A 55759-nucleotide genomic window follows, 5' to 3' on the forward strand; every position below is an offset into this window, starting at 1 on the left:
TGCGCTTGGCGATCTCGCTGTTGGAGAGTTGCTCGCGCAACTTCATGCGCCTGACCTTACCTATCATTTCCATGGTGATCACCTTCTATCTCTCCTGCTGAATATTTCAGCAGGCCAGTTGAACACCCTGGTCAATTTTGAGTCGGCACTACTAGGTTTAGATGGTCAGTTTTCGGTCGGCGGCAACAGTACCACACCGCACCGCGAAACACACCACCCAGCCCGGCGATGCGCGTGCCGCAGGGCAGCGTGAACACGCGGCCATGCAGGCTGCGATCGCTCACATCGTCGTGCCAGACGTTGCCAAAGTTGTCCGCATGGTCGGTGTCGTGGTTGCCGTGGATGAACCAGACGCGCTCCCAAATGGTTTCCAGCTCGATGTGCAGCGGCCGTGCCGGCTCCAGATCGCCGAGCGCGATGACGGCGCGGGCGTGGGTTTGCAAGGTGGCATCGATGATGTGCTGCCATTGGCCGTGTGGGTCGCCGCAGAAGATGATGGGGCCGGGGTGCATGGGCGTGAGTGAATAATGGTTCTTTCATATTGTGCAGGTCTTTGCAGCGCTGTTGACAGGGCCTTCGGATAAGCTTGAACAGTTACCTCGAATGCTTTCCGCTAAGCCACCCATGTCCCCCATCGCCATCATCGACTTCGAAACCACGGGCATCTCGCCCAATATGGGCGACCGCGCCACCGAGGTAGCCATCGTCATGCTCGAAGGCGGGCAAGTGGTGGACCGCTACCAAAGCCTGATGAACGCCGGGGTGCGGGTGAACCCTTTCATCACCCAACTGACGGGCATCACCAACGAGATGGTGCAGGCCGCACCAGCGGCCGAGCAGGTGATGCGCGAGGCAGCGCGCTTTGTGGGCGGGCGGCCCATGGTGGCGCACAACGCGGCCTTTGACAAAAAGTTTTGGCAGGCCGAGCTGGGCCGTTGCGGGCAAGACGGCGGGCACGCCTTTGCCTGCACATTGCTGCTGTCGCGCCGTCTTTACCCGCAAGCGCCCAACCACAAGCTGGGCACGCTGGCAGCGCTGCACCATTTGCCGTCGTCAGGCCGCGCCCACCGGGCCTTGGCCGATGCCGAAATGGCCGCGCATTTGCTGGCGCAGATGCAGCATGATCTGAAAACCCGCTATGGCTGCAACCACGCCGACCACGCTTTGCTCATGGGCCTGCAACGCACCAGCCGCCACATGGTGGGGCCGTATTTGAAAGCCCGGGTGCAGGGCTGAAAGCCCCTTACCTTCACCCCAAACCCAGCGGCAGCGCCGTTTTGTAGCGCACCTGTTTCAGCGCAAAGCTCGAGCGGATTTTTTCCACGCCGGGAATCGGTGAGAGTTGTTCCAAAATGAAGCGCTCCAGCGCCGCCATGTCGCGCACCGCCACCCGCAGCAGGTAGTCGCTGTCGCCGGTCATCAAATAGCACTCCATCACCTCATCGTGCCGCGCGATGTGGGCTTCAAAGTCGGCCAGGTTTTCCTTGCTTTGGGTCTTGAGGCTGATGGAGATGAACACCGTCAGGCCCAGCCCTAAAGCCGCTGCGCTGGCAAGCGCCACATAGCGCTGGATGACGCCGCCCGACTCCAGGGCCTTGACGCGGGCCAGGCAGGGCGAGGGCGACAGGCCAATGCGTTTGGCCAACGCCACGTTGGACAGCGACCCGTCGCGCTGCAGTTCGTCGAGTATTTTCAGATCCACAGTGTCAAGAATCATGTGCTGATTATTTGGTTAATTCGGCATATTGTGCTTTAAACAGGGTCATTCATGGTGCAAATAGGCAGCACATGCGCCCGCAGGCTCTGTACAGTGAATCCAATGAATGCACCTTATGAACCCCTGCTCAGCACGATGATCAAGACCCACGACATCGACCCCGAAGAGACCGCCGAGTGGCGCGAAGCCTTGTTGTCCCTGATCGACACACAAGGTTCGGCGCGCGCGCGACAAATTCTCGATGAGTTGGCCGTTGTGGCCCGGCAGCAGCGCACCGGCTGGCAGCCAGAGCTCAACACACCCTACATGAACACCATCGCAGTAGACGAGCAGCCAGTGTTTCCGGGTGATCTGGCGACCGAAGAGCGGCTCGTGGCCATCATGCGCTGGAACGCGCTGGCGATGGTGGTGCGCGCCAACCAGGCGTATGGCGAGCTGGGCGGGCACATCGCCAGTTACGCCAGCGTGGCCGATTTGTTCGAGACCGGGTTTCACCATTTCTTTCATGCGCGCAACGAGCAGCATCGGGGCGATTTGGTGTTCTTTCAGCCGCACAGCGCGCCGGGCGTTTACGCCCGCGCCTTTTTGGAAGGCCGCCTGAGCGAGGCGGACCTGATGCACTACCGCCAGGAAATCACTGCATCTGCGGATGGCGCGCGCGGTTTATCAAGCTACCCGCATCCCTGGCTGATGCCCGACTTCTGGCAGTTTCCCACCGGCTCGATGGGGCTGGGGCCGATCAGTTCGATCTACCACGCCCGATTCATGCGCTACCTGACGAACCGCCAGTTGCAGGACTGCAGCGCCCGCAAAGTGTGGGGCGTGTTTGGTGACGGCGAGATGGACGAGCCCGAAAGCATGAGCGCACTGACCCTGGCCGCTCGCGAAAAGCTGGACAACCTGGTGTGGGTGGTGAACTGCAATTTGCAGCGACTGGACGGCCCGGTGCGCGGCAATGGCCGCATCATTGACGAGCTGGAAAAACTGTTTGCCGGCGCAGGCTGGAAAGTGATCAAACTGGTGTGGGGCAGCGACTGGGACGGCTTGTTGGCGCGTGACACCACGGGCGCCTTGCTGCGCGCTTTTGCCAACACGGTAGATGGCCAGATGCAGACCTTTGCCGCCAAGGACGGGCGCTTCAACCGGGACAACTTTTTCGGCCAGAACGAAGAACTGGCGCGCCTGGCTCAGGGCATGACCGATGAGCAGATCGACCGCCTCAAACGCGGTGGCCATGACATCGTGAAAATCCACGCCGCTTACGCAGCCGCTGCAGCGCATCAGGGCCAGCCCACGGTGATCCTGGCGCACACCAAAAAAGGCTTTGGCATGGGCAGTGCAGGCCAAGGCAAGATGACCACGCACAGCCAGAAGAAGTTTGACGAGCAGGACCTGATTGACTACCGCAACCGCTTTGACTTGCCTCTGAGTGACGAGCAGGTCAAGGGGCTGAGCTTTTACAAACCCGCTGATGACAGCGCAGAGATGCGTTACCTGCGCGAACACCGCGCGCACCTGGGCGGCAGCTTGCCCAAACGCGAGACCTTGTGTGACCGCTTGCCCGTGCCCGCCTTGGCCAGCTACGGTCAGTTTGCACTGCAGGCCGACGGCAAAGAGATGAGCACCACCATGGCCTTTGTGCGCATGCTGGGCAACCTGCTGAAGGACCGCCAGCTGGGCCCGCGCATCGTGCCCATCGTGGCCGATGAGGCCCGGACCTTCGGCATGGCCAACCTGTTCAAGCAGGTTGGCATTTACAGCAGCGTGGGTCAGCGTTACGCGCCCGAAGACATTGGCTCGGTGCTCAGTTACCGCGAAGCCACCGATGGCCAGATTTTGGAAGAAGGCATCAGCGAGGCAGGTGCGATTGCCAGCTGGACGGCAGCGGCCACCAGCTACAGCGTGCACGGGCTGGCCATGTTGCCGTTTTATATCTATTACTCGATGTTCGGTTTTCAGCGCGTGGGCGATGCCATCTGGGCGGCTGCCGACCAACGGGCACGGGGCTTTTTGTTGGGGGCTACATCCGGCCGCACCACCTTAGGGGGCGAGGGCTTGCAACACCAGGACGGCAGCAGCCACCTGGTGGCGGCCACCATCCCCAATTGCAAAGCCTACGACCCGGCTTTTTCGGGCGAGTTGGCGGTCATTTTGGACGCAGGCATGCGCGAGATGGTCGAGCAGCAAGCCGATGTGTTTTATTACGTCACCCTCATGAACGAGAACTACGCCCAGCCTGATTTGCCTGCGGGCGTGGAGGCCGATGTGCTGCGTGGGGGGTATCGATTTGGGGTGTACGGTCCGCAAGACGGTGCCGCGCAGCGCGTGACCTTGCTCGGCTCTGGGGCTATCCTGAACGAGGTCATCAAGGCCGCTCACCAACTGGCTGCGCAAGGGGTGGGCGTGGAGGTGCTGAGCATCACCAGCTGGAGCGAACTCGCGCGCGACGGCATGGCCGATGAAACCGGCACCAGCAGCCACCTGATGCGGCTGTTGTCGGCCACCCATGGCCCGGTGATCGCAGCCACCGACTATGTGCGTGCGGTGCCTGAAAGCGTTCGCGCCTTTGTGCCAGAAGGCCGCCGCTACAGCACGCTGGGCACCGACGGCTTTGGCCGCAGTGACACGCGTGCGGCGCTGCGCCGCTTCTTTGCGGTGGACGCCGACAGCATTGCGCAAGCTGCGCTGACCGCTTTGGCGCGTTAAGGCAGGTGATGGGCGTTGGCAGCCGCCAGCGCCGGCTGGCCAGGCTGCTCAGCCCTGAACCACGGCAAGATAAGCCTTGCGGGTTTCTGGGGCGACCCCATCCAGGGCTTGCTCGTAGCGGGTCTGGTGTTGGGTCAGCATGCGGGCCGAGGCGATGGTCTTAGATTTGCAAAACCAGTGGCAGCTGTGTTGCATCAGGAACATCTCGCCCATCATTCGGAACGAACGCTCTTTGGGCGAAAAGTCTTGAAGGTTGTTCACCGTGCGCTGTATGCCTTCAGCGTGCACCTCCAGCATGCGGCGCATGTCAAAGCTGGCTTTGGGCGACAGCTGGTCAATGAATGGCAGCGCCACCTTGAATGCTCGCGTCAAGGGCGCTGGCAGTTTGGCAAATTCACGGGCCAGGTTCTGGGACTCGGAGGCCAGCTGCTGTTCGGCCTGCTCTTGCAGTTGCAGAATTTGCAGCTGCCGCTCAGGCTCTGTTTCGCCCAGTGCACGCATGTAAGCGCCAGTGAGCTGCTCCATGTGCTTTTCGATTTGGTAAGGCCGCAACTGCTCGGCCAACAAGGCGGTGCGCTTGCGCTGGCCTTGGGTGTTGAGCCAGTGGATGCCCGTGGCCAGAATGAGCAGCAGACTGAGAAATTCCATATGTAAAGGGTGTTCAGGCCGACGTGGCCATTGCGCCAAGTGTAATTGGAGTGTGCTCTCTAAAGTGCGGGTTTTCCCTTGCCTTGACCAGTGCGCAGTGTTCAAATTGCCGCATTGCAACAAATTCTTCAAAGGACCACACCATGAACTTCAACGCTGAACAATTCTCCGCTTCCCAACAAGCCAACCTGACCGCAGCCGCTGGCCTGTCGCAAAAAGCCTTCGCCGGTTTCGAGCGCCTGGTCGAACTCAACATGGCCGCTGGCAAAGCCGCTGTGGGTGAGACTTTCTCTGGCATGCAAGCCTTGATGGCTGCCAAGTCGCCGCAAGACCTGCTGGCCGTGCAAGCCGCCCTGATGCAGCCCGCATTCGAAAAGTCGGTTTCTTATGGCCGTCACTTGGCTGACATCGCCAACAGCACTGGCGCCGATTTCAGCAAAGCCGTCGAAGGCAAAATGGCCGAGTCCGAAAAAGCGGTCAAAAGCTTGGTTGAAAGCAGCCTGAAAAACGCCCCTGCCGGCTCCGATGCTGCTGTGGCCGCTTTCAAGACCGCATTCGAAGCCAGCCAGACAGCCACCGAAGCCCTGAAAAAAGTGGTCAAGCAAGCCGCTGACAGCGCAGAAGCCAACCTCAAGTCCGTGTCTGCCCAAGCCGAAGCTTCGGTGAAAGCTGCCATGTCGAAAGCCAAAATCAAGGCCTGATCTTTGGTTTGACAGGCGGGTTTCAGCGACCCGCTCTTCACAAAAAAGGGTGTCCTCGGACACCCTTTTTGTTTGTGGCTTGCAGCTTGGGCGCAAGTGCCCAAGCCTGTGTCATGGTTCAGCGGTTGGCCGTCTCAGGTGTTTGTGTTTCCTGGACCCTGCGGGCACCCGTGAAGCGTTTTGTCCAGTAGGCCGTGCGCAGGTCATCGACACGCACGGCTTTTCCAACGCTCGGCGCGTGGATGAACTTCCCATCGCCAAGGTAAATGCCCACATGGCTGAAGGTGCGGCGCATGGTGTTGAAAAAAACCAGGTCACCCGGGTTGAGTTCGCTTCGGTCGATTTTGTCGGTCACCGTGGCTTGCTCTTCTGCACGCCTTGGCAGCAATCGACCAATCGATGTTTCGTAGATGTGGCGAACGAATCCGCTGCAGTCAAAGCCCGTTTCGGACGTGCTGCCGCCGCGCTTGTAGGGCACGCCCAGCAGCATCATGGCCTTGCCCAGCATCTGGTTGGTTTTTTCGCCCACACTGGTCTTCATCTGCTCGCCCAACTGCATCAAGCTGGCAAGTTCCGACGCGCGCTTGACACCTGCTGCCGGGTCATCTTCAGGCGCAGCAAGGAGGGAGGAGGTGGCGATCAGCAAACATGCCGCCAGGGCGATAGACTTCAATTTCACAATGCAATATTTTGTGGCTTGGCCGATCATGATAACCGGTTCAAACCAAGGCACCTCACTGACGGCGTCAAGGGCCAAGCAGGTGGTTCCCACCCCTGCAGGGAGCGCCCATCAAACGCCGTAACGGTCCCGGTAGGCTTGGACTTTGGGCAGGTGCTGCGCCAGCGTGCTGCCGGTCTGGTTCGATAAATAAGCCAGCAAATCCGACAGTTGCGCGATCGTGCAGACCTGCATGCCCAGTGTGTTGCGCACATACTGCACGGCGCTGTGGGGCACGTCTTGCACCGAGCCATCGGGCTGCTTTTCGGTGGCCATTTCCTGGCGGTCCAGTGCAATGGCGATGGCGTGCGGTGTAGCACCTGCTGCCTCAATCAAGGCAATCGACTCGCGGGCGGCGGTGCCCGCACTCATCACATCGTCGACGATGAGCACACGGCCTTTCAGCGGCGCGCCCACCAGGCTGCCGCCTTCGCCATGGTCTTTGGCTTCTTTGCGGTTGTAGGCAAACGGCACGTTCTTGCCCAAGCGGGCCAACTCGACAGCCACGGCGGCCCCAAGCGGTATTCCCTTGTAAGCGGGGCCAAAGATCATGTCGAACTCGATGCCGCTGGCCAGCAAAGCTTTTGCATAGAATTGGGCCAATCGACTCAGCTTGGCGCCGTCGTCGAACAGACCGGCATTGAAAAAGTAAGGGCTCATGCGCCCGGCTTTTGTCTTGAATTCGCCAAAGCGCAGCACGCCCGAGTCGACCGCAAACTGCACAAATTCCTGAGCCAGCGCCTGCATTTCGGCGCTGCTTGCCTGTTTAGTCACCATGGGGAAATCCTTGTTCAAACTCACCAGCCTTAACCTGAACGGCATTCGTTCTGCTTCGACCAAAGGGCTCGAAGCCTGGTTGGCGCAAGCCAGGCCCGATTGTATTTGTGTGCAAGAAGTCAAAGCTCAGGCCGCTGATGTGGCCGGTAAATTCGAAGACTTGGCGGGCCTGAAAGGACATTTCCAGTTTGCTGAAAAGAAAGGCTATTCGGGCGTTGGCGTTTACACCCGCCACGAACCGAGCGATGTGGTGGTGGGCTTTGATGGCGGCGAGTTCGATGCCGAGGGTCGTTATGTGGAGTTGCGCTTTGACACCCCCGCGCGCAAGCTGTCCGTGATCAGCAGCTATTTCCCCAGTGGCTCGTCGGGGCCTGAGCGGCAAGAAGCCAAGTTCCGGTTTCTGGACAAGATGTACCCCCACCTCATGGGCCTCAAGGCTGAGAGGGAGTTCATTGTGTGCAGTGATGTGAACATCGCGCACCAGCAGGCCGACCTGAAAAACTGGCGCAGCAACCAGAAAAACAGCGGTTTTCTGCCTCAAGAGCGCGACTGGATGACCCAGCTCACCACCGAGGGCGGTGTGGTTGACGTCTACCGCCACTTGAAACCCGACACCACAGAGGCTTGCTACACCTGGTGGAGCAACCGGGGCCAGGCCTACGCCAAAAACGTGGGTTGGCGCCTCGACTACCACCTGGCCACCCCTGCTCTGGCAGACAAAGCCCGAAGTGAGTCGATCTACAAGGATGAAAAGTTTTCTGACCACGCACCCATCACGGTCGAATACGACCTCGACTTTTAAACGCGCAGTTGCTCGCCAGCAGAACGAGTTGACTTCACGCCATCAATGAGGGGGCGTTGGCTTGCTTGTCATCGGCATGCTTTAACCCCGGGTGTAGGTCAGCATTCGGCCTTTGTAGGCGGGCAAATTTTCTTGTGCAGACTGGTCAAGCACTTGTTCCTGAATCGAAAAGCCCACGCGTGCCATGTGTTTGTGAAATGCGCTGCGGTTGCCCCTGTTGGGGTCGACCACCCAAATTTCGGAGGCCACTGCAGCATGGGCATGGATGAAGCTGGCCAGTGTGCCTTCGTCGTCGCGCTCGTACAAGATATCGCTGCCCACGATCAGGTCAAACAAGCCACTCACACCTGCGTCATGGGCCGAAGTGAGCACGGGCGACCCATCTTCGCGAAGTGCTGCCGTGCCCCACAAGCCATGGCGATAAGCCATGGGAGGTAGACCGTTCAAGCGGGTGTTTTCATCGAGAAAGGTGCGTGTCAAGGGGTGGCAGTCGCTGGCTGTGACATTGGCGCCGCGCCGGTGTGCCACCAGGCTTGAAAGCCCCAGGCCGCAGCCAATTTCCAGAATGCGCTCGGCCGTCACAGGCCGGTTTGCCATGCGTTCGGCCATTTGCATACCCGAAGGCCATAACAGGCCGAACAAAGGCCAGGTGGCTGAAGAAATGCCCAAATTCAGGGCCTCGTCCAGCGGGTCATAAAACTGGTTCTTGTCGAGCAGGGAGCAAATCAGCAGGTCATCCGCGCCGGGCACCGCGATGGTTTCCTGTTTGGTCAGGTAGCCGGAATGTAAGGGAAGCAAAAGAGCAATCGTTGCAGCGCAAAGGCAGAAGATGAAGGGGCGCCGACTGCGCAGACTGTACACCCAGGCGGATAGTCAATCGCGTCAGAACTAGCGGTCGTGAAGCGCCGAATTGCAGCTGTCCAGCACTTGTTTCGATCGCCCATAGCCGGTGGTTTGGCGTACGATCCCCTTAACGAATTTTGACCATCGCCCGGGCGCTGATGCCGCCAAAGACATTGCCAACGATCCGAGCGTGCGTGAGGCTTGTCTGGGCAAGCACTGACATTTAAAAAATGAAAGACTGACATGAACAACGCCAACTATTCCAGCCGTATCAGTGGATTTCATAAAAAATCTGTCGATGAGCGAATTGCGCTGATTGCCGACATGGCGGGCCTGAACGACACCGAGCGCGCCTTGATGGGCAACTCCGGCAACCTCGATCAGGAAATCGGCAACCACATGATCGAGAACTTTCTGGGCACGATGACCATTCCCGTGGGCATTGCAACCAACATGAAGGTCGATGGTCGCGATGTGCTGGTGCCCATGGCCACCGAAGAGTCCTCGGTGGTGGCGGCGGTCTGCAATGCGGCCCGCCAGTCTTATGACAATGGGGGCTTCATCACCTCGATGTCGGGCACGCGCATGATCGCGCAGATTCAATTGGTGCAGGTGTCAGACCCGTACCACGCCCGAATGGCCATCCTGGAGCGCAAAGAAGACATTCGCCTGATTTGCGATGCCTGCGACCCGATGCTCATCAAGCTGGGGGGCGGGTTCCGAGAGCTGGAGGTACGCGTGATTGATACGCTTTCAGGCCCCATGGTGATCACCCACATCATTGTGGACACCCTGGATGCCATGGGGGCCAACGCGGTCAACACCATGGCTGAAAAACTGGCACCTTTCATTGCGCAGTGGACGGGTGGGCGCACCTACCTGCGCATCTTGTCCAACCTGGCGGACCATCGACTGGCCCGTGCGCGCTGTGTCTGGCGCAGCGAAGACATCGGGGGTGCAGACGTGCGTGATGGCATGTTGCTGGCGTATCACTTTGCCGAAGCAGACCCCTACCGTGCAGCCACGCACAACAAGGGCATCATGAACGGCATCAGCGCCGTGGTGTTGGCCACAGGCAATGACACGCGTGCGGTTGAATCGGGCGCACACGCCTACGCCTCACGCCATGGGCGATACACCAGCCTGACCCGCTGGGAAGTCACCAACGAAGGCCACCTCGCCGGCTCGATTGAAGTGCCCATGGCGGTTGGTTTGATTGGCGGCGCCACCAAGCTGCACCCCATGGCCAAGACCGCCTTGAAGATTCTCAATGTTCAATCGGCCAGTGAACTGGCCCGCATCATCGCTGCGGTCGGATTGGCACAAAACTTTGCCGCCATCAAGGCGTTGGCCACCACCGGCATCCAGAAGGGCCACATGTCCCTGCACTCGCACAACATCGCCATGATGGCCGGTGCGGTGGGCCATGAGGTTGATCAACTGGCCCAAATTCTGGTGGCCAAAGGCATGGTCCGCTTGGATATCGCCGAAAAGGAACTGGCGCTCATTCGCGGCAGCTGAGACATCCAGCAAATAACAGGCATCTGATAACAAAGTTTAGAGCTCGGCTTCTTCTAAAAAAGACGAAATCGGGCCAAAAATCTTTGTCAAAGTGTCGAATTACAGCGCTGAGGATAGACAGACTCTCAATTAATTTGAGGGCAATGTTTAAAACAGCGTTGGTTTACAAGGCAAATGGCTTGAGATCTAAGCAGGCCTGAGTCATTCAGTTTTATGACCGTTTGAGGCTGGGTGCGGTCTGTCAGATTTGCGAATCGAGAGGCTGCTCCCCGCGAAACGTGACGTTGACTGTTGACCAGGGCTTGCGGCGATGGCCCGCATGTATTAGTCGAAGCGATCGCGCTCCTCGTTGATTTCTTCTCTTTGAATTTCCCGGTCGAATTGTTCGATCTCGGTTTCTATCCATTGCGCGACCTGGAAATCGAATCCCGCTGTAAGCCAGCGCCGCAGGATGTCTCTCTGGTGCTTCAGATGTTGGCTCGTCGGACCTACCCATGATCCGGAGTGAAATGAGGCGCTTATCCCGGAACGTACGCCATCAATATGCCCATACCGTGTCAACAATTGCCGAGTCAGTAAGCCGCCCTCGTCGTCGAGCGTAGGAAGCGTCGCATGTGCGATCAAAGCAGCTCGACCGTCGGGGTCGGACTCGATCCAACCCAAAATGCTGACCTCCGGCAAGTTCGCAATGGGGCTGCGCTGCACTCCCTCCCTAAACGAACGGATGCCACCCTTCAGCCAGTTGTACACGTCGCTCCGCCATTTTGGCAATGTAGCCTCGAAGTGGTTTGCAGTGACCTGCCAGGCGCCTTCAGGGTCGATACTGACCAACTCATTGCTTAACGCTTCGACGTCATGGTCATAGCTCAGCTGGTATTGCTCGCCCATGGTAGTGAGGAGCGCATCAAGCAAGGGCGCTGCGAACTCAACATTGGATTTGACCAACCTTGAGCAAACGCGTTTCCAATTAAACCCAAAGGATTGTCCTGGGTGTCGTAAAAGGGGAATCGCATGTCGTGCGACATCGAAGGCGAAGTCTGGGCCGCAGGGCATGGGTCGCTCCGACGACATGGAACTCATCAACCCAATCAACAGCTGCAGAGCTTCCGGTATCTCTCGCTGTCGAATTAGCCTGAATAGGCGCTCTGCTTTTTCTGTTGGCACTGAATCCAACGCCCTGCCGAACTGCAACGCCCCAAACAGCGTAGGCTCGATCCATTTTTTCTCAAGGGCATCGAGACAGCGGTTGAATGCGCTTTCGTTGTAGCCGGATCGCAAAGTCATCTCCGCGCCCAGGATAGCCGTATCGCTGCTGTTCAACATTTCTAGAAGCCACAACTCAAACTGCCCGAATGACTGTGCTTTGATGCCAGTCAAATAGCCGTGCAGACAGGTGACGTTGCCGCAACTCCGAGCGATGTCTGTGAGCAAAGGAAACAGGACGCGCTGCACGTCGCTCGCAGCTAGTTGCTCCCCGAAATACAAAAGCGCCGGTCCATGACTCGATATGGTCAGAAGGTGAGAAATCTCACTGAGGCGATGCGGTTTCGCCGCGATTCGTTGCGCGAGCGCTGCAACCAGCGCCTTCGCATGGGAAGCCGGCCGATCACGCCGATCTCGATACTCTTCCTCCCACTCAAGCCGATCAACATCAAGGACGTATCTCTGGAAACGGCTGGTCAGATCCTGGCGCGTATACCGGCGGGCGAGACGCTTGATTCGAATCCCTATTTCACCGTGCTGCTCGTCCTCGCAATATTCCGTCCAGTGCCAAAAAAACTTGTTCAGCTGACTTGGGATCATGGCGCTGTCGGAGGCTAGTTTCTCCAGTACCTGCAGGGCAAGCTCTGTGCATGGTGGAGTGCGGATCTGATGTTCAACTGCTTTGAGCAGCGCCGAACAGACTTGCGGTCGGAGGGCTGCAGGCCAAGCCGAAGACTCGTTGATCAGGGTTTGGAAGTACAAAAGGTGTGCCTGCCGCCATTCGCCGTAAGTTGATGGAATCCAAAGCTTGGCTCGCTCCTGTAGCCCCTGGTATTCCGGCCCCACAGTTCGAAAGCCCATACCGCGCGTGTCCAAGGTCGAGTCCAGTATCTTCAAACCGAGCAGACGTTCAGCATCGGTGCTTCCTCTCAGGAGCGCAAGCAAGGCCGGCAGCCTTTGCTCCGGACTCGCCTCGGTCGCAGCGGCTTCGGGACCAATGCGAAACAGGTTCACCAGTGTGCCAGTCGAATTATTGGAAAAGTCGGCGTTCTCATTGACAGCAAGCCGGGACAGCAGGCCTAAGGCCCGCACTGTTAGCAGCGGCCAAACAGCAATCTTCGCAAGTGCCCAGACGATGTTCTGGCGGTTTGACTTGAACTCCGCAAGATCGGCGTCAGGCCAGTTGCCGATCGTGCTCTCAAGCAGACGTAGGACAGCAGAGGAATTGGCCTCAGCGAGCGTCGACAGGAATTGCGATCCGGTAGACGAGGTCAGCATGTCGTGAGAGGAAAAGACGCCGTCTGGCTTAAGAATCTCGTCAACAACAAATGCTGTGTCTTTGCCGCCAGCGAATCTGAATTTGTTCAAAAACCAGGCATGGAGCGATGAAGGCATGGATTCGAAAGTGGCGACAAAGTCGAACCCGCGCCCATAGCGTGTCCAGAACTGTTTCCAAAGGACGATGTGAAGCGCCTTGGGTACAAAAAACAGCGTCGTGCTGCCTTGCAGGACGCGTCGAGCCCGAAGACTCTGGACAATCTCTTGAAAGCGGGCCCAGCCGATCGTTGGATCAACCTTGTGAATCAACTGCGCGACGTAGTTAGCCTCATCTGATACGGGATCTTCAAATCCGAACCGGCTGAACAAGGCGAGGTGGTGAGCCACACAGTCGACTTGTCGTGACGTCGCATCCTCTTGCGTGCCATATCCGTGCAAGAACCTGGTCCACAGCGGAACCGTCGCCGGCGGACGCAGCAAATCAGTGGGATTCGCATGAAGATTCTCTGCAACGGCATGTGCTACTCGTGGCGAGCCCTCGCAGATCGTGACCCAACGTTCAAGGCTCTGGGACTCTCCGATCCGGTCTGCCAAGATACTCCGGATGGTTTCGTCTGGAAGACGGGGGGCATACAGGCGGAGAATTTCGTCGTCATGACTTTCATAACGCCCATGATCAAGAGTGACAAGTTTCATCGCGCCACAGAGGGTCTTCAGATGCCGCCAGACTTCAGACATCTCCGATTCGGATAGGTCATCGAGCACTAGTACGAGAGGCTTCGTCCAGCCGACCCGAAGCAGTTGCCTGAACAGCGCCGTCTGAACGAACTTGGAGCCGTGATACAAGTAGAGAACCGAGGGGGCAATATGCGGCGCCCTCAACGCCTCCAGGACCATGCGCGTCTTGCCTATGCCAGGCTCCCCTAGCACTCGAATATGCTTGGCATCGCCTTCGACGCCTGATCGAATCAGGTCGATCAGTTCAGTTTGAGCTGGCGCCGGCTTGAATGAACTGGCCATATGGGCATCGCGATCCCATTCGTCAAGTACCCAAGCCTCCTGAATAGAGTCATAGGTCAGCTGTGCCGCGATGCCAGGGTAACGCTCTGCAAAGTTCGACAGCTGGCTCGCACCCAACACGTCAACAAGGTTGCGATAGTCCGCGACACCTAAGGATTCGAGCACTGTGACAATTTGCTCGCAGGCGTCATTCCGTTGTTGGGGTGTGAGGTCGTGTCCCGTGCAGACGACGACATAGCGCCCCATTCTCTTGATCAGACGCGCCACCTCCGGAAATAGCGTCCCTTTGCCGTTAACTAATTCGCCACGAATGGAACCGTTGGTCCAAGGCTTGAACGATGTACCGGACTTCAACTGTATCCCTGTCAAACCGGCAGCAAAGAAACAATCTGTTGGGATTTGAGTATTGGGTGGTACATCGATTTCGGCGTCGATGCCACCGTCTGCGACGGTCAGTCGGCTAGAAATAGTGACGACGGACGGATTGAGCTTGGCGTAGTTTGACTCCGCTTTCAATATTCCACCCATAAGCTCTACAGCACGCTCGGCAGTGAGTGAAACGATCGTTGAAACAGGAACATGGATCAATTGGCTCACGTAGACGAACTCATTTGTAAATATTTTGGTATTTTCGTGCAATTTTTAAACACTAAAAAATTCATTCTTGCCTGACGATAGGATTCAGCATTCGTGTAGAAATTATGGCTGGTAAGCCCTAAGGGTGAGGGAACTAGCCGCTGACCTGGCAGGCCAGACCGAACTTGCAAGCGACAGGCCGGTTGGGGCAATTCCGGTCTCTTGCACAAACCCAGCGTAAGACTGCAATCGCTGCACAACCGACCCTCAATAACTAAAAAAGAGCAGAGAACGGCGGACCAATCCCTAGACTTCAATCAACTTGGAGGAGTTCATCCCGGAAAATCGAGACTAGTGCGACCCAAGTCCGAGTTCAAAACTTTGTTGTCAAGTCCCTTACCATCGAGGGATGCTGAAATACCAAACCATCCCCGTCACCCCCTTCCAGCAAAACTGTTCCCTGGTCTGGGACGATCAGACGCTTCAGGCTGCTGTGGTTGATCCGGGGGGCGACCTGGATTTGATTTTGGGCGCCGTGAAGCAACACGGCCTAAGCCTGGAGCAGATCTGGATCACCCATGGTCATCTGGACCACGCCTCGGGCACGGCTGATCTGGCCGAACAACTGGGGGGCCTGCCCATCATCGGCCCGCACCCGGCCGACCAGTTCTGGATTGACGGTTTGCCGCAAGCGGCCTCGGCCTATGGTTTTCCGCCGGCTCGGGTTTTCAAGCCCACGCGTTGGCTGGCCGATGGCGACACCGTCACGCTGGGTGCGCACACCTTGCAGGTGCGCCACTGCCCGGGGCACACGCCTGGTCACGTGGTGTTTTATTCGCCGGAGATCAAACGTGCCTTTGTGGGGGATGTGCTGTTTGCAGGCAGCATTGGCCGAACCGACTTTCCGCAAGGCAACCACGACGATTTGATCGCCAGCATCACCCAGCGCCTGTGGCCCATGGGCAATGACACGGTGTTCATTCCTGGCCATGGCCCCGAAAGCACCTTTGGCCGTGAACGCCAGTCCAACCCTTATGTCGGCGGCACCTGAAAGTGCTGGCGCCCTCAGCCTTTGAGGGCTTGCTGGTACAGGGTTTGCACCTTGGGCAGGTTGGCCTCGAGTTCCTGAATGCGGTTGGCCCCACTGGGGTGGGTGGACAGGAATGACGGGCTGCCATTGCTGCTGGCCGACTGCATTTTTTGCCATAGGCTGACACTGGCTTCGGGCTTGTAGCCACCTCGAGCGGCGATTTCCAGGCCCACCAAATCCGACTCGGTTTCGTCGTCGCGGCTGTACTTCAGGGTGAGCAACTGGGTGCCCAAATTGGCAGCGACATCGCCCAAAGAACCCAGGCCCAGCAGTTGCGATGCAATCGACAAACCGATGCTGGTGGCTTGGCTTTTGGCCAACCGTTCGCGGGCGTGCTCGCGCAGGGCATGCGCCATCTCGTGGCCCATGATCATGGCCGCCTCGTCATCGGTCAGCTTCAATTTGTCCAGGATGCCGGTGTAAAAAGCAATCTTGCCGCCCGGCATGCACCAGGCGTTGATCTGCTGGCTGCCGATCAGGTTGACTTGCCACTTCCAGTCGCGTGAGCGGGGGTTCCATTGGGCCGTATGCGGAATGAGTTTTTGCGCGATCGTTTGCAGGCGTTGCAGTTGTGGGTTGCCATCGGGGGCCAGCGCACCCTTGGCTCTGGCCTCTGCCAGAACCTGCGAATACTGTTGCCTGGCCGAGGTTTCCAGCGTTTCGGCTGGCACCAGTTTGCGCAAGCCAGACGATGAACCCACGTCTACCTGGGCCAAGGCCGAGCCGGCCGCTGTGGCACCCGCAGCCAGCATGAAAGCCCGCCGGGCTTGCCAGCGAGGGGATGCGTGAGCCGATGCTTTGGCATCGTCAGGCTGGGTTTTGAAGTTGCAGATAAAGCACATGATTCGCAAATGATAGCGATTTGCCCAAGTTCAAGATAGCCTGACCCGTGCGCAAGGGTCCGATAATCGCTGCATGGCCGATACCGCACCCCCCACCACCCCCACAGCGACCCATCCCGCAGCTTCTCCATCGCCGAACACGGTGCGCACCTGGCGCGAGGCATTGCGCCTGTATGTGCAACCCGCCAGCTTGCGCATGCTGGCGCTGGGTTTTTCGGCAGGTCTGCCCCTGCTGCTGGTGCTGGGCACGCTCAGCTTCAGGCTGCGCGAGGCGGGCATCGACCGCAGCACCATTGGTTATCTGAGCTGGGTGGGTCTGGCCTACGGCGTCAAGTGGATGTGGGCGCCGTTGGTGGACCGCATGCCCCTTCCCTGGCTCACACGGCAACTGGGGCGGCGGCGCAGCTGGTTGCTGCTGTCGCAAATCGTCATCGCGGTCGGTCTGGTGGGCATGGCCCTGAACGACCCTTCACAGCTGCTGGGGCCCTTGGTGGCCTGTGCTTTGGCGGTGGCGGTGGCATCGGCTACGCAAGACATTGCGCTCGATGCCTATCGCATCGAGTCGGCCGAGGTGAACGCCCAGGCCGTACTGGCGGCCAGTTACCAGACTGGATATCGCCTGGCCATGATCTGGGCGGGTGCTGGCGTGCTGTGGATCGCTGCGTGGGCCCAGGGCGACCAGGCCTCGGGCTATGCCCAGGTGGCCTGGCAAACGGCTTATCTGGTCATGGCGGCCAGCATGCTGCCGGGCATGCTCATGGTGCTGGGCTCACCCGAGCCGGTGACCGCGCCACTGAAGCCAGCGCGCAACTTGGCCGAATGGCTGCAAGGCGCACTGGTGGAACCATTTGCCGACTTCTGGCAACGCTACCGCTGGCAAGCACTTTGGTTGCTGGGCCTGATCGCGGTGTACCGCATCAGCGATGTGGTGATGGGCATCATGGCCAACCCGTTTTATGTCGACATGGGTTTCACCAAAACCGAAGTGGCCAGTGTGACCAAAGTCTATGGTGTGGTCATGACGCTGGTGGGTGCCTTTGTGGGGGGTGTGCTCTCGGCGCGATGGGGTGTCATGCGAATCCTCATGCTGGGCGCGGTGCTCAGCGCGGGCACCAACTTGCTGTTTGTGTGGCTGAGCGGGGTGGGGCACAACGTGAGCGCCCTGATATGGGTCATCTCGGCTGACAACCTGGCCAGCGGTATCGCCTCGGCTGCCTTCATTGCTTATTTGTCATCGCTCACCAACATCAGCTATTCGGCCACGCAATACGCTTTGCTGAGCTCCATGATGCTGCTGCTGCCGAAGTTCGTGGCAGGGTTTTCGGGGGAGTTTGTCGATGCCTATGGTTATGCCAGCTTCTTCACGGCCACCGCCTGGATGGGTTTGCCGGTGCTGCTGCTGGTGGCGTTGGCGTCCAGGGTGCATGCCCGGCAAACCGGGGCCGCCTGAGGCGCTACTTCTTAACCTGGTCGAGCGGCTTGCAGGGGCAGCTATGCGGAAAGCAAGGGCAAAAAAAATGCAGCGAACACCTGAAGGCGCGCTGCATTTTGGGCGCATCACCATGGTGGTGAATGCAAGCCTTTAGTGGTGGTGTCCCACCACCTCCCCGGCTTTCAGTTTGTAAACGGTGCCGCAATAAGGGCACCTGGCTTCACCGGTTTTGGTGATGTCCAAATAAACCTTGGGGTGGCTGTTCCAGAGCTTCATGTCGGCTTTGGGGCTGGGGCAAAACACACCGCCTTGGGGGTTCAGGTCGGTGGCCAGCAGTTCAACAGGGGTGCTCATGTTCACGGTCCTTAAACCAAAGTCAGCCAGTGGGCGTATTTGGGGTTGCGGCCGTTGACGATGTCAAAGAACGCGGTCTGGATTTTTTCGGTGATGGGGCCGCGGCTGCCCACATAGCCTTCCTTGCCCAACTCGATGCGGTCGAGTTCACGAATTGGCGTGACCTCGGCGGCGGTGCCGGTGAAGAAGGCTTCGTCGGCGATGTACACCTCGTCGCGGGTGATGCGCTTTTGCACGATTTCCAGGCCCAGATCCTTGGCGATGTGGAACACCGTGTTGCGGGTGATGCCGTTCAGGGCGCCAGCCGACAAGTCAGGGGTGTAGATCACACCGTCCTTAACGACAAAGATGTTTTCGCCAGCGCCCTCAGACACAAAGCCCGAGGTGTCCAGCAGCAAGGCTTCGTCATAGCCCTCGTCGGTCACTTCCATGTTGGCCAGGATCGAGTTGGTGTAGTTGCTCACCGCCTTGGCCTGCGTCATGGTGATGTTGACGTGGTGGCGTGTGTAGCTGCTGGTCTTGACGCGGATGCCGCGCTTCATGCCTTCTTCGCCCAGGTAGGCGCCCCAAGTCCAGGCGGCCACCATCAAATGGATGGTGTTGCCCTTCGGGCTCACACCCAGCTTTTTGTCGCCGATCCAGGTCAGGGGGCGGATGTAGCCGCTTTCCAGATGGTTTTCTCGGACCACGGCGCGCTGGGCTTCTTTGACTTGGTCTTTGGTGAACGGAATGGCCATGCGCAGAATTTTGGCGCTGTTGAACAGCCGCTCTGTGTGCTCTTCCAGGCGAAAGATGGCGGTGCCTTGGCCGGTTTTGTAGGCGCGCACGCCTTCAAATGCGCCGCAGCCGTAGTGCAGGGTGTGGCTCAGGACGTGGATCTTGGCGTCGCGCCAATCGACCATCTGGCCATCCATCCAGATTTTGCCGTCACGGTCTGACATGGAGGGAATGACTACGCTCATGAAAGTGTCCTTTGAAGGGGGGCTTGAAAAGGTAAAAAGCAATTTTAAGGTCTGGCGCCCCAGGTGGCGAAAAAGACCTTCAGGGATGTCTAGTTGGGCAGTGTGCCGGCTGGTGCGTCGGCCTGGCTTTCAGGTGCGGGGCGCTCCAGTGCCCATTCGGTCAGTTTGCCCCCCACAAAGGTGGCCGTGACGTGCGATTCGCTGGCATCGGTCCAGCGGTAAATCTCGGGTTGGGTGTCTTTGTCGGATTGCAGCGCGCCCAAAGACCGTGTCATGGCGATCACATGCATCAAGGTCGCGCCTTTTTGCAGCTTGGCGTTCAACATCACGGCGCTGGCCACATGGCCGATGGGGCGGTTGGCGGCCTTTTTCAGGATGGTGACCATGCGCGTGAAGTGCAGCAGGATCCACATCACCACGCCGCCTGCCGCCAAAGCAACACCCGCCCACTGAAAGGCTTGCCAGGCCCCAACGGTGAAGACGACGATGGCCAGAGGGGCCAGTAGTTTGTTGAAATTCATGGGGGCAGATTGTGCCTTGAGTTGTGCACTGAGTTGTGCCTTGTGGGCCTTTCAGTCCAGACCGCGCACCACCTGCATGGCCTCTTCGATGCGCTCGACCGGGTGGATGGTCAAGCCTTCAAAGCTTTTGTCGCTCTTTTTGGGCGCATTGGCTTTGGGCACCACCGCCACGGTGTAGCCCAGTTTGGCCGCCTCTTTCAAGCGGTCTTGGCCCCTTGGCGCGGGACGGACCTCTCCGGCCAGACCCACTTCGCCAAAAGCGATGAAGCCTTTGGGCAAGGGCTTGCCGCGCAGGCTGCTGGTGATGGCCAGCATCACCGCCAGATCGGCCGCCGGCTCGCTGATGCGAACCCCCCCCACCGCGTTCACAAAAACGTCCTGGTCCATGCAGGCCACGCCCGCATGGCGGTGCAGCACCGCCAGCAGCATGGCCAGGCGGTCACGGTCCAGCCCCACCGAAAGCCGCCGCGGGCTGGGGCCGCCACTGTCCACCAGGGCCTGAATCTCCACCAGCAAGGGGCGCGTGCCCTCCAGCGTCACCATCACGCAGCTGCCCGGCACGGGTTCGCTGTGCTGGCTCAAAAAGATGGCGCTCGGGTTGCTCACGCCCTTCAGGCCTTTTTCGGTCATGGCAAAAACGCCGATTTCGTTGACGGCGCCAAAGCGGTTCTTGATGGCACGGATCAACCTGAAGTTGGAATGCGTGTCGCCTTCAAAATAAAGCACCGTGTCGACCATGTGTTCCAGCACGCGGGGGCCAGCCAAGGCCCCTTCTTTGGTGACATGGCCAACCAGCACGATGGTGGTGCCGGTGGATTTGGCGGTGCGGGTCAGGTGGGCTGCACATTCGCGCACTTGGGCTACCGAGCCGGGGGCCGAGGTGAGCTGGTCCGAGTAGACCGTCTGGATCGAGTCGATGATGGCAATGCCGGGTTGGCGTGCTTGCAGGGTGTGCAAAATCTTTTCCAGCTGGATCTCGGGCAGCACCGGCACTTGCGAGTCGGGCATGCCAAGCCGCCGCGAGCGCATGGCCACTTGTGCACCGCTTTCTTCGCCCGTCACATACAAAGTGCTCATGCCGCTGCGCTGTAGCGCATCCACCGCCTGCAGCAGCAAGGTCGATTTGCCGATGCCCGGGTCGCCGCCGATCAGCACCACACCGCCTTCGACCATGCCCCCGCCCAGCACCCGGTCGAGTTCGTCGATGCCCGTCGGGTGGCGGTCAAAGTCGGCCGCTTCGATGGCAGACAAGGGCAACACCTCGGAAGTGGGGGCCAGTGAGGCATGCACCGAGCCAAAGCGGTTTTTGCCTGCAGCGGGCTCGGTTGAGCCTTCGATCAGGGTGTTCCAGGCGTTGCAACTGGGGCATTTGCCCATCCAGCGGGCGCTGGTGCCGCCGCATTCGGTACAGGTGAAAATCGATTTGTCTTTGGCCATGGGGTGCAAGTGTGCCTGAGCGCAAAGCTCAAGCGGTGCGCCAAGCGTGTAAAAAGTTGTGCGTGATTTCAGTGGCCGACAGTGCTTGGCAACCACGCGCGTTCTGCCCTGCCCAGAGCGGCGAGAAATCGCTGCAGCCTTGGGCTTCGGCAGCGGCGCGCAGCGGCGCCATGTCGGCAGTTGCCAATGGAAAAGCCGGTGCCACAGGGTTCAATGGGCCCAACTCGCGCATTACGCGGTTGACGATGCCGCGGGCGGGACGACCTGTGAACAGCCGGGTCAGGGCGGTGGTCTGTGATGCATCAGATTGCAATGCGGCCCGGTGCAGCGCGCTGGTGGTGGCCTCCTGGCTGCACAGATAAGCGGTACCGATTTGCACCGCTGTTGCGCCCAGTCCCCGTGCTGCCACCACGCCCGCCGCACTGCCGATGCCGCCTGCCGCAATGACGGGCAAATGGGTGGCCTGCACGATCTGTGGCAGCAATGAAAAGGTGCCCATCTGGGTGTTCAAGTCATCGCTGAGAAACATGCCCCGATGGCCTCCAGCTTCCAGGCCCTGGGCAATGATGGCATCGACGCCATGCGCTTCCAGCCAAAGCGCTTCAGGCACGGTCGTGGCCGATGACAGCACCACACTGCCCCAGCTTTTGACCCGTGCCATCAAGTCGGCCGATGGCAGTCCGAAGTGGAAACTGACCACTGCGGGGCGAAAGGCTTCCAGCACGTCGGCGGTTTCGTGGTTGAAGGGCACGCGCGAGGCGCTGGTTGCGGCGGTTTCTGGGCTCAAGCCCAAGGATTTGTAATAGGGGGCCAAAGCTTTGCGCCAGGCGGCCAGGGCTTGTGCATCGGGTGCGGGGTGCGTGTGGCAAAAAAAGTTGACGTTGTAGGGACCTTGGGTGGCTTGCTGCAAGGCTTGCAGTTCGCGCTGCAGCTCGCCCGGGCTGAGCATGGCCGCAGGCAGAGAACCCAGCCCGCCAGCTTCGCACACGGCGGCAGCCAGCCGGTGGTTTTGCGACCCGGCCATGGGGGCTTGCACGACGCAAGGCAAGTTGCTCGGCCATCGGCTGTGTTTGTTCATGGTGCAGGGTTCACTGTTGAGGTCGCAGGGTCTGGATCAGCCGGACCAGATCGGTAGTCATTTTTTCTTTGGCCGAAGGATCAGAGCCTGTCCATGAGAAGGTGGTGTGGTCTGTGCCATAGGTCAGCATTTTTCGGTCGATGAGACCCTGAAAAATGCCGTGTGCGGCATGGTCGTAAAACCAAATGTCGATGTCTGCGCCTTGCGTTTTGAGGCGTTGCATCCAGTCGATCGGTCTTTCAGTGAGGTTTGTCGGGTGATCACGCCCATTGCAGAGCAGCGCGTTGCCTGGCGGTATTTCGCGGCTTGGTGGCCGGTTGACCCGGCAACTTTCCTGGCGCAGCCACATCCAGTCTTCCTGGTGTTTTCCACCATAGTTGTCGAGTTTGCCAAAGATGAGCCGCACGGGCACAGCCACCGTGTCTGGCAGGCCAATGCCCATGCCGGGCAGACCCTCTGGAACGACCGCCCGAACATGTTCCGGGCTCACCACGCTGGCGAGATTGGCGACGACTGCCGCCCCGTTTGAGACTCCTTGCAGGAAGATGGCACGGTGATCGATCTTGTCGGACTGTGTCAAGGCCCATTCGTAAGCGCCTTGGGTGGCTTTGTAGATCATGCGTTGGCGCGATTCATTGGTCGCCTGAGAACCCCAGAAGGGGTAGCCTTGGTAAAAGCCATTCAGGTGGTAAGCGTCAAACACCAGTGTGGCGATGTCGTGTTTGTGCAGCGCTGCAGCCAAGTTGCGTTCGAGCATGCCCAGTCCGCCTCCGCCATGCGCGATGATGACCAGCGGTGGCTTTGTCGGTAATGGGCTGCCGTTCCAGCGGGAAGGCACTTTGAGCTGGACGGATTTGTGACACGGGTCAAATGGTGCCAATGGCCCTTTGACGGTATGAAAACGGGGTCGGATTTGCACCAGCTCTGCGACGTTTTCTGGCGCAGGATGGCAATCAGATGGGGTCTGTGCAGCACTGCACAGGCTGATCAGACCGAGGCATGCGGCCAAAGGCCAAGAGGTCAGGCGTCGCGGGCGGGTCATGGGGTCTCCGGGGTTGAGGCATCTTATGAGAAAAGTCTTGCAGGGGGATACAGAACAAAGTTGTTCAGTAAAAACCCGAATGTCAACCTGGGTGAATTCATTTAACATGTTAAACAAATGACCACCATACCTTCTTTTGTTCACCGCAACTTGCCTAGGCTCTTGCTTGAAGCCCGAGAGGCCGTGATGTTGCATACCCGACCCGCCCTGCGGGAGCATGGTCTGTCAGACCAGCAGTGGCGGGTGTTGCGGGTGTTGGGCGAACATGCCGATGAGCAAGGGGGCATCGAAACCGGGCGGGTGGCCCGTGAAGCCTATTTGCTCGGTCCCAGCCTGACGGGTGTATTGGCCCGCATGGAACGCGATGGCCTGATCGAACGCCAGCGTTGCCCGCAAGACGCCCGCCGCAGCGTGGTGCGTGCCACGGCAGAGGGGTTGGCCAAAGTGCAGGCCTTGTCGCAAACCATCGAAGCGCATTACGTTTGGATGGGGCAGCACTTGGGCAAGGCAAGTCTCACTGCTTTGTATGACTTGCTGGACAAGGTGATTGCCTTGGAAATACCCGATGCCGAAGCAACAGCACCGGCATCCGAGAACTTAGAGGAATAAGCGATGCAACCCCCGAATACGCTAACACGATCCTGGCAACCACAGGGCACGGTCTACGGCACCTTACTCAACTTTCGCCGCGAATGGGACTTGTGGTCACCTCGAATGACGCAAGACCCGTACAAGGCTGCACCCAAAGCACCCGTGCTGTATTTCAAGACGGCCAATACTTTCAGCACCGCCGGTCAAGACCTCGTGCTGCAGGACGGCGTGACCGAGGTGGACATTGGCGCCACGCTGGGGCTGGTGATCGGTGACGGTGGCCAAGTGGTCGCAGCTGCGCTGCTGTGCGACTGGTCTGTGCCCCACACGAGCTATTACAGACCCCCGGTCAAGTCCCGTTGCCGCGATGCTTATCTGGCCTTGCCCGAGCAAGTCACACCCTGTGCAGGTGTTGAGCCTTGGGAGAATTTGACAATCGACATTCGCCGCAATGGCGAGCAGGTGCAAACCGTTCAGCTGGCTGAGTTGGTGCGGCCTATGTCTCAACTGCTGGCCGATGTGGCTGAGTTCATGAGCTTGCAACCGGGCGACGTGCTGATGGTCGGCACCGACTGTCTGGCGGACGGCACACGTCCGCGCGCCAAAGCCGGTGACCGCATTGAAATAACGGCACCAGACTTTTGCCCTGTATCGGTTCACGTCGGAGCAGCGCCATGAAGCACGCGCGCATCGCCTGGTCGGGCGCCATCCAGCAAGCCATCGAGTCCGATGGTCAGTTGCTCATCACGCAAGGGCCACACAAAGGCCGCCGTGTAGAGTTTGACGACGTGGTCTGGCTGCCGCCGCTGGCTCCTGTGCCGAAAGCGCGCACCGTGATCGCGCTGGGCTTGAACTACGCCGACCATGCCAAAGAGCTGGCCTTCAAGGCACCCGAAGAACCGCTGGCCTTCATGAAAGGCGAGGCCGCCCTGATCGGCCACAAGGCTTTCACCCAGCGCCCTGCCGATGTGAAATACATGCACTACGAATGCGAGCTGGCCGTGGTGATCGGACGAACGGCCCGCCACGTCATAAAGTCGGACGCCTACGACCACGTGGCCGGCTACACCGTGGCCAACGACTACGCCATCCGCGACTACCTGGAAAACTGGTACCGGCCCAACCTGCGCGTGAAAAACCGCGACACTTGCACACCGATTGGCCCCTGGCTGGTCGATGCCGCCGATGTGCCCAAACCCATGGCGCTCAAGTTGCAAACCACCGTCAACAGCCAGATCACTCAAAGCGGCTCGACCGCCGACATGATTTTTGATGTGCCTACGCTGATCGAATACTTCAGCAGCTTCATGACGCTGAACCCCGGCGATTTGATATTGACGGGTACGCCTGACGGCATCGTCGACTGCCAGCCGGGTGACGTGATCGCTACCGAGATCGAAGGCGTCGGCGCCTTGATCAACACCATTGTGAAAGCCCAGCCATGAAAATCGACCACCTGATCAACGGCCAGCGTGTCGCTGGCAGCGACTACTTCGAAACCTGCAACCCTGCCACCCAAGAGGTGCTGGCCGAAGTGGCCTCAGGGGGCGAGGCAGAGGTCAACGCCGCTGTGGCTGCCGCCAAAGCCGCCTTTCCCAAGTGGGCTGCCACACCTGCCACCGAGCGCGCCAAGATCATGCACAAGCTCGGTGACCTGATCACCCGGCTCGTGCCTGAAATTGCAGAGACCGAAACCCGGGACTGCGGCCAAACCATCAGCCAGACGGGCAAACAGCTGGTACCGCGTGCGGCCGACAACTTCCATTACTTTGCCGAGATGTGCACCCGCGTGGACGGCCACACCTACTCCACGCCCACGCACCTGAACTACACGCTGTTCCACCCGGTGGGCGTGTGCGCCCTGATCTCGCCGTGGAACGTACCCTTCATGACTGCCACCTGGAAAGTCGCGCCGTGCCTGGCCTTTGGCAACACCGCCGTGCTCAAGATGAGCGAGCTCTCGCCTCTGTCGGCCGCGCGGCTGGGCGAGCTGGCTTTGGAGGCCGGTGTGCCCGCAGGCGTGCTCAACCTGGTGCATGGCTACGGCAAGCAAGCGGGCGAGCCGCTGGTCTCGCACCGCGATGTGCGCGCCATCAGCTTCACGGGTTCTACCGCCACGGGCAACCACATCGTGCAAAGCGCAGGTTTGAAAAAGTTCAGCATGGAGCTCGGCGGCAAAAGCCCCTTTGTGGTCTTTGAAGACGCCGACCTGGACCGCGCGCTCGATGCGGCCTTGTTCATGATCTTCAGCAACAACGGCGAACGGTGTACCGCGGGCAGCCGCATCCTGGTGCAGAAAAGCATCTATGCCGACTTTGCCGCCAAGTTTGCCGAGCGTGCCAAACGCATCACTGTGGGCGACCCGCTGGTTGAAAAAACCACCGTGGGCCCCATGATCAGCCAGGCCCACTTGGCCAAGGTGCGCAGCTACATCGAGCTGGGTCCCAAAGAGGGCGCCACGCTGTTGTGTGGAGGGCTCGACAGACCGTCTTATGCGGCCGCCCTGCCAGCCCATGTGAAGCATGGCAACTTCGTCTGGCCCACGGTGTTCGCCGACGTCGACAACCGCATGCGCATCGCCCAAGAAGAAATTTTCGGACCCGTTGCCTGCCTGATCCCCTTCAAGGACGAAGCCGATGCCATCCAGAAGGCCAACGACATTGAATACGGCCTGTCCAGCTATGTGTGGACCGAAAACATCGGCCGCGCGCACCGCGTGGCCGCCGCCGTCGAGGCGGGCATGTGCTTCGTCAACAGCCAGAACGTGCGCGACCTGCGCCAGCCATTTGGCGGCACCAAGGCCAGCGGTACGGGGCGCGAAGGCGGCACCTGGAGCTACGAAGTGTTTTGCGAACCCAAAAACGTGGCGGTGTCGATGGGCAGCCACCACATACCGCATTGGGGAGTTTGACCATGGGACAACTCGCCCTCGCCGCCAAGATCACCCATGTACCAAGCATGTACCTGAGCGAAATTCCGGGGCCACGTTTTGGCACCCGCCAAAGTGCGATCGACGGCCACCTTGAAATCAGCCGCCGTTGCCGCGACATGGGCGTGGACACGCTGGTGGTGTTTGACACGCACTGGCTGGTCAACGCGGGTTACCACATCAACTGCGGACCGCATTTCAAGGGCGTCTACACCAGCAACGAGCTGCCGCACTTCATCAGCAACATGCCGTTCGAGTCGCCGGGCAATCCGGCACTGGGCCATTTGCTGGCCCAAGTGTGCAACGAACACGGTGTGGAAACCCTGGCGCACGATGCCACCACCTTGCAGCCCGAGTACGGCACGCTGGTGCCCCTGCGCTACATGAACAAAGACCAGCACTTCAAGGTGGTGTCGGTGTCGGCGTTGTGCACCTCGCATTACCTCAACGACAGCGCCCGACTGGGCTGGGCCATGCGCCGCGCAGTAGAGCAGCATTACGACGGCAAGGTGGCTTTTTTGGCCAGCGGCTCACTCAGCCACCGCTTTGCCCAAAACGGCCTGGCCCCCGAATTTGCCCACAAGATCTGGAGCCCTTTTCTGGAAAAGCTGGACGAGCAGGTGCTGCGCATGTGGGACAAACGCGAGTGGACAGCCTTTTGCGAGATGCTGCCCGAGTACGCCAGCAAGGGCCACGGTGAGGGCTTCATGCACGACACCGCCATGTTGTTGGGCGCTTTGGGCTGGACAGGGTATGACGGCGGGGTGGACATCGTCACGCCGTACTTTGGTGCATCGGGCACGGGCCAGCTGAATGCGATTTTTGAAGTCACACCGCAAAGCGGCCAGCACATTCCGGCGGCGCAGGCCAGCAGCGCGCAGGCCTACACCCCCGTCAGCACGAGGCTTTGACCATGCCGCATCTTGTGATTCTCTACACCCCTCAGTTGGATGCTGAATTGAACATGACCACCTTGTGTCGCCAGATGGCCGATGCCATGTGCAGCGTGAACGACGAGGACGGCAAGCCCGTCTTTCCCACGGGCGGTGTCCGTGTGCTGGCTTATCCCGCTGCGCATTACGCCGTGGCCGATGGGGGTGCTGCGGGACACGCATCGGGCCAGTTTGCCGAGAACCCCAACGGGGGTTCGGGCGATTACGCTTTCGTGTACCTGAACGTGCGCATGGGCCGAGGCCGCAGCGAGGCCACGCAGCAACGTGCTGGCGAAACACTGACCGAGGTTGCCAAGGCTTTTTTTGCCCCCGCCATGGCCCAGCGCCACATTGGCATCACGCTGCAAATTGATGTGGGTCCGGAAGTGTTTGACGCCAAGTACAGCAACATCCACCCGCTTTTTAACAAGGCCTGAGTCATGTCCGTGTTCACCGAAGACCAGATCCAGCAGCTCGCCCACGAGCTCAACCAGTCAGAAAAATCGCGCGTGCAGATCACGCATTTTTCAGGGCGTTTTGCGGGCATGACGATCGAGGACGGTTACCGCATCAACCGCGCCTGGATGCAGCTCAAATTGGCCGAGGGGCGCACCCTGATCGGCCACAAAATTGGGCTGACCAGCCGTGCCATGCAGGTCTCCAGCCAAATCGATGAGCCCGATTACGGCACGCTGCTCGATGACATGCGTTACGACTGTACGCCCGGGCAGGTGCTCGACATTCCTTTCACCGACTTCATCGCGCCGCGTGTCGAGGTCGAGCTGGCCTTTGTGCTCAAGCACGAATTGCGCGGCCCCCATGTGACCGTGCAGCAGGTGCTGGAAGCCACCGACTACGTCACCCCCGCGGTCGAGATCATCGATGCGCGCATTGAACAGTTCGACCGCCACACCCAGCAGATGCGCAAGGTGTACGACACCATCAGCGACAACGCCGCCAATGCAGGCATCGTGCTGGGCGCCAAGCGGGTCGATCCAAACACCACCGACTTGCCCTGGTGCGGCGCCATCTTGCGGCAAAACGGGGTGGTCGAAGAAACCGGTCTGGCCGCTGGCGTGCAAGGGCACCCGGCAGTCGGCATCGCCTGGCTGGCCAATAAACTCGCACCCTGGGGCGAACACCTGCAGGCGGGCGAGATCGTGTTGGCGGGCTCGTTCACCAAACCGGCACCCGCTAAAGTGGGGGATGTTTTCGATGTGGACTATGGGCCATTGGGCAAGCTGGAGTTTCGGTTTGTTTGATGCCTTGTCTTTGCTTGACATGAGCGGGAAGCTGTCGGTGCCGGGGTGGCGGCCCGGGCTCAGAGGCGCTTCGCTTTGCCACATCGCCCAAACCGCCACCCTGGCACCGACAGACCACCAGCCTTCATCGATTTAATGAGGAGCAACCACCATGCAGACACCTGTGAATGAATTCAAGCAAGCCCTGAAAAACAAGCGCCCCCAGATCGGCTTGTGGATGGGGCTGGCCAATGCCTACACCGCTGAAATTTGCGCACTGGCCGGGTTCGACTGGCTCGTCGTTGACGGCGAGCACGCCCCCAACGATCTGCGCAGCATCCAGGCGCAGTTGCAAACGCTGGCGGCTTACCCTGCCAGCCACGCGGTCGCCCGTGTGCCCTTGGGCGAGACCGCCCTCATCAAGCAGTACCTGGACCTGGGCGCGCAGAACATTTTGGTGCCCATGGTTGACACGGCCGAGCAAGCCGCACAGCTGGTGCAAGCCATGCGCTATCCACAAGACGATGGTCAGGGCGGTGTGCGCGGCATGGCCGGGGCGCGGGCCTCGCGCTGGGGCCACTACCCCGATTACGCCCAACGCGCCAACGAAGAGGTGTGTTTGCTGGTTCAGGTCGAATCGCGCGAAGCCCTGAAGAACCTGGATGCCATCGTCGCCACACCCGGGGTGGACGGCGTGTTCATTGGCCCGGCCGACCTCTCGGCCTCCATGGGGCATGTGGGCAACGCCGCGCACCCGGAGGTGCAGGCGGCCATCGAAGACGCCATTGCCCGCATCCTTCGGGCCGGCAAGGCGCCGGGCATCCTGACGCCAGACCGCTCACTGGCTGAACACTACTTGTCTTTGGGCGCGGTGTTTGTGGCCGTGGGCCTGGACACCCAGCTCCTGATGCGCCACACCACCGAGCTGGCGGCACATTTCAAGGCCTCCGTGACCGCCCTGACCCCGTCAAAAGGGACAACCTATTGATCAGGGGCAGCCCCCGATTGACCAATTAATTTATTGGGGTCAGATCCCAATTAAATGACCCCGAATCAACTCCAGGAGACAAGACATGTTCCCCACACCCCGAGCCTTGGTGCCTTCGCTGCAAGCACGTGTGCACCCCGATGAGTGGCAAGCGCGCTTGCAACTGGCCGCTTGTTACCGGGTGTTTGCGCTGCTCGGATGGACCGAGATGATTTACAACCACATCACGTTGCGCCTGCCCGACAGCGTGACGGGGGGCGCCAAGCAGTTTTTGATCAACCCGTTTGGTTTGCATTACAGCGAGGTCACGGCCAGCAACCTGGTCAAGATCGATTTGCAGGGCCAGGTGCTCGATGGCTCGCCCTACCCGGTCAATCCGGCGGGGTTCACGGTGCATGCGGCGGTGCACGAAGGCCTGGCTGGCGCGCATTGTGTGATGCACACACACACCACCGCCGGTGTGGCGGTGGCCTGCTTGCAAGGGGGTTTGCAGCAGACCAATTTTTACACCGCCCAACTGCACAACATGGTGGCCTACCATGACTTTGAAGGCATCACCATCCATGCCGACGAAGCACCGCGCCTGCTAATCAGCATCGGCGACAAACAGGCGGTGATCTTGCGCAACCACGGCTTGCTGGCCTGGGGCCATACGCTGGCCCAGACCTTTGCGGTGCTGTGGACTTTGCAGCGGGCCTGTGAAATCCAGATGGCGACTTTGAGCATGGGCCAAGCCATTGCGGTGCCGCAAGCCATTGCCGAAAGATGCACACGCGATGCACTGCAGTTCAACCCCAACCATGGTGCGGGTGAGGATGTTTTTCAATCGTTGGTCAGGCAAGTCGACCGGCAAGACACAGGGTGGCGCGCATGAAGGTTTGTATTTATGGGGCGGGCGCCATAGGCGGCTGGATCGGGGTGCATCTGGCGCAGCAAGGCTGCGATTTGAGTGCTGTGGCTCGGGGCGCCACTTTGCAAGCTTTGCAGCAAAACGGGCTGAGTTTGCGGCAAGGTGATCAGGCTATTCAGGCCTCTGTCCGTGCCTGCGAAAACCCTGCCGAGCTGGGCCCGCAAGACCTGGTGATCGTGGCGGTCAAGGCTCCGGCCATGGCCGATGTGGCGCGCCACATCGGGCCTTTGATGGGCCCTGATACCGTGGTGCTGACGGCCATGAATGGCGTGCCTTGGTGGTTTTTGCAAGGCTTTGGCGGCGCACTGTCCGGCACCAGCTTGCAGTCGGTCGACCCGTCCGGGGTGATCGCGCAGCACATTCCCGCATCACGGGTCATCGGTGGTGTGGTGCATGCCAGCTGCTCGGTCGATGCGCCGGGTGTGATTCGGCACCATTTTGGCAATGGCCTGATCGTGGGTGAGCCAGGTGGCGACGACACACCGCGCCTTCGGGCCCTGACGGCTTTGCTGGTCCGGGCAGGCTTCAACGCCACTGCATCGGCGCAGATTCAAAAGGACGTTTGGTACAAGTTGTGGGGCAACATGACCATTAACCCGATCAGCGCGTTCACGGGGGCTACCACCGATGTGATTTTGGACGATCCACTGGTGCGTCAATTCGTCTCCAGCGTCATGCTGGAAGCCAGAGAAATTGGCGAGCTCGTGGGCATTCCGATCGCGCAAACCCCGGATGACCGGCACGCGGTCACGCGCAAGCTCGGTGCGTTTCGCACGTCGATGCTGCAAGACGTGCAGGCGCGCAAACCGGTCGAGTTGGATGCCCTGGTTTCTGCTGTGCGCGAACTGGGCCAGTTGACCGGCGTAGCCACCCCGTTCACCGACGCCCTGCTGGGCCTCAGTCGCCTGCATGCCAGAGGCTTGGGGCTATACCCCGCACAATAAAGGCATGAACACTGCCACCAAACCGGGCCTGACAGGGGCGGCCTTTGCCACCTTGTTGTTGATCGCTTTCATGATGGGGGCCAACCATGTGGCAGCCCGCACCGCTTTCAACCACGGCTTGGATGTGGTGACCGCTGTGACTGTGCGCAGCCTCATCACGGCCAGTGTGGTGGCCTTGATTTTGTGGCAGCAAAAGGTGAGCTTTCAGGTCGAGCCGAAACACCGGAAGTTTTTGGCTTGGGTGGGTTTGCTGATCGCCGTGCAAAGTGTTTGTTTGTATTCGGCGGTTGCGCGTTTGCCGGTGGCCCTGGCCTTGCTGGCTTTCAACACTTATCCCTTGACCACCGCCTTGTGGGCCAGGGTGCTGTACGGACACCGACCCGAGCGTGCGGTGCTTTGGGCCATGCCCGTCATGATGCTGGGGCTGGCCATGGCGCTGGATGTGCTGGGTGCCGCTTCAGGTTTGGGCGCCGCGCAGCATTGGGGCCAAATTGGTGTGGGCGTGGTCTTTGCGTTGGCGGCCTCAACCACATTTGGTTTGGCGTTGGTGCTGACCCAGCATGAAACGGTCGGGGTCGATGGCCGTTTGCGAACTTTCACCACCATGGCCATGGTGGGCGTGCTGGCGGCCTTGGTGGCGTTCACCCAGGGCGGTTTTCATTGGCCCACCGCGACCGTGGGTTGGTGGGGCCTGGGCATGTTGACCTTTTTGTACGGCACAGCCTTCACCGTCATGTTCACGGTGCTGCCCAAGCTGGGGGTGGTGGGCAATTCAGCCATCATGAACGTCGAGCCGGTGTTCGCCTTGGTTCTGGCCTGGGCGCTGCTGGACCAGTCGATTGCCGGGATGCAGTTGGTCGGCGCCTTGGTGGTGGTGGGCACTGTCTTGTGGCTGGGCTTGCGCAAACGCTGAGCTGCTCAGCCGTTTTTCAGACCCAGGGCCACGTCGTAAAGCACATTTTTTGACTCGCCGGTGATCTCGGCGGCCAGCTTGACGGCTGTTTTCAAGGGCAACTCGGGCAGCAGCAGTTGCAACACACGCAGACCTTCACCCGACGACTCGGCCACCGGGGCATCGTGCAGCACCAACACAAACTCGCCGCGCTGACGGTCGGGCTTTTCGGCCAACCAACCGGGCAGGTCTTGTGCGGCAAGTGTGTCGATCTGTTCAAATTGTTTGGTCAGCTCGCGCCCCACCGTGACGCGGCGCTCGCCCAACGTGGCCAGTGCTTGTGCCAAGGCCTCAATGCGGTGTGGCGCTTCGAGCAGCACCACCGCACGGCTGTCTTGCGCCAGGGCCTGAACAGCTTGCTGGCGCTCACCCGATTTGCTGGGCAAAAAGCCTGCAAATACAAAACCCTTGTCGCCGGTCATGCCTGCTGCACTGAGGGCCGTGGTCACGCTGCTGGCACCCGGCAAAGGCAGCACGCGGTAACCCGCTTGCCGCACGGCTGCCACCAGCCTTGCACCGGGGTCGCTGATGGCCGGTGTGCCGGCATCGCTCACGTAGGCCACACGCTCACCTTGAGCCAGTCGGTTGATCACGGTCTGGGCCGCTTCTGCTTCGTTGTGCTGGTGCACGGCCAGCAGTTGTGAGCCGGGTCGGTCCAGGCCATAGGCTCGCAGCAGTTGCTGGGTGTGGCGGGTGTCTTCGCAGGCCACAGCATCCACCCTTGCCAGCACATGCAGCGCACGCAGGCTGATGTCAGCGAGGTTGCCAATGGGGGTCGCCACGACATACAGTGTGCTGGCCGGGTGGTTTTGTGATCCGGCAGCATCGTGCGCCGCCTCCAAGGCTTTGGCAAACGAGGCAGACAAGGGAGACGGAGTCAATGCAATTCCTCAAAAAAGACACGGTGGGCCAGACCACCAAAGCCCGGGGCGATGCGGGCGAAGACGAAGCGTTGGCGTATTTGCAAGCGCGCGGCTTGCGCTTGCTACAACGCAATTATCGGACGCCGGGCCGGGGTGGTGGTGAAATTGACCTGATCATGCAATCGGCAGATGGCACCGTGGTGTTTGTTGAGGTCCGTAAACGCAGCCGCAGTGACCATGGCGGGGCCGCTGCCAGCATCGGCCATCTAAAGCAAAGGCGCATCATTTTTGCCGCGCAGCACTACCTGCTGCGCTGGCGCCGCTTGCCACCGATGCGCTTTGATGTAGTGACCATTGAAGCGGCCGGACCCGAATGGTTGCAAGCCGCGTTTGATGGCGATTGAAGCAAACCAACAGAAGGCCTGAGCAGGCGTGAATTCCCGGGTAATTAACCGTATTTGCCGGGGATGGCGGTGTTGTCGGGGTTATCATCGCCTGCGCATGCTAGACCTTCGAATCCAACAACACTTCATCGACAGTGCCGATTTGCACTACCAGGTGGCCGAGACTTTGGCCAAGCCTGTGGATGCGGCTGTTCAAGCGGTGTTGGCCTGTGTCACCGGGGGTGGCAAGGTGCTGGCGGGCGGCATGGGTCCTTCGGCTGCGTTGGCCCAGTATCTGGCGAATTTGCTGGTGGGCGGTTTCGAGCGAGAGCGCCCCGGCTTGGCGGCGTTGGCCTTGTCTTCAGACGCCCTGATGGCCACCCGATGGTCAGATGACCAAACCCTGGCCCGTCAGGTTCTGGCACTCGGGCAAACCGGGGATGTTCTGGTGCTCATCAGCGCCGACGGTGCAGAGCCTGCTTTGGCCTTGGCGGTGCAAGCCGCCCATGACCGGGAAATGAGCGTGCTGGCCTTGACCGGGCACCACGGGGGTGGTTTGGCCAGTCAACTGCGCGAAACCGATGTGCATGTGTGTGTGCCGCACGAGCGGGCCGCACGAATTCGTGAAGTGCAGCATTTGGTGCTGCACTGTCTGTGTGATGGAATTGACACCCAGCTTTTGGGTGAACAGGAGCCTTTTTAAATGAAACGCAATCTTCAATCTGTGGTCTTGAGCGGCGCTGTTTTGGCCGCCGCTTTGACGAGCCTGTCTGCTTGTGCGCCCCTGATCGTGGGTGGTGCTGTCATGACGGGCATTGTGGCCACTGACCGCCGCACCACGGGTGCGCAGGTCGAAGACGAGGGCATCGAGCTCAAAGTGGGCAGTGCGGTACGCCAGGATTTGGGCGACCGTGTTCACCTGAATGTGACCAGCTTCAATCGCAAGGTGCTGCTCAGCGGCGAGGTCCGTGCCCAGGCCGACAAGGAGCGAGCAGAAAAGCTGGCGCAAAGCCAGGAAAACGTCCAGTCGGTGGTGAACGATCTGGCGGTGGCTCCCCCCAGCAGCATGATGCAGCGCTCCAAAGATACGGTGACCACCAGCCAGGTCAAGGCGGCCTTTGTCGATGCCAAGGACCTGCAGGTCAACGCGATCAAGGTGGTGACCGAGCGTGGCGTTGTGTACTTGATGGGGCGCGTGACAGCGCGTGAAGCCAAACGTGCCAGCGACATCGTGCGCGGCATTGGTGGCGTGACCAAGGTGGTTCGGGTGTTTGACGAAATTTCTGAAGAAGAGCTCAAGCGCCTGAGTCAGCCACCGCTGTCCAAGTAACGGGGGCTTGCCCCACAAAAAAAGAGCGACCTGCGGGTCGCTCTTTTCGTGGTCAGCAGGCTTGAAACCAAGCCCGCATGTTCAGCGCAGCCGGCGAATCAGACTCGATGTGTCCCAGCGGCCACCGCCCATTTTTTGCACATCGCCATAAAACTGGTCGACCAATGCCGTGACCGGCAAACTTGCACCGTTGCGCTTGGCCTCGTCCAGCACCAAACCCAGGTCCTTGCGCATCCAGTCCACCGCGAAACCAAACTCGAACTTGTCATCGACCATGGTCTTGCCCCGGTTGTCCAGTTGCCAGCTTTGGGCGGCACCCTTGCCGATCACATCCAGTACCTGGTGCATGTCCAGGCCCGCTTGCTGGCCAAATGCAATGGCCTCGGACAAGCCCTGCACCAGTCCGGCAATGCAGATCTGGTTGACCATTTTGGCCAGTTGGCCTGCACCCGAAGCACCCAGCAAAGTGAAGGCGCGGGAAAAGGCCATGGCGGCGGGCTTGACCGGGTCGAAGGCTGCCGCGTCGCCGCCGCACATGACGGTGAGCATGCCGTTTTGTGCCCCAGCCTGGCCACCCGAAACCGGCGCATCGATGAAATGCAAGCCTAATTTTTGGGCTTGAGCGTGCAACTCACGGGCCACTTCGGAAGACGCAGTGGTGTGGTCCACAAAGATCGCGCCGGGCTTCATGCCGGCAAAAGCGCCATCGGGCCCCAGCACCACGCTGCGCAAATCAGCGTCGTTGCCTACGCAGGCAAACACCATGTCGGCGCCTGCGGCAGCTTCGCGGGGGCTTGGGGCACTGGCGTTGCCAGGACATTCGGCCAGCCAGCTGGCAGCCTTGGCGGCGCTGCGGTTGTAGACCGTGACATGGTGACCTGCGCGGGCCAGGTGCCCCGCCATCGGGTAGCCCATCACGCCCAAGCCCAAAAAGGCGACTTTTCGGGCAGGCGTGGGTTCGTAGGTTTTGGTGGCAATTTGGCTCATGTGTGTCTCGGTGGGTTGTGCGAAGCAGCTAATTTAGCAGCCTGACTGAAGGGGGGGTGGAACGGGGTGTTATTGGCTGACAGGTTGGCGACTTCAGGGGTTTTGGTACGCTCAGGCCATGAATGCTTTGATTGCAGAAAATTTGGCGCATGTTCAGGCTCAAATTGAGGCGGCTTGCCTTGCAGCGGGCCGTACCCCGGGCAGCGTCCGTTTGTTGGCCGTTTCCAAAACCTGGGGGCCGGATGCCGTGCGTCAGGCCCATGCCGCCGGCCAAACCGCCTTTGGTGAAAACTACATCCAGGAAGCGGTCGACAAAATCACCGCCCTGCGCGGCTTGCCTCTGGAATGGCATTGCATCGGCCCGATCCAGAGCAACAAGACGCGCTTGGTGGCCGAGCACTTTGACTGGGTGCACAGCATCGACCGCCTGAAAATCGCACAGCGCCTGAGCGAGCAACGCCCCGAAAACCTGGCGCCGCTGCAGGTGTGCATTCAGGTCAATGTGGATGGTGGTGCCACCAAGTCGGGTGTCGCACCGCAAGACTTGCCCGCGCTGGCGCAGGCGGTGGCGGCCTTGCCCCGTTTGCAGCTGCGTGGCCTCATGACCATCCCCGAGCCGGCCGAAACTGCTGCGCAGATGCACGCGGTGCACGCGCAAGCCAAAGCGCTTTTTGAAGCCCTGCGCCGGCAAGGTTTGCCGCTGGACACCTTGTCGATGGGCATGAGCGCCGACCTGGATGCCGCCATAGCCGAAGGCAGCACCCTGGTGCGGGTGGGCACCGCCATTTTTGGCAAACGCTGAGTTCTCAGGCTTTGCGGTCCGTGCTTGGCGTTTTGGCCGTGTTGGCTGGGCTTCCAAGCTTCATGGGCTGTTTTGCACGTGAATCAATACCCGTCTGAATTGTCCCGGACTTGACCGGCTCGCGCCTGGGCTGCGCCGCACAATGCCCCGATGCAAGACATTCGATCTCCCCTTCAAGCGCAGGTGGTGCAGTGGTTGGTGGCCAGCGGCGATGCCGTGGCTGCTGGTGATGTGCTGGTGATTCTGGAAGCCATGAAGATGGAGCACGAAATCCGTGCCACCCATGCCGGGCGACTGGGTGAGGTTTACTTTGAGGCCGGCGAGGCCGTGGGTGAGGGCGAAGTGCTGGCCGCGTTGACGGCACCGACTGAACAGTTGACCGAGGTGTTGCTGTCGCCAATCAGCGTCACCTTACAAGGCTTACCCGCTGAGCGCGCAGACCTGGCCAAGCTGCAAGCGCGTCTGTCATTCACGCAAGACGCGTTGCGCCCCGACGCAGTGGCCAAGCGCCACGCATTGGGCCTGCGCACCGCACGCGAAAACATCACCGATTTGTGCGACACCGGCTCGTTTGTCGAATACGGCGCTTTGGCTGTGGCGGCGCAAAGCCGCCGCCGCACGGCCGACGACCTGATGCGCAACACCCCGGCCGACGGCATGGTCACGGGCATCGGTTGCGTGAATGGCCAGCGTGTCGTGGTCATGGCCTATGACTTCACCGTGCTGGCGGGCACGCAAGGCATGCGCAACCACCAAAAAACCGACCGCATGCTGGGCATCGCCTTGCAGAACAATTTGCCAGTGGTGCTGTTTGCCGAGGGCGGCGGTGGGCGTCCCGGTGATGTCGACGTGGCCATCGTGGCCGGCTTGAACCTGGCGACTTTTGCCTCGTTTGCGCGCCTCAATGGCCGTGTGCCAGTGGTGGGCGTGGTGGCAGGGCGTTGCTTTGCGGGCAATGCGGCGCTGCTGGGTTGCTGCGACGTGATCATTGCCACGCGTGACAGTAACATCGGCATGGGCGGCCCCGCCATGGTCGAAGGCGGTGGCCTGGGCGTTTTCAAGCCCGAGCAGATCGGCCCAAGCGGCATTCAGCATGGCAACGGCGTGATCGATGTGTTGGTGGATGGCGAGGTGCAGGCCGTGGCAGTGGCCAGGCAGTACCTGTCTTTTTTTCAAGGTGCGCAAACCGATTGGCAGGCGCCACCCGCCGAGGCGCTGCGCCAGGTGGTGCCCGAAAACCGCTTGCGCGTGTACGACACCCGAACGGCCATGCAAGGCATCACCGACGAGGGCAGTGTTTTGCAGCTGCGTACGGCTTTTGGCCTGGGTATTCACACCGCTTTGGCGCGGGTGGGTGGTCGCCCGGTCGGCATGCTGGCCAATAACCCTTTGCATTTGGGTGGCGCCATCGATGCCGATGCTGCCGACAAGGCGGCCCGCTTCATGCAGTTGTGCAATGCACATGGCTTGCCCATCGTGAGCCTGGTGGATACGCCAGGATTCATGGTTGGGCCCGATACCGAAGCCACGGCCCAGGTCCGCCATGTCTCGCGCATGTTTGTGGCGGCAGCGCACTTGCGGGTGCCGCTGCTCAGCGTGGTATTGCGCAAGGGCTATGGCTTGGGCGCGATGGCCATGACTGGCGGCGGCTTTCATGAAACCCTGGCCACCGTGGCCTGGCCCACTGGCGAGTTTGGTGGCATGGGCCTCGAAGGCGCGGTGCGCCTGGGCTACCGCAAAGAGCTTGAAGCCTTGCCCGAGGGCCCCGAGCGCGAGGCCTTGTTTGAACAACTGCTGGCGCAGCAATACGACAACGGCAGCGCCATCAACATGGCGGCTACGCTGGAGATCGATGCGGTGATCGACCCTGCGGCCACACGCGATTGGTTGGTGGCGGGTTTGCAGGCGGGGCAGATCAAGGCGGCCAGCGGGACCTTGGCGATCGATACTTGGTGAGGCCCTAGCCCGTCAACAGCCCGGCAACAGCCAGGCTAACGGCCGCAGCAGTTTTATACCCGGGGCACCCGCGCAGGCAACACCGTGCCCACGCACTCGCCAAAGCCGATGCGCGCTGCACCGGTTTTTTCACACCAGCCGCGCAGCACCACGCTGTCGCCGTCTTCCAGCCAGGTGCGTTGCTCGCCATTCGGCAAGGCCATCGGGTTTTTGCCACCGGCGGTCAGCTCGATCAAAGCCGCGGCCTGGTCCAGCGTGGGGCCAGACAGGGTGCCGCTGCCAAACAGATCGCCTGGTTGCAGGTTGCAACCGTTCACCGTGTGGTGAGTGACCATTTGTGCCACGGTCCAGTAGGCGTGGCGGTAACTGGTGCGGCAAATGCTGGCGTCGGCTTGTCCTGCCGCGCGCATTTGCGGTGTGAGCAGGCCCACTTTCAACTGGATGTCAAAAGCCCCCCCGCTGCGGTTGGCCGCCGAGTCCAGATAAGCCATGGGCTGTGGGTCTTCGACCGGGCGGGTGAAGGGCACGCGGTATGGCGCCAGAGCTTCGAGCATGACCACCCATGGCGACAGGGTGGAGGCAAAGCTCTTGGACAGGAAGGGTCCCAGGGGCTGGTATTCCCAACCCTGGATGTCGCGGGCCGACCAGTCGTTGAGCAGGCAGATGCCGAACACATGGTCTTCGGCTTGGGTGATGTCGATGGCTTCGCCCAATGCGTTGCCGCTGCCGATGAAAATCCCCAGCTCCAGCTCGATGTCCAGGCGCTTGCTGGGCCCCAAGGTGGGCTCGGTGGCACCGGGTGGCAGGGTCTGGCCCACCGGACGGCGAAACTGTTGGCCAGAGATGCCGATGCTGGAGGCGCGGCCGTGGTAACCGATGGGCACCCATTTGTAATTGGGCAGCAGTGGGTTGTCTGGGCGGAACAGTCGGCCGATGTTGGTGGCGTGGTGCACCGAGGTGTAGAAGTCGGTGTAGTCACCAATGCGGGCGGGCACATCGAATTGCGCCTCGGCTTGTGGCACCAAGCAGGCTTGCAATGCGGCTTGCTCTGCAGCACCTTCGCGCAGTGCGCGTGACAGGGCCAGACGCAAGGCGCTCCAGGCCACATGGCCCATCGCCATCAAGGCATTGAGTTTGTCTTGGGCACCGGCTTGCACGGCTGCAGCTGCCGCGCCCTTGAAGACGCCCGTTTGGGCCACCGCAGCCAGGTCCAGAATTTGGTCGCCAATGGCGACGCCGCCACGAAAGGCTTCAGCCGAGCCTTGGTGACGAAACACCGCAAAGGGCAGGTTCTGGATGGGGAAGTCGCAGCCAGACAGGTGGGCCGAGCGGACCCAACTTTTCAGGGCGGGGTTGTGGGTTTCGTTCAAGGAGGTCATCGTGTTCTTTCATCAAGCCGCGCCGGCCTTGTGCATCCCGGCAGGCGCATGTCAAAGGTCTTGCAGGGCCGTGGCAATGTGTTGCTGGAATATCTTGTCGTCGGCCAGCGCATTGGCATTGAGCAAGGCCAGTTTGACGAGAAACAACGGCGTCTTGTCAGGGCCGGCTTGGTCCATGGCGGTGGCCAGCGCGTCGTACACGGTCTCAAGACCGTCAATGGAAAGTGCTTTGTCAGACATGGATTTCTTTCTTATTGCGGCAGGGCCGTGGTCAAGGCGGCTTGCAAGCGTGTGGCATCAAGTGTGAGCCAGCGCGCACAAATGTGCTGGTCGGGGCGCAGCAAATACGCCCCGCCATTGGCTGGCACGCCATAGCGCTCGCGCAAGTGGCCATCGTTATCGGGCAGTGTCGTGTTGGCACCGGCCACGGCGTGTGCTGCACCGACCGCAGTCACGTTCAAAGGCATGCCGTTTTTCCGTGCGGCATCGATGACGGTTTGCAGCGCCTGGGGAATGGCGGGTGCATCGGTGAAGTACAGCAGGTCAAAGCCGCCACCCAGGTGGTCCAGCAAGAAGTCATTGGCGCCCAGGCGCACGTTTTGCGGCGGCGCACCGTGGGCAGGCCCGGCCTTGAACAAGCCGTTGTCGTCGCCCGTGTTGTTGAGCATGGAGTGCGAGTATTCATGTGGCCGCGAGGTGCGCCAGTGGTACAGGGGGCGCACGAAGGCCTGGGTGAGTGAGAGTGAGAGCACCGCATCGCGCAGCAGGCGAAATCCTTTGCTGGGGGGGTCATGAAGCGTGTGCTTTTGCCCGATTCGGTGACGATCTCGCGGGCCGCGCCCACGCGTTCGGCGCTGTGGTTGGATAGCAGCGTTTTGCCCGCCAGGCCCTTGGCTACCAAAGCCAAGTGCCAGCCTAAGGACTGCGCGTCCTGAAAAGCCGTGTTGGCCCCGCGCACACCGAAGATGGGCAGCAGGTGCGCTGCGTCGCCCGTGAAAATCACGCTGCCGTGTACAAAGTCGGGCAGTGTCAGGGTGCGTGCGGAGTAGACCGAGGACCAGTCCATTTCCCACGGTGTCCCTGCATGCCCGATCATGGCCAGTTGCGCGTTGATGCGGGTCTTGAGCGACTCGGGGCGAAGCGCTTGCTCGGGTGTTTCGCCTTCGGGCAACTGGTAGTCCACGCGCCAGATACCGTGCGGTTCGCGGTGCATCAGTATGGTGTTGCCGGGGTTCCAGTCGGGGTCAAAATAAGCCAGTCTTTCGGTGGGCAATGGCAAGTCGATGCGGATGTCGGCGATCACGAAAAAGCCTTCGTAAGACGCGCCCTCCATCTGCAGGTTCATCGCCGTGCGGATACCCGACCGCCCACCATCGGCAGCCACCACCCAGTCGCTTTCCAGAGCGTAGGGGCCCTCGGGCGTGTCGACTTCGAGCACGACATAACCGTCTTTCTGGTCGACCTGGTTGACCTTGTTGCCCCAGCGGAACTCGATCAGCGGGTTGGCTTGGCAGGCGTCGTGCAGGTACTCTTCCATGAACTGCTGCTGCACATTGATGATCGGGAAAAATCGGTCATCGGCATCGTGCGGCGCTTCCATGCGGAACACGCGCTGGCCCCGGTAATACGAGTTGCCAAAGCGCCAGGGCAAGCCGCCTTCGGTTATCCGGTCGGCGACGCCGACTTGCTGCAGAATTTCCATCGATCGGCGTGTGAAACAAATCGCGCGGCTGCCTTGCGAGAACTGCAACTCGGCCGACAGCACCACGCTGGCCACGCCGTGGCGCGCCAGCTCCAGCGCGGTCACCATGCCCGCCGGGCCAGAGCCGACGACCACGACTTTCTTTCGGTCCTGCTTCGGGTTAGCCGAGGCCAGCCAGGGCTTGAAAACTTCGTAGGTGTAATAAATGCAAGGACGCGCTTGGGTGGTGGGGGTGTGCATGGTGTGATGGCCTGGAGTGGGTTTCAGCGAGGGCGGGCGTGGGCGATCAGGCGGTCGAACAGGGCGCTCAAGCTCGCCTGCTCTTTCGCTGTGAGGCAGCCAAAAATCTGTTCGTTGCGTTGGTTGATCATGTCCATGGCGCGCTGGAACACTTGGCGCCCGGAGGGTGTGAGCGTGAGCACCACGCCCCGGCCATCGCCCGGGTGGTCGGCTTTGAGCACCAGACCCTGATCGGCCAGGGACTGCGCAGCCCGGCTGGCCTGGCCTTTGTTCAGGTTGGCTTTGTCGGCCAGCTCCTTGACCGACAAAGGCTCGAATGCGCCAATCGTCGACAGGCATCGCCCGTCGCTCATCGACAAACCAGTGCGCTCCGGGTAGGCCGATTGACTGTCGGCATCGGTCAGTTTGTGCAGTTGGTGCAGACGGTAGGTCAGCGTGCGGTCGAGCTGCGGGGTCATGTTTTTACCGGGTCTCTTTGCCTTGAAGAAGCTGGATTCTAGATTTATTTTGTTGCGAGCGCAACTATTTATGCCGTGGAGAGGTGTGTGCCAGCCCGTGAGCCAAAAAAAACGCCTGAGGATCGCTCAGGCGTTGTCTGGGCGCTTTTTTTACTCAGAAGCGTTCGAGCTCCGGGTGTTTGATCGCCCCCGCCCGCACCAACATCCGGCCATATTCGGCGCAGCGGTTGAGCGTGGGGATGACCTTGCCGGGGTTCAGCAGGCTGTGCGGGTCAAACGCGCGTTTGACTGCAAACATCTGTTCGTTTTCTTCCGCACTGAATTGCACGCACATGCTGTTGACCTTCTCGATGCCCACGCCATGCTCGCCCGTGACGGTGCCGCCCATGGCCACGCTGGTTTCCAAAATGTCGGCGCCAAACAGTTCGCAACGGCGCAGCTGGTCGGCATCGTTGGCATCAAACAGGATCAGCGGGTGCAGGTTGCCGTCGCCTGCGTGAAACACGTTCAGGCATTTCAGGCCGTACTTGATTTCCATCTCGGAAATGGCTTGCAGGATGTCGGCCAGGCGCTTGCGCGGAATGGTCGAGTCCATGCACATGTAATCGGGGCTGATGCGGCCTGAGGCCGGGAAAGCATTTTTGCGGCCGCTCCAGAACTTCAGGCGCTGGGCTTCGTCGCGGCTCACGGAGATGGCGGTGGCGCCGCAGTTGCGCAGCACCTCGCTCATGCGGCCGATTTCCTCTTCGACTTCTTCAGGCGTGCCGTCGCTCTCGCACAGCAAGATGGCGGCGGCGCTCAGATCGTAGTCGGCGTGGACAAAGTCTTCCACGGCGGCGGTCATGGGGCCGTCCATCATTTCCAGGCCGGCGGGGATGATGCCGGCGGCGATCACGGCAGCCACGGCATCGCCGGCTTTGCGCACGTCGTCAAAGCTGGCCATGATGCAGCGCGCCAGCATGGGTTTGGGCACCAGCTTGACAGTGACTTCGGTGGTCACGGCCAGCATCCCTTCGCTGCCCACCAGCACGGCCAGCAGGTCGTAGCCAGGGGTGTCGAGCGCGTCACTGCCAAATTCGATCGGGTCACCTTCGATGGTGAAGCCGCGTACCTTGAGCACGTTGTGCACTGTCAGGCCGTATTTGAGGCAGTGCACGCCGCCTGAGTTTTCGGCCACGTTGCCACCGATCGTGCAGGCAATCTGGCTGGACGGGTCGGGCGCGTAGTACAGGCCGTAGGGCGCCGCCGCTTCGCTGATGGCCAGGTTGCGCACGCCGCATTGCACCACCGCGGTGCGACTGACGGGGTCTACTTTCTGTATCTGGTTGAAGCGCGCCATCGACAGCGTGACGCCCATGCGGTGAGGCATCGCACCACCCGACAAGCCCGTGCCTGCACCGCGTGCCACCACGGGCACTTTCAGGGCATGGCAAGCTTTGAGCACGGCTTGCACCTGCGCTTCGGTCTCTGGCAACGCCACCACCAAAGGCCGCTCGCGGTAGGCCGTCAGGCCATCGCATTCATAGGGCGTGGTGTCCTCGGGCGTGTAGAGGATGGCGTCGGCGGGCAATACCCGGCCCAAGGCCTGCACCACAACGCGTTGGCGCTCGGCGCGTTCGGTAGCGGTCAGTTGCTGCGTTTCGGTGGGGTTGTTGGCGCTCATGGCATTCAAAACCTTGAAATGAAGCCTTGAATGTACGCCTTGGCCGGATGGCGTGGGTTGAATAATCTTTGACAGGTCTGTGAATTCAGCCCTTGCGTCATGAGCCCCTAGGCCAAAACGCTTTTGAGCCAGTCGGCAAAGGTGGCGCATTCCCAGCGCTCCATCGTGCCGGTGCGCCAGCACAGGTAGTGGGCGTGCGGGCTGGGGACGCTGCGCTCAAACAGGCGGACCAGTTGGCCGCTTTCCAGCCAGGGAGCCCCCAGTTTGGTGCGGATCAGGCCAACGCCCAAGCCCTGTGCCGCGGCGTCGCACATGAGGCCGATGTCATTGAAAGACGAGCCGTCCATGGGCTCGGGCCAGTCAAGGTCGTGCGCGGCAAACCAGGTGCGCCAGGGTTCCAGCGGGCTGCGCAACAGCGAAACGCCCTGCAGATCTTCCGCGCTGCCGAAAGGGCCGTTTTCGCGCAGCCAGGCGGGTGAGGCCAGCGGCGTCACATCGTCCTTGGCCAGGCACACGTGCTCTACATCCGAGTAACGGCCAGTGCCAAATCGCACCGTCAGGTCGGCGTCTTCGGCCACCACATCCAGCAGCGGAATGCTCACTTGCAAGGTGATGTCGATCTCGGGGTAGGCGTCTAAAAAATGTTTCAGGCGCGGCATCAGGATGGAGCGGGCAAAGGTGGGCGTGACCGCCAGGCGCAATTTGCGCCGTCCGGGGGTGTTGCTGGTGCTCGGGAAGCGCTGCAAGGACACCAGGCCTTCGCGCACATGGGCCAGATACTCGTTGCCTTCGGTCGTGAGCGAAAAATCCGACCGGCCAAACAGCTTGGTGCCAATGATTTGTTCCAGCTGCTTGACCCGGTGGCTCACGGCGCTGGGGGTCACGCACAACTCTTCGGCCGCCTGGGTCACGCTGCGCAATCGTGCCAGGGCCTCAAATGTCAAGAGGCACTGGATGGGCGGGATGCGCGAGGTGGTGGACATGGCTGCTTAATCGGTTGGGGGCAGAGCTAAAGATCTGTCCCTCTAAGCTTAATAGGTTGAGGACAGAGCTAAAGATCTGTCCCTCAAAGCTTAATCGGTTGGGGACAGAGCTAAAGATCTGTCCCTCAAAGTTATTTATTTAAAAATCACGGTTTTGTGGCCGTTGATGAGGACGCGGTGTTCACTGTGCCACTTGACGGCGCGGGCCAGCACCTGGCTTTCGGTGTCGCGGCCAATCGTGGTCAGGTCTTCCACGGTTTTGCTGTGATCCACACGGGCCACATCCTGCTCGATGATCGGACCTTCGTCCAGGTCAGCAGTCACGTAATGGGCCGTCGCTCCGATCAGCTTTACCCCCCGGTCGTGCGCCTGGTAATAAGGCTTGGCCCCTTTGAAGCTGGGCAGGAATGAGTGGTGGATGTTGATGGCGCGCCCCGCCAACTTGCGGCACAGGTCGTCACTCAATATCTGCATGTAGCGGGCCAGCACCACCAGTTCTGCACCTTCAGCCTGAATGACCTCGTATTGCCGGGCTTCGGCCTGCTCTTTAGTGGCCGCTGTGACCGGAATATGGTGAAACGGCACGTTGTAACTGGCGGCCAGTTGGTAAAACTCGCGGTGGTTGCTCACGATGGCGCGAATGTCCAGCGGCAGCAGGCCGCTCTTCCAGCGGAACAGCAGATCGTTCAGGCAGTGGCCTTCCTTGCTGACCATGAGCACGGTGCGCATGGTTTGGGCCGTGGCGTGCAGATCCCACTTCATCTGGAAAGCCTGCGCAAATTCGCCCCACTGTGCATGGAGGGTTGCGCCGTCTGACTGATCGCAAGCGAACTGAACGCGCATGAAGAACAAGCCCGTATCGTGGTCGTTGTATTGCGCGGCTTCTTCGATGTTGCCCATGCGCTCCAGCAAAAACCCCGACACAGCATGCACGATGCCAGTACGGTCAGGGCAAGAAAGGGTAAGAATGTAAGTGGTGGTCATGGGTGCAGGCTGCAGGGCTCGCCGTGACCGTTGGAGGGGTGGGCGCGTTTTTTTTCAACGGGCTTATTGTAAAGACCCCCCACCGCCTCGCCGCCCGGGCTGTCTCGTCAGGACTGGCGCCTGCCGGATTGCCCTTTAAACTATACAACCGGATTTACCTCAAGGAGTTTTGCCGTGGCCCATACCGACCTGAACATGGACAACCAGTGGTTGCCCTTCACGCCCAACCGCAGCTTCCAGCAAGACCCGCGTGTGTTTGTGGGTGCCGAGGGCATGCATTTCACCACCCACGACGGCAAAAAAGTCCTCGACGGCATCTCCAGCCTCTGGTGCGTGGGTGCAGGCCACAACCGCAAGCCGATCAACGAGGCCATCAAGAAGCAATTGGACACACTGGACTACGCCACCGCTTTTCAGGCCAGCAACGACAAGGCTTTCAAGGCCGCTGAAATGATTGCCGCCATGGCGCCGGGTGACCTGAACAAGGTGTTGTTTTGCAATTCGGGCTCGGAAGCGGCTGATACGGCCCTGAAAGTGGCACTGGCTTACCACCGCGCGCGGGGCGAAGGCCACCGCAATGTGTTCATCGGCCGAGAAAAGGGTTACCACGGCGTCAACTTTGGCGGCATGAGCGTGGGGGGCCTGCCCGCCAACCGCAAGGCCTATGGCGCGCAACTGCTGCCACGTGTGGACCACATGCGCTTCATCCATGACCCGGTGAACCACGCCTACATCCACCACGAAGAGCCGGTGTGGGCCGAAGACCCGTTGCTGGAGCTGGAAAACCGCATCCTGGTGCTGCACGACCCGAGCAACGTGGCCGCAGTGATCGTCGAGCCCATTGCGGGCAGCGCGGGCTGGTACATCCCGCCCCAGGGTTACGTGAAACGCTTGCGCGAGATCTGTGACAAGCACGGCATTTTGCTGATTTTTGACGAAGTCATCACCGGCTTTGGTCGCTTGGGCGTGAACTTTGGCGCCGACTTCTATGGCGTGGTGCCCGACATGCTGAATTTCGCCAAAGCAGTGACCAATGGTGTGATTCCGCTGGGTGGTGTGATTTGCCGTGACTTCATTTACGACGCGATGATGAACGCCAACTCACCCCAGCACGCGGTCGAGTTTTTCCACGGCTACACCTACTCCGGTCACCCCGTGGCCTGCGCTGCAGCGATTGCCACACTTGACTTGATGAAGGAAGAAAACCTGTTTGCCCGTGCCGGCGAAAAAGGCAAAGTGCTGGGCGATGCGATGCACAGCGCCTTCAAGGGCTTGCCCAATGTGGTCGGCATCCGCACGCTGGGCCTGGCTGGGGCGGTAGAGCTGTCCAGCATCGCCGGCTCGCCCGGCAAGCGCGTGTTCGACATCTTCATGGATTGTTTCCACAAAGGCGTGTGGGTGCGGCCAGCAGGCGAAAACCTGGTGATCTGCCCGCCTTACATTGTGGAAGACGCGCACATCGACCAGATCGTGCAGACAGTGGCCGACAGCATCCGCAGGCATGCCTGAACTGCCAACGTGTACCAACCCATTTCGACCGCCCATGCGCAGCAACCCTGCTGCGCATTGCGTGGCAGAGGGTGATTGGCGTGAGTTGGTGCGCACCGCGCCCCGCTGAGGGGCTTGTGGATTGGGGTGGATCGATTTTCAACTGGACGGGTGGGCACAAAAAAACCGCCTGAGAGGCGGCTTTTTGGGGGGTGCTGGCGTTCAGTGCACCACAACAGGGTGTTGCGCGAGGCCTGTGTAGCCTTCCAGGGTGTCTTCGACTTCTTCCTGGGTGGGGGTGTGTTGCTGCCACGCTTGGATTTGTTGCTGGAACATTTCTGCCCACGAGCCATCCAGGTAAACCTCTTTGCCCGAGCGTTTGTCCACGATTTCGAAACCATGGCGTTCCATCAGGGGCTTTTGGGTCACAGGAGCCGGTTCGGCTGGTGCGTTGGCCAGCACATGCATCACGGCAAATGTCTCAGATTCGTACAACAAGTTCATGCGTTATTCTCTATCAAGATCAGACTTGTAACTGGGGTCTTTTGCTTGAACTTCAAGATGGTGTGGTTTTCGCCCTGTTGGGGGCAGTTGCAGGCAAGGGCGGCAAAGGTTCTTTGCCGATCAACAGCAAGTCGATGAAGCTGCCACTGACCTGGCTGATGCGGATGCGCACCGGCATCCATGCGTTCTGCGCTGACACCCAAAACTCCACCTTGGCATCAAAACGGTTGCGTGGCTGACACACCCATTTGGCGGTGGGCACGGCTTGACCGTCGAGCATCAAGGTTTCGGGTGGGCCCAGGGTCAGCAGCCAGGGTAAGGCATCCCGTGTGGTGGCGGTCTGAACTTGCAAACGCGCGCCGGGCTGAAAGCGCTGGGGGTCGCCCGCCATCGCAGCAGCCAGTTGCACATAAAGACTGATCTGGTCTTGTGCGCCCGGCTCCAGCACCGCAACGGGCGCGTTGGAACTGAAGACCACCCGGTTTTTTGCGCGGTCAAAGTGGGCTGCACGCTCGTTGCGCCAGCTGTCTGAAAAGCGTGTGGGGGCCAGACCTGCGCTGGTGATGTCGCCCTGGCTGCGCCAGTGGCGTGAGCCAACCAGAAAAGCCTTCACCGACAGACCCAGTGCATAGGCGGCCTCGTTGTGTTGCCACCTCAGCTCGCCACTGGCGTGGTAATTCAGGCCTTTTTCCTGGCCTGTCATGCTGTAGCTCAGCAAGACCGGCGGCGGCAAGGCCCCAACTGGAATGGGCGGCAGTGAGGCGTTGGCTGCAGCGGGCGGTGTGGGTGTGGCGTTACTGGCTGCATCTGGCGCAGCTGCTGGTGCAACTGCCGATGCAGCTGTTGATTCAGATGTGGGTTCAGCTGCTGGCGGGTTGCTGGTAAGCGCCGCTTGCGCTGGGGAGTTGTCGGGTGTCAAGCCCGATTTTTCGGCGTTCGGCTGTTCGGGTGTTGCCACAGGTTCCTCGGCTTGGCCTGAAACGGATGGGGCTGGCTTGGCTGCTGGCTCGGTTTGAGCCACGGTCGCCACACGTGTGCGGGCTGTGGCAGGGGCAACTCTTTTGACCGGGGCGGCTTGAGTGGGCGAAGGGGGTATCCAGCGGGTTTGCAGGGGGGCTACGCGGATGGCCTCGGCCGTTTGAAGCCGCCAGTCCATGGCCCCGGTCAGGCTCAAGAGCAATACCAGGTGGAGGGCCAGCACCGTGACCGCTAGCCAACCCAGGGTGCGGCGCGAAGGGCGCTTTGCCCCGGTCGGGGCTTTGGAGGTAGAGGGTCTTGCAGGCACCACGGGCATCACCGTTCAGCAGGCACGCCAGCCCAGATCGGCCGAAAGTTGCTGGGCAAAATGACGCAGGTGTTGAGCGATGGGTCCGTCCCAAGCGGTGTCCATCGTGGCCGATGAGCCCAAAGACACCACGCCCAATGCCAAATGTCCATCTGCGTCAAACACGGGGGCGCAAAACCCAGAAATACCGGGAAGCAAGACATTCACCACGCGGCCCAAGCCTTGTTGGCGCGTTTCTTTCACCATGGCCTGCACTTGGGCGGGGGTGCTGGGCAAGTCGCTGCGCCCGAGTTTGCGGGCCACAGCCAACTCCTGCTCGATCATGGGGCCTGTTTTGTCGGCCGTACCGCCGTGGCTGTTGAACGCGGCAAAGCAGCGCCCCGTGGCAGACGACAGCAGTGGCATCACATCACCCAGGCGCAAACTGACGGGCATGGCCAGCGGTGTTTCTTGCCAGTGCACCAGGGTTGGCCCCCGGTTGCCCCAGACGGCCAGGGCCATGGTGTGGCCAGTGGCCTCGATCAGCGCAGGCAAACGCTCCCGGGCCATCTTGACGGCGTCCAGGCGAGACAGGGTGGCCAGCCCCAAGCGCAAGGTGGCAGGGCCCAGTTCGTAGCGGGTGCTGGTGCTGTCTTGCACCACCAGGCCAAGGCGCTGGAAGCTGACCAGATAACGGTGGGCTTTGGCGGCGCTCATCTGGGCGGCGGCTGCCAGGTCGCGCAGCATCAAGGGACCCGGTGCTTGCGCCAGCACATCCAGCAGGGCAAAACCGACCTCGACCGATTGAATGCCTGCGCGTTCCTTGTCGCTGTGCTGGGGAGGGGAGGCCGTGCTGTCTGTGTCCATATCGCCTAGAATCTTGTTTCGTTTAGTTAAACGAGTTTAACAATGCGTAACTTATCGGTGCTTCACACTGTAGCGCATCGGGACCAGAACGGACACACTTAACATGAAATTGGCGACCTACAAAGACGGCTCACGCGATGGACAACTCGTGGTGGTTTCGCGTGACCTGAGTACCGCACATTATGCGACCGGCATTGCCGGCAAATTGCAGCAAGTACTGGATGATTGGAACTTTCTGGCCCCTCAGCTGGAAGACCTGTATACGACACTGAACCAGGGCAAGTCACGCCACGCTTTCCCTTTTGACCCCGCGCAATGCATGGCACCGTTGCCCCGCGCTTACCAATGGGCTGACGGCTCAGCCTACCTCAACCACGTTGAGTTGGTCCGTGCGGCACGCAACTCTGAAGTGCCCAGCAGTTTTTACACCGACCCGTTGATGTACCAGGGCGGCAGCGATGACTTCATCGGTCCTTGCGACCCGGTGGTCTGCGCCAGCGAAGCCTTTGGCATCGACTTTGAAGCCGAAATCGCCGTCATCACCGGCGACGTGCCCATGCAGACCAGCGCCGATGAGGCCATTGAAGGCGTGCGCCTGGTGATGCTGGCCAACGATGTGAGCCTGCGCAACCTGATTCCGAACGAATTGGCCAAAGGCTTTGGCTTCCTCCAGAGCAAGCCTGCCACCGCGTTCAGCCCGGTGGCCGTGACGCCCGATGAATTGGGTGAAGCCTGGCAGGGCGGCCGTGTGCACTTGACACTGCAGTCCACCTGGAACGGCCGCAAGGTCGGCATGTGCGAGGCGGGCCCCGAGATGAGCTTTCACTTCGGCCAGCTGATCGCCCACATCTGCAAAACTCGCAATGTGCGTGCCGGCACCATCGTGGGCAGCGGCACGGTGAGCAACAAGAGCGTGGAAGTCAACGGCCAACCCGAATGGCCCAAGGGCTACAGCTGCATCGCCGAAAAACGCGCCATCGAAACCATCCTGAATGGCCAGCCCAGTACAGAATTCATGAAATACGGCGACACCATCCGCATCGAGATGAAGGGCCTGAATGGCGAGAGTTTGTTCGGGGCTATTGAACAGGAAATCGTGCCGCTGGTTAATTGAGCCAAGGGTTCAAAACCTGATTGAAGCTGTACTTGTTGATAAGACTCAGCCCAGCTTCTTCATCAACAGCGCATTGACCTGTCCCGGGTTGGCCTTGCCCTTGCTGGCCTTCATGATCGGGCCGACCAGACCGTTCAGTGCCTTGGTGTTGCCGGCCTTGAACTCTTCCACGTTCTTGGGGTTGGCGGCCAGCACCTCGTCGATGATTTTTTCCAGCTCGCTGGTGTCGTTCATCTGCTTGAGGCCTTTGGCTTCGATGATGGCATCGACCTCCCCACCTTCGGTCCACAGGGCATCAAATACTTGACGCGCCGCGTTGTTGCTGATGGTGTTGTCGCTGATGCGGCCGATCAGTGCGGCCAATTGGGCAGCGCTCACCGGGGCTTGCTCGATGGCCATCTCACGGGTGTTCAGGCGGCGTGAGACCTCTCCCATGATCCAGTTGCTGGCCAGTTTGGGCTGCCCGCAGGCTTTGGCGGTGGCCTCAAAGTAGGCGGCGACCGCCTTGCTTTGGGTCAGTTGGGTGGCGTCGTATTCGGGCAGGGCGTAGTCGCGTACAAAGCGCTCGGCCATCACGCGGGGCAGCTCGGCCATCTCGCTCTTCACCCGCTCGACCCAATCACGGCCGATCACCAGAGGCGGCAGGTCCGGGTCGGGGAAGTAGCGGTAATCGGCAGCGTCTTCTTTGGTGCGCATGGCGCGGGTCTCGCCCGTGTCGGGGTCAAACAGCACGGTTGCTTGTTGGATGGTGCGGCCGTCTTCGATCTGGTCGATCTGCCAGAGCACTTCGTAGTCGATGGCCTGCTGCATGAACTTGAAGCTGTTCAGGTTTTTGATTTCGCGGCGCGTGCCCAGCTCGGCACCAGGTTTGCGCACAGACACGTTGGCATCACAACGGAAGCTGCCTTCTTGCATGTTGCCGTCGCAGATGCCGATCCAGGTGACGATTTTGTGCAGCTCTTTGGCGTAGGCCACCGCTTCGTCGCTGGAGCGCATGTCGGGCTGGGTCACGATCTCGAGCAGCGGGGTGCCGGCGCGGTTCAGGTCGATGCCGGACTGACCAATGAAATCCTCGTGAAGGGATTTGCCCGCGTCTTCTTCCAGGTGGGCACGTTCCAAGCGCACGGTTTTGCGCACTGTTTCTTGGCCTTCTTCCATGAAGAAAGACACCTCGCCACCTTGCACCACCGGGATCTCGAATTGGCTGATCTGGTAGCCCTTGGGCAGGTCGGGGTAGAAGTAATTTTTACGGGCAAAAACGCTGCGCTCGGCGATGTGCGCATTGATGGCCAGGCCGAACTCAATGGCGCGCTGCACAGCTCCCTCGTTCATTACCGGCAGGGTGCCGGGCAGGGCCATGTCGACCGCGCAGGCTTGCGTGTTGGGCTCAGCGCCGAACGCTACGGAGGCGCGGCTGAAAATTTTGCTCTGCGTCGAGAGTTGGGTGTGTGTCTCAAAGCCGATCACGACTTCGTAGCCTTGAACCAATTTAGCGGTCATCTCAAATGCCCTCCGGCTGGCGAAGGTGGAAGTCGGTGGCTTGTTGCAGGCGATGTGCGGCATTCAGCAATTGGGCTTCCTTGAAGTAGTTGCCTATCAGTTGCAAGCCAACGGGCATGCCCTGGGCGCCAAAGCCTGCGGGCACACTCATCGCGGGCAAGCCGGCCAGTGAGGCGGGCAGGGTGAAGATGTCGGCCAGGTAATCGGCCACCGGGTCGCCCGCGTTTTCGCCAAACTTCCAGGCGACAGAGGGGGCCACAGGTCCGGCGATCACGTCGCACTCCGTGAAGGCACGCTGAAAATCGTCTGCGATCATGCGGCGGATTTTTTGCGCTTGCAGGTAATAGGCGTCGTAATAGCCATGGCTCAGCACATAGGCGCCGGTCATGATGCGGCGCTTGACCTCGTTGCCAAAGCCCTCGGCGCGTGTCTTCTTGTACATGTCCACCAGGTCGGCGTAGTCCTTGGCGCGGAGGCCGAACTTCACGCCGTCGAAGCGGCTCAGGTTCGAGCTGGCTTCGGCCGGGGCAATGATGTAGTACACCGGAATCGACAACTCGGTGCGCGGCAAGCTGATGGGCACCAGCTTGGCTCCCAGCTTTTCGAGTTCGCGCAAGGCACCGTCCACGGCAGCGCGCACGTCGGCCGCCAGGCCTTCGCCAAAGAACTCTTGGGGCACGCCAATGCGCAGGCCTTCGATCGGGCGGTTCAGTGATGCCGAGAAGTCTTCGGTGGGCATGTCCAGCGAGGTCGAGTCGCGGTCAAGATCGGGGCCGCACATGGCCGACAGCAGCAAGGCGCAATCTTCGGCGCTACGGGCCATGGGGCCTGCTTGGTCGAGGCTGGAGGCGTAGGCGATCATCCCGTAACGGCTGGCGCGGCCATAGGTGGGTTTGATGCCGGTGATGCCGCAAAAGCTGGCGGGCTGGCGGATGGAGCCACCCGTGTCGGTGCCGGTGGCGGCGGGCGCCAGGCCTGCGGCCACTGCAGCAGCGCTGCCGCCAGACGAGCCGCCGGGCACGCGTGAAGTGCCCCAGGGGTTTTGCACCGGGCCATAGGCCGAGTTTTCGTTGGCCGAGCCCATGGCGAATTCGTCGCAGTTGAGCTTGCCCAAAGTGACCATGCCGGCAGTGCGCAGGCGTTGCACCACGGTGGCGTCAAACGGGGAGCGGTAGCCGCTCAGGATTTTCGACCCCGCTGTGGTGGCGAAGTCACGGGTCACAAACACGTCTTTGTGCGCGACGGGGACACCTTCCAGTGGCCCGGCTGTGCCATCGGCCAGTTTGGCGTCTGAGGCGCGTGCCTGGGCCAGCGTGACTTCGCTGTCGATGTCCAGAAATGCGTTGTGCGGGTTGCCGCCAGTGTGGGCCAGAAAGCGCGTGGCCACTTCGACAGCGCTGACTTGTCCGGACTTCAAAAGGTCGGCTAGCGCTTTCACGCTGAGCTGGTGCAGATCACTCATGGCTTACTCGATGACTTTGGGGACCAGGAACAGGCCGCGTTCCACGGCGGGGGCGCTTCGCTGGTTCAGGTCGCGTTGGTTGGGCTCGCTCACCACGTCAGGGCGCAGGCGCAGCGTGATGTCCTGGATGGCCGCCACGGGGTGGGCCATCGGCTCGATGCCGGTGGTGTCCACAGCCTGCATGGCTTCAACGATGCCGAAAAAGCCATTGATTTGAATGAGCATGCGCTCACTTTCGTCGGGCTTGAGCTCCAGCCGGGCGAGGTTCGCAATCCGGGCAATATCCTGCGGGGTCAGGGACATGGTTTGAAAAGAGTTGTAAAGGACGGGTTTTCCAGCTCAAACGGGGCTTGGAAGCGGCTGTTTCAGCAGGGGATCGGGTATTATCCAGTGTTTGTCGCAGCTCACATCTCAGCCTCTGAGTCAGCCTTGACGACCCACCAGATTTGACAGCCACGCCCGCCCCAGCATGCCACCCGATGGGCTTTGGGGTTGAGCGTCAAAGGACCTCTATGTTTTCTTCGTTTCGACGTTATTTTTCCAGCGACCTGGCCATTGACCTGGGCACCGCCAACACCCTGATTTTTGTGCGCGACAAGGGCATCGTCCTTGACGAGCCTTCTGTGGTGGCCATTCGCCACGAAGGTGGCCCCCAGGGCAAAAAGACCTTGCAAGCCGTCGGTCATGAAGCCAAGGCCATGCTGGGCAAGGTGCCCGGCAACATCGAAGCCATCCGCCCCATGAAAGACGGCGTGATCGCCGACTTCACCGTGACCGAGCAGATGCTCAAGCAGTTCATCCGCATGGTGCACCCGCGCAGCACCTTCCGCCCCAGCCCCCGCATCATCATTTGTGTGCCCTGTGGTTCGACCCAGGTCGAGCGCCGTGCCATCCGCGAGTCCGCATTGGGCGCAGGCGCCTCCGAGGTGTACCTGATCGAAGAACCCATGGCCGCAGCCATCGGCGCAGGCTTGCCGGTATCGGCAGCTTCGGGCTCCATGGTGGTCGACATTGGTGGCGGCACCACCGAAGTCGGCGTCATTTCCCTGGGCGGCATGGTCTACAAAGGCAGTGT

The 55759-nt window shown here is 60.5% G+C and carries 54 protein-coding genes and 1 pseudogene (1 of these 55 cut by a window edge); 26 read left to right on the forward strand and 29 right to left on the reverse strand.

From position 1 onward, the window contains the following. Positions 1–131 precede the first annotated feature (131 nt). Positions 132–512 (reverse strand): metallophosphoesterase, encoded by a 381-nt coding sequence (locus tag B9Z45_RS06710; protein ID WP_233252108.1) that lies wholly within the window; start codon positions 510–512, stop codon positions 132–134. Positions 513–624: 112 nt separating this feature from the next. On the opposite strand from B9Z45_RS06710, the gene B9Z45_RS06715 reads away from it, so the two are divergent. Then, on the forward strand, positions 625–1236 hold the full coding sequence (locus B9Z45_RS06715; protein ID WP_108406465.1) for a PolC-type DNA polymerase III: 612 nt from the start codon (positions 625–627) through the stop codon (positions 1234–1236). Between the two features lie 13 nt (positions 1237–1249). On the opposite strand, the gene B9Z45_RS06720 is transcribed toward B9Z45_RS06715, so the two are convergent. After that, the gene (locus tag B9Z45_RS06720) at positions 1250–1717 is read right to left on the reverse strand and encodes an Lrp/AsnC family transcriptional regulator (RefSeq protein ID WP_108406466.1); all 468 of its coding nucleotides are present in this window, start codon (positions 1715–1717) and stop codon (positions 1250–1252) included. A 102-nt stretch (positions 1718–1819) separates the two neighbouring features. On the opposite strand from B9Z45_RS06720, the gene mdeB reads away from it, so the two are divergent. Then, positions 1820–4423 (forward strand): alpha-ketoglutarate dehydrogenase, encoded by a 2604-nt coding sequence (gene mdeB, locus B9Z45_RS06725; RefSeq protein ID WP_108406467.1) that lies wholly within the window; start codon positions 1820–1822, stop codon positions 4421–4423. Between the two features lie 48 nt (positions 4424–4471). On the opposite strand, the gene B9Z45_RS06730 is transcribed toward mdeB, so the two are convergent. Further along, positions 4472–5071 carry a hypothetical protein gene (locus B9Z45_RS06730; protein WP_108406468.1) on the reverse strand — a complete coding sequence of 200 codons (600 nt, stop codon included), beginning with the start codon at positions 5069–5071 and terminating at the stop codon, positions 4472–4474. 143 nt (positions 5072–5214) lie between these two features. Here B9Z45_RS06730 and phaP point away from each other — a divergent pair, with 143 nt between their 5' ends. Beyond that, positions 5215–5772 carry a TIGR01841 family phasin gene (gene phaP / locus B9Z45_RS06735; protein WP_108406469.1) on the forward strand — a complete coding sequence of 186 codons (558 nt, stop codon included), beginning with the start codon at positions 5215–5217 and terminating at the stop codon, positions 5770–5772. 118 nt (positions 5773–5890) lie between these two features. Here the strand turns inward: phaP and B9Z45_RS06740 are convergent, their stop codons facing one another. Continuing rightward, positions 5891–6451, reverse strand: coding sequence for a C40 family peptidase (locus B9Z45_RS06740; RefSeq protein WP_370445817.1), 561 nt, complete (start codon positions 6449–6451; stop codon positions 5891–5893). A gap of 111 nt (positions 6452–6562) precedes the next feature. Next, positions 6563–7267 carry an orotate phosphoribosyltransferase gene (gene pyrE / locus B9Z45_RS06745; protein WP_108406470.1) on the reverse strand — a complete coding sequence of 235 codons (705 nt, stop codon included), beginning with the start codon at positions 7265–7267 and terminating at the stop codon, positions 6563–6565. Here pyrE and B9Z45_RS06750 point away from each other — a divergent pair. Beyond that, on the forward strand, positions 7266–8069 hold the full coding sequence (locus B9Z45_RS06750; protein ID WP_199221857.1) for an exodeoxyribonuclease III: 804 nt from the start codon (positions 7266–7268) through the stop codon (positions 8067–8069). The two genes, pyrE and B9Z45_RS06750, sit on opposite strands and share 2 nt — an antisense overlap. An 81-nt stretch (positions 8070–8150) precedes the next feature. Here the strand turns inward: B9Z45_RS06750 and B9Z45_RS06755 are convergent, their stop codons facing one another. Next, entirely contained in the window at positions 8151–8867 is a 717-nt protein-coding gene (locus B9Z45_RS06755) for a methyltransferase (protein ID WP_233252109.1), read from the reverse strand. A gap of 288 nt (positions 8868–9155) precedes the next feature. On the opposite strand from B9Z45_RS06755, the gene B9Z45_RS06760 reads away from it, so the two are divergent. Continuing rightward, positions 9156–10433 carry a hydroxymethylglutaryl-CoA reductase, degradative gene (locus B9Z45_RS06760; RefSeq protein ID WP_108406471.1) on the forward strand — a complete coding sequence of 426 codons (1278 nt, stop codon included), beginning with the start codon at positions 9156–9158 and terminating at the stop codon, positions 10431–10433. Positions 10434–10757: 324 nt separating this feature from the next. Here the strand turns inward: B9Z45_RS06760 and B9Z45_RS06765 are convergent, their stop codons facing one another. Then, complete coding sequence (locus tag B9Z45_RS06765; RefSeq protein WP_146180895.1) at positions 10758–14531, reverse strand: ATP-binding protein; 3774 nt, start codon at positions 14529–14531, stop codon at positions 10758–10760. 388 nt (positions 14532–14919) lie between these two features. On the opposite strand from B9Z45_RS06765, the gene B9Z45_RS06770 reads away from it, so the two are divergent. After that, the gene (locus B9Z45_RS06770) at positions 14920–15561 is read left to right on the forward strand and encodes an MBL fold metallo-hydrolase (RefSeq protein WP_108406473.1); all 642 of its coding nucleotides are present in this window, start codon (positions 14920–14922) and stop codon (positions 15559–15561) included. A 14-nt stretch (positions 15562–15575) separates the two neighbouring features. Here the strand turns inward: B9Z45_RS06770 and B9Z45_RS06775 are convergent, their stop codons facing one another. Next, positions 15576–16442, reverse strand: a complete 867-nt coding sequence (locus B9Z45_RS06775; RefSeq protein WP_199221858.1) for a M48 family metallopeptidase — start codon at positions 16440–16442, stop codon at positions 15576–15578. 73 nt (positions 16443–16515) lie between these two features. Here B9Z45_RS06775 and B9Z45_RS06780 point away from each other — a divergent pair, with 73 nt between their 5' ends. Beyond that, entirely contained in the window at positions 16516–17892 is a 1377-nt protein-coding gene (locus tag B9Z45_RS06780; protein WP_108406474.1) for an MFS transporter, read from the forward strand. A 132-nt stretch (positions 17893–18024) separates the two neighbouring features. On the opposite strand, the gene B9Z45_RS06785 is transcribed toward B9Z45_RS06780, so the two are convergent. From B9Z45_RS06785 to B9Z45_RS06810, 6 genes are all read right to left on the reverse strand, one after another. Continuing rightward, entirely contained in the window at positions 18025–18228 is a 204-nt protein-coding gene (locus B9Z45_RS06785; RefSeq protein ID WP_108406475.1) for a zinc-finger domain-containing protein, read from the reverse strand. 11 nt (positions 18229–18239) lie between these two features. Then, positions 18240–19190, reverse strand: coding sequence for a branched-chain amino acid transaminase (locus B9Z45_RS06790; protein WP_108406476.1), 951 nt, complete (start codon positions 19188–19190; stop codon positions 18240–18242). A gap of 89 nt (positions 19191–19279) precedes the next feature. Beyond that, positions 19280–19711, reverse strand: coding sequence for a glycerate kinase (locus tag B9Z45_RS06795; RefSeq protein ID WP_108406477.1), 432 nt, complete (start codon positions 19709–19711; stop codon positions 19280–19282). A gap of 51 nt (positions 19712–19762) precedes the next feature. Further along, the gene (radA, locus tag B9Z45_RS06800; protein WP_108406478.1) at positions 19763–21148 is read right to left on the reverse strand and encodes a DNA repair protein RadA; all 1386 of its coding nucleotides are present in this window, start codon (positions 21146–21148) and stop codon (positions 19763–19765) included. Positions 21149–21176: 28 nt separating this feature from the next. Then, complete coding sequence (locus B9Z45_RS06805) at positions 21177–22226, reverse strand: nitronate monooxygenase family protein (protein ID WP_108406479.1); 1050 nt, start codon at positions 22224–22226, stop codon at positions 21177–21179. Between the two features lie 10 nt (positions 22227–22236). Next, entirely contained in the window at positions 22237–23268 is a 1032-nt protein-coding gene (locus B9Z45_RS06810) for a dienelactone hydrolase family protein (RefSeq protein WP_108406480.1), read from the reverse strand. A 117-nt stretch (positions 23269–23385) separates the two neighbouring features. Here B9Z45_RS06810 and hpaR point away from each other — a divergent pair, with 117 nt between their 5' ends. From hpaR to B9Z45_RS06865, 11 genes are all read left to right on the forward strand, one after another. Then, a complete protein-coding gene (gene hpaR / locus B9Z45_RS06815; protein ID WP_108406481.1) occupies positions 23386–23877 on the forward strand; it encodes a homoprotocatechuate degradation operon regulator HpaR in 492 nt (163 codons plus the stop codon). A gap of 3 nt (positions 23878–23880) precedes the next feature. After that, on the forward strand, positions 23881–24537 hold the full coding sequence (locus B9Z45_RS06820) for a fumarylacetoacetate hydrolase family protein (protein ID WP_108406482.1): 657 nt from the start codon (positions 23881–23883) through the stop codon (positions 24535–24537). Further along, complete coding sequence (locus B9Z45_RS06825; RefSeq protein WP_108406483.1) at positions 24534–25304, forward strand: fumarylacetoacetate hydrolase family protein; 771 nt, start codon at positions 24534–24536, stop codon at positions 25302–25304. Before B9Z45_RS06820 ends, B9Z45_RS06825 begins: the two co-directional genes overlap by 4 nt. Beyond that, entirely contained in the window at positions 25301–26770 is a 1470-nt protein-coding gene (gene hpaE / locus B9Z45_RS06830) for a 5-carboxymethyl-2-hydroxymuconate semialdehyde dehydrogenase (RefSeq protein WP_108406484.1), read from the forward strand. The genes B9Z45_RS06825 and hpaE overlap by 4 nt, the downstream gene beginning before the upstream one ends. 2 nt (positions 26771–26772) lie before the next feature. Beyond that, positions 26773–27699: a 3,4-dihydroxyphenylacetate 2,3-dioxygenase gene (gene hpaD / locus B9Z45_RS06835; protein WP_108406485.1), complete on the forward strand. Its 927-nt coding sequence runs from the start codon at positions 26773–26775 to the stop codon at positions 27697–27699. Positions 27700–27701: 2 nt separating this feature from the next. Continuing rightward, positions 27702–28157 (forward strand): 5-carboxymethyl-2-hydroxymuconate Delta-isomerase, encoded by a 456-nt coding sequence (locus B9Z45_RS06840; protein WP_108406486.1) that lies wholly within the window; start codon positions 27702–27704, stop codon positions 28155–28157. A gap of 3 nt (positions 28158–28160) precedes the next feature. Beyond that, positions 28161–28982 (forward strand): 2-oxo-hept-4-ene-1,7-dioate hydratase, encoded by an 822-nt coding sequence (gene hpaH, locus B9Z45_RS06845; protein WP_370445818.1) that lies wholly within the window; start codon positions 28161–28163, stop codon positions 28980–28982. Between the two features lie 151 nt (positions 28983–29133). Then, positions 29134–29949 carry an aldolase/citrate lyase family protein gene (locus tag B9Z45_RS06850; RefSeq protein WP_108406487.1) on the forward strand — a complete coding sequence of 272 codons (816 nt, stop codon included), beginning with the start codon at positions 29134–29136 and terminating at the stop codon, positions 29947–29949. 85 nt (positions 29950–30034) lie between these two features. Continuing rightward, positions 30035–30823 carry a class II aldolase/adducin family protein gene (locus B9Z45_RS06855; RefSeq protein WP_108406488.1) on the forward strand — a complete coding sequence of 263 codons (789 nt, stop codon included), beginning with the start codon at positions 30035–30037 and terminating at the stop codon, positions 30821–30823. Further along, positions 30820–31803 carry a 2-dehydropantoate 2-reductase gene (locus B9Z45_RS06860; protein ID WP_108406566.1) on the forward strand — a complete coding sequence of 328 codons (984 nt, stop codon included), beginning with the start codon at positions 30820–30822 and terminating at the stop codon, positions 31801–31803. The genes B9Z45_RS06855 and B9Z45_RS06860 overlap by 4 nt, the downstream gene beginning before the upstream one ends. Positions 31804–31807: 4 nt before the next feature. Further along, a complete protein-coding gene (locus B9Z45_RS06865; RefSeq protein ID WP_108406489.1) occupies positions 31808–32716 on the forward strand; it encodes a DMT family transporter in 909 nt (302 codons plus the stop codon). Between the two features lie 5 nt (positions 32717–32721). On the opposite strand, the gene rsmI is transcribed toward B9Z45_RS06865, so the two are convergent. Beyond that, entirely contained in the window at positions 32722–33621 is a 900-nt protein-coding gene (gene rsmI, locus B9Z45_RS06870) for a 16S rRNA (cytidine(1402)-2'-O)-methyltransferase (RefSeq protein ID WP_108406490.1), read from the reverse strand. Between the two features lie 14 nt (positions 33622–33635). Here rsmI and B9Z45_RS06875 point away from each other — a divergent pair, with 14 nt between their 5' ends. From B9Z45_RS06875 to B9Z45_RS06885, 3 genes are all read left to right on the forward strand, one after another. Next, on the forward strand, positions 33636–34022 hold the full coding sequence (locus B9Z45_RS06875; protein ID WP_108406491.1) for a YraN family protein: 387 nt from the start codon (positions 33636–33638) through the stop codon (positions 34020–34022). Positions 34023–34119: 97 nt separating this feature from the next. Continuing rightward, the gene (locus B9Z45_RS06880) at positions 34120–34704 is read left to right on the forward strand and encodes an SIS domain-containing protein (RefSeq protein WP_108406492.1); all 585 of its coding nucleotides are present in this window, start codon (positions 34120–34122) and stop codon (positions 34702–34704) included. Then, positions 34705–35331 (forward strand): BON domain-containing protein, encoded by a 627-nt coding sequence (locus B9Z45_RS06885; protein WP_108406493.1) that lies wholly within the window; start codon positions 34705–34707, stop codon positions 35329–35331. Between the two features lie 81 nt (positions 35332–35412). Here the strand turns inward: B9Z45_RS06885 and B9Z45_RS06890 are convergent, their stop codons facing one another. Further along, the gene (locus B9Z45_RS06890) at positions 35413–36318 is read right to left on the reverse strand and encodes an NAD(P)-dependent oxidoreductase (RefSeq protein WP_108406494.1); all 906 of its coding nucleotides are present in this window, start codon (positions 36316–36318) and stop codon (positions 35413–35415) included. A 118-nt stretch (positions 36319–36436) separates the two neighbouring features. On the opposite strand from B9Z45_RS06890, the gene B9Z45_RS06895 reads away from it, so the two are divergent. Then, complete coding sequence (locus B9Z45_RS06895) at positions 36437–37120, forward strand: YggS family pyridoxal phosphate-dependent enzyme (protein ID WP_108406495.1); 684 nt, start codon at positions 36437–36439, stop codon at positions 37118–37120. Positions 37121–37279: 159 nt separating this feature from the next. Continuing rightward, positions 37280–39076, forward strand: a complete 1797-nt coding sequence (locus B9Z45_RS06900; RefSeq protein WP_233252115.1) for a carboxyl transferase domain-containing protein — start codon at positions 37280–37282, stop codon at positions 39074–39076. Between the two features lie 53 nt (positions 39077–39129). Here the strand turns inward: B9Z45_RS06900 and fahA are convergent, their stop codons facing one another. The 7 genes and pseudogenes from fahA to purU form a co-directional block, all read right to left on the reverse strand. Continuing rightward, positions 39130–40455 (reverse strand): fumarylacetoacetase, encoded by a 1326-nt coding sequence (fahA, locus tag B9Z45_RS06905; RefSeq protein WP_108406497.1) that lies wholly within the window; start codon positions 40453–40455, stop codon positions 39130–39132. Positions 40456–40506: 51 nt separating this feature from the next. Then, complete coding sequence (locus B9Z45_RS06910; RefSeq protein ID WP_108406498.1) at positions 40507–40695, reverse strand: DUF2783 domain-containing protein; 189 nt, start codon at positions 40693–40695, stop codon at positions 40507–40509. 11 nt (positions 40696–40706) lie between these two features. Next, a pseudogene (locus B9Z45_RS06915) lies at positions 40707–42397 on the reverse strand (FAD-dependent monooxygenase). A gap of 23 nt (positions 42398–42420) precedes the next feature. Beyond that, a complete protein-coding gene (locus tag B9Z45_RS06920) occupies positions 42421–42855 on the reverse strand; it encodes a MarR family winged helix-turn-helix transcriptional regulator (protein ID WP_108406499.1) in 435 nt (144 codons plus the stop codon). A gap of 154 nt (positions 42856–43009) precedes the next feature. Further along, positions 43010–44518, reverse strand: a complete 1509-nt coding sequence (locus B9Z45_RS06925) for an FAD-linked oxidase C-terminal domain-containing protein (protein WP_108406500.1) — start codon at positions 44516–44518, stop codon at positions 43010–43012. Between the two features lie 107 nt (positions 44519–44625). Beyond that, positions 44626–45501 carry a LysR substrate-binding domain-containing protein gene (locus B9Z45_RS06930; RefSeq protein ID WP_108406501.1) on the reverse strand — a complete coding sequence of 292 codons (876 nt, stop codon included), beginning with the start codon at positions 45499–45501 and terminating at the stop codon, positions 44626–44628. A 135-nt stretch (positions 45502–45636) separates the two neighbouring features. After that, on the reverse strand, positions 45637–46485 hold the full coding sequence (purU, locus tag B9Z45_RS06935) for a formyltetrahydrofolate deformylase (protein ID WP_108406502.1): 849 nt from the start codon (positions 46483–46485) through the stop codon (positions 45637–45639). Between the two features lie 174 nt (positions 46486–46659). On the opposite strand from purU, the gene B9Z45_RS06940 reads away from it, so the two are divergent. Next, positions 46660–47994 (forward strand): aminotransferase class III-fold pyridoxal phosphate-dependent enzyme, encoded by a 1335-nt coding sequence (locus B9Z45_RS06940; protein ID WP_108406503.1) that lies wholly within the window; start codon positions 46660–46662, stop codon positions 47992–47994. Between the two features lie 201 nt (positions 47995–48195). Here B9Z45_RS06940 and B9Z45_RS06945 read toward each other — a convergent pair whose 3' ends face one another. Genes B9Z45_RS06945 through B9Z45_RS06955 form a run of 3 tightly spaced genes read right to left on the reverse strand, consistent with a single transcriptional unit; the run spans position 48196 to position 50608 of the window. Next, entirely contained in the window at positions 48196–48477 is a 282-nt protein-coding gene (locus B9Z45_RS06945; RefSeq protein WP_108406504.1) for a DUF3567 domain-containing protein, read from the reverse strand. A gap of 52 nt (positions 48478–48529) precedes the next feature. Beyond that, entirely contained in the window at positions 48530–49771 is a 1242-nt protein-coding gene (locus B9Z45_RS06950) for a DUF3108 domain-containing protein (protein WP_108406505.1), read from the reverse strand. Between the two features lie 6 nt (positions 49772–49777). Next, entirely contained in the window at positions 49778–50608 is an 831-nt protein-coding gene (locus tag B9Z45_RS06955; protein WP_108406506.1) for an IclR family transcriptional regulator, read from the reverse strand. 103 nt (positions 50609–50711) lie between these two features. Here B9Z45_RS06955 and B9Z45_RS06960 point away from each other — a divergent pair, with 103 nt between their 5' ends. Continuing rightward, complete coding sequence (locus B9Z45_RS06960) at positions 50712–51722, forward strand: fumarylacetoacetate hydrolase family protein (RefSeq protein WP_108406507.1); 1011 nt, start codon at positions 50712–50714, stop codon at positions 51720–51722. Between the two features lie 45 nt (positions 51723–51767). Here the strand turns inward: B9Z45_RS06960 and gatB are convergent, their stop codons facing one another. From gatB to gatC, 3 genes are read right to left on the reverse strand one after another with little or no spacing between them, the layout of a single operon-like run. Then, on the reverse strand, positions 51768–53222 hold the full coding sequence (gene gatB / locus B9Z45_RS06965; protein ID WP_108406508.1) for an Asp-tRNA(Asn)/Glu-tRNA(Gln) amidotransferase subunit GatB: 1455 nt from the start codon (positions 53220–53222) through the stop codon (positions 51768–51770). 1 nt (position 53223) lies between these two features. Beyond that, positions 53224–54684, reverse strand: coding sequence for an Asp-tRNA(Asn)/Glu-tRNA(Gln) amidotransferase subunit GatA (gatA, locus tag B9Z45_RS06970; protein WP_108406509.1), 1461 nt, complete (start codon positions 54682–54684; stop codon positions 53224–53226). A gap of 3 nt (positions 54685–54687) precedes the next feature. Continuing rightward, on the reverse strand, positions 54688–54987 hold the full coding sequence (gene gatC, locus B9Z45_RS06975; RefSeq protein ID WP_108406510.1) for an Asp-tRNA(Asn)/Glu-tRNA(Gln) amidotransferase subunit GatC: 300 nt from the start codon (positions 54985–54987) through the stop codon (positions 54688–54690). A gap of 209 nt (positions 54988–55196) precedes the next feature. Between gatC and B9Z45_RS06980 the strand changes: the two genes are divergently transcribed. Continuing rightward, on the forward strand, positions 55197–55759 hold the 5' portion of the coding sequence (locus tag B9Z45_RS06980; RefSeq protein WP_100174197.1) for a rod shape-determining protein. The gene runs 481 nt beyond the window's last position; the window shows 563 of its 1044 coding nt (coding positions 1–563); its start codon is at positions 55197–55199; the stop codon falls past the right edge of the window.

Origin of the sequence: Limnohabitans sp. 2KL-17 (genome assembly GCF_003063415.1) — a bacterium.
Lineage (GTDB): Bacteria > Pseudomonadota > Gammaproteobacteria > Burkholderiales > Burkholderiaceae_C > Limnohabitans_A.

Bases quoted from the DNA above. Each gene is read 5' to 3' on its own strand.
- B9Z45_RS06710 (WP_233252108.1), bottom strand. From the start codon at position 512: ATGCACCCCGGCCCCATCATCTTCTGCGGCGACCCACACGGCCAATGG.
- B9Z45_RS06715 (WP_108406465.1), top strand. From the start codon at position 625: ATGTCCCCCATCGCCATCATCGACTTCGAAACCACGGGCATCTCGCCC.
- B9Z45_RS06720 (WP_108406466.1), bottom strand. From the start codon at position 1,717: ATGATTCTTGACACTGTGGATCTGAAAATACTCGACGAACTGCAGCGC.
- mdeB (WP_108406467.1), top strand. From the start codon at position 1,820: ATGAATGCACCTTATGAACCCCTGCTCAGCACGATGATCAAGACCCAC.
- B9Z45_RS06730 (WP_108406468.1), bottom strand. From the start codon at position 5,071: ATGGAATTTCTCAGTCTGCTGCTCATTCTGGCCACGGGCATCCACTGG.
- phaP (WP_108406469.1), top strand. From the start codon at position 5,215: ATGAACTTCAACGCTGAACAATTCTCCGCTTCCCAACAAGCCAACCTG.
- B9Z45_RS06750 (WP_199221857.1), top strand. From the start codon at position 7,266: ATGGGGAAATCCTTGTTCAAACTCACCAGCCTTAACCTGAACGGCATT.
- pyrE (WP_108406470.1), bottom strand. From the start codon at position 7,267: ATGGTGACTAAACAGGCAAGCAGCGCCGAAATGCAGGCGCTGGCTCAG.
- B9Z45_RS06760 (WP_108406471.1), top strand. From the start codon at position 9,156: ATGAACAACGCCAACTATTCCAGCCGTATCAGTGGATTTCATAAAAAA.
- B9Z45_RS06770 (WP_108406473.1), top strand. From the start codon at position 14,920: ATGCTGAAATACCAAACCATCCCCGTCACCCCCTTCCAGCAAAACTGT.
- B9Z45_RS06775 (WP_199221858.1), bottom strand. From the start codon at position 16,442: ATGTGCTTTATCTGCAACTTCAAAACCCAGCCTGACGATGCCAAAGCA.
- B9Z45_RS06780 (WP_108406474.1), top strand. From the start codon at position 16,516: ATGGCCGATACCGCACCCCCCACCACCCCCACAGCGACCCATCCCGCA.
- B9Z45_RS06785 (WP_108406475.1), bottom strand. From the start codon at position 18,228: ATGAGCACCCCTGTTGAACTGCTGGCCACCGACCTGAACCCCCAAGGC.
- B9Z45_RS06790 (WP_108406476.1), bottom strand. From the start codon at position 19,190: ATGAGCGTAGTCATTCCCTCCATGTCAGACCGTGACGGCAAAATCTGG.
- B9Z45_RS06795 (WP_108406477.1), bottom strand. From the start codon at position 19,711: ATGAATTTCAACAAACTACTGGCCCCTCTGGCCATCGTCGTCTTCACC.
- radA (WP_108406478.1), bottom strand. From the start codon at position 21,148: ATGGCCAAAGACAAATCGATTTTCACCTGTACCGAATGCGGCGGCACC.
- B9Z45_RS06805 (WP_108406479.1), bottom strand. From the start codon at position 22,226: ATGAACAAACACAGCCGATGGCCGAGCAACTTGCCTTGCGTCGTGCAA.
- B9Z45_RS06810 (WP_108406480.1), bottom strand. From the start codon at position 23,268: ATGACCCGCCCGCGACGCCTGACCTCTTGGCCTTTGGCCGCATGCCTC.
- hpaR (WP_108406481.1), top strand. From the start codon at position 23,386: ATGACCACCATACCTTCTTTTGTTCACCGCAACTTGCCTAGGCTCTTG.
- B9Z45_RS06820 (WP_108406482.1), top strand. From the start codon at position 23,881: ATGCAACCCCCGAATACGCTAACACGATCCTGGCAACCACAGGGCACG.
- B9Z45_RS06825 (WP_108406483.1), top strand. From the start codon at position 24,534: ATGAAGCACGCGCGCATCGCCTGGTCGGGCGCCATCCAGCAAGCCATC.
- hpaE (WP_108406484.1), top strand. From the start codon at position 25,301: ATGAAAATCGACCACCTGATCAACGGCCAGCGTGTCGCTGGCAGCGAC.
- hpaD (WP_108406485.1), top strand. From the start codon at position 26,773: ATGGGACAACTCGCCCTCGCCGCCAAGATCACCCATGTACCAAGCATG.
- B9Z45_RS06840 (WP_108406486.1), top strand. From the start codon at position 27,702: ATGCCGCATCTTGTGATTCTCTACACCCCTCAGTTGGATGCTGAATTG.
- hpaH (WP_370445818.1), top strand. From the start codon at position 28,161: ATGTCCGTGTTCACCGAAGACCAGATCCAGCAGCTCGCCCACGAGCTC.
- B9Z45_RS06850 (WP_108406487.1), top strand. From the start codon at position 29,134: ATGCAGACACCTGTGAATGAATTCAAGCAAGCCCTGAAAAACAAGCGC.
- B9Z45_RS06855 (WP_108406488.1), top strand. From the start codon at position 30,035: ATGTTCCCCACACCCCGAGCCTTGGTGCCTTCGCTGCAAGCACGTGTG.
- B9Z45_RS06860 (WP_108406566.1), top strand. From the start codon at position 30,820: ATGAAGGTTTGTATTTATGGGGCGGGCGCCATAGGCGGCTGGATCGGG.
- B9Z45_RS06865 (WP_108406489.1), top strand. From the start codon at position 31,808: ATGAACACTGCCACCAAACCGGGCCTGACAGGGGCGGCCTTTGCCACC.
- B9Z45_RS06875 (WP_108406491.1), top strand. From the start codon at position 33,636: ATGCAATTCCTCAAAAAAGACACGGTGGGCCAGACCACCAAAGCCCGG.
- B9Z45_RS06880 (WP_108406492.1), top strand. From the start codon at position 34,120: ATGCTAGACCTTCGAATCCAACAACACTTCATCGACAGTGCCGATTTG.
- B9Z45_RS06885 (WP_108406493.1), top strand. From the start codon at position 34,705: ATGAAACGCAATCTTCAATCTGTGGTCTTGAGCGGCGCTGTTTTGGCC.
- B9Z45_RS06890 (WP_108406494.1), bottom strand. From the start codon at position 36,318: ATGAGCCAAATTGCCACCAAAACCTACGAACCCACGCCTGCCCGAAAA.
- B9Z45_RS06895 (WP_108406495.1), top strand. From the start codon at position 36,437: ATGAATGCTTTGATTGCAGAAAATTTGGCGCATGTTCAGGCTCAAATT.
- fahA (WP_108406497.1), bottom strand. From the start codon at position 40,455: ATGACCTCCTTGAACGAAACCCACAACCCCGCCCTGAAAAGTTGGGTC.
- B9Z45_RS06910 (WP_108406498.1), bottom strand. From the start codon at position 40,695: ATGTCTGACAAAGCACTTTCCATTGACGGTCTTGAGACCGTGTACGAC.
- B9Z45_RS06920 (WP_108406499.1), bottom strand. From the start codon at position 42,855: ATGACCCCGCAGCTCGACCGCACGCTGACCTACCGTCTGCACCAACTG.
- B9Z45_RS06925 (WP_108406500.1), bottom strand. From the start codon at position 44,518: ATGAGCGCCAACAACCCCACCGAAACGCAGCAACTGACCGCTACCGAA.
- B9Z45_RS06930 (WP_108406501.1), bottom strand. From the start codon at position 45,501: ATGTCCACCACCTCGCGCATCCCGCCCATCCAGTGCCTCTTGACATTT.
- purU (WP_108406502.1), bottom strand. From the start codon at position 46,485: ATGACCACCACTTACATTCTTACCCTTTCTTGCCCTGACCGTACTGGC.
- B9Z45_RS06945 (WP_108406504.1), bottom strand. From the start codon at position 48,477: ATGAACTTGTTGTACGAATCTGAGACATTTGCCGTGATGCATGTGCTG.
- B9Z45_RS06950 (WP_108406505.1), bottom strand. From the start codon at position 49,771: ATGCCCGTGGTGCCTGCAAGACCCTCTACCTCCAAAGCCCCGACCGGG.
- B9Z45_RS06955 (WP_108406506.1), bottom strand. From the start codon at position 50,608: ATGGACACAGACAGCACGGCCTCCCCTCCCCAGCACAGCGACAAGGAA.
- B9Z45_RS06960 (WP_108406507.1), top strand. From the start codon at position 50,712: ATGAAATTGGCGACCTACAAAGACGGCTCACGCGATGGACAACTCGTG.
- gatB (WP_108406508.1), bottom strand. From the start codon at position 53,222: ATGACCGCTAAATTGGTTCAAGGCTACGAAGTCGTGATCGGCTTTGAG.
- gatA (WP_108406509.1), bottom strand. From the start codon at position 54,684: ATGAGTGATCTGCACCAGCTCAGCGTGAAAGCGCTAGCCGACCTTTTG.
- gatC (WP_108406510.1), bottom strand. From the start codon at position 54,987: ATGTCCCTGACCCCGCAGGATATTGCCCGGATTGCGAACCTCGCCCGG.